Raw genomic sequence first — 57,671 nt, 5'->3', positions numbered from 1 at the left:
GCTAAATCATCTGCTTTTTGCTGACTTTTAGCTTCTGTATAAATTCTAATAATTGGCTCTGTATTCGATTTTCTTAAATGAATCCATTCATCTGCAAAATCAATTTTTACACCGTCAATAGTATTTACATCTTCATTTTTATAGGTTGAAGCCATTTTTTCTAAGATTTCATCAACATTTATTTGTGGTGTTAATTGAATCTTATTTTTACTCATAAAGTAACTTGGATATGAATCTCTCAATTCTTTACAAGACATTTTTTTATGTGCTAAATGCGATAAAAATAAAGCAACACCAACTAAAGAATCTCTTCCGTAATGTGAAGCTGGATAAATAATTCCTCCATTTCCTTCACCTCCAATTACAGTATTGGTTTCTTTCATTTTAATAACCACGTTTACTTCTCCAACTGCTGAAGCTGTATAAGTTCCTCCGTGCTTTTCTGTAACATCTCTTAGCGCTCTTGAAGATGATAGGTTAGAAACGGTGTTTCCGCCACCTAAACGTCCTAAAACGTAATCTGCACAAGCAACTAATGTATATTCTTCTCCGAACATAGAACCATCTTCTGAAATTAACGCTAATCTATCTACATCTGGATCTACAACAATTCCTAAATCGGCTTTTTCTTTAACCACCAATCCTGCAATGTCTGTTAAGTTTTCTTTTAATGGTTCTGGGTTGTGAGGAAACTCTCCGTTTGGCTCACAATACAATTCAACACATTCTACATTTAACTTTTTTAATAAAGCTGGAATAAAGATTCCTCCTGTAGAATTAACACCATCTACTACAACTTTAAAGTTTGCTTTTTTAATTGCTTTTACGTCAACTAAATCTAACTTTAAAACTTCTTTTATGTGTTTTTTTAAGTACTTTTTATTCTTCTTATACGTTCCTAAATCATCTACTTCTGCAAACGTTAAGTTATCGCTTTCTGCAATTTCTAAAATCTTTGCTCCGTCTTCTCCATTTAAAAACTCTCCTTTTTCATTTAACAGTTTTAATGCATTCCATTGCTTTGGATTGTGAGATGCTGTTAAAATAATTCCTCCATCTGCTTTTTCTAAAGGAACTGCAACTTCTACAGTTGGTGTAGTTGATAAACCTAAATCTACAACATCAATTCCTAAACCTACCAAAGTGTTTGCTACTAAAGAACTTATCATTTTACCAGAAATACGTGCATCTCTACCAATAATAATTTTTATTTTATCTTTCTTAGGGTTGTTATTTTTGATAAAGGTTCCGTAAGCGGAAGCAAATTTTACGGCATCAATTGGTGTTAAGTTATCTCCAATGCTTCCTCCAATTGTTCCTCTTATTCCTGATATAGATTTTATTAATGTCATTTCTAAATGTTCTTTTACAATTTGTTTGAGTGTAAAAATACGAATTAGATAAAAGAGAAAAGTAAAAAGTGAAAAGAATTTTATTAATTTAAAAACCAGTAACTGGCAAGTACGACCGCGTTAGCGATTGAAGCGTTTGTTTGAGCTCTTTTGTGAAGTATGAACAAAAAGCGAGTGCGGAAAGCGCGACCTGAAAGGGAACGCCAAAAAACTTGTCCTCTAAATTTTGAGCAATAAAAAAGCCGCTACTTACGTAACGGCTTTCTGTAATTTATGGTAGTAAGAATATTAATTCTTAGAATCCATTTTCTTCTTTAACTCAGCTAATCCACCGATGTCTCCAAGAGTTGTTTTCTCAACGTCTGCAGCTTTTTTAGCAGCAGCTTTGATATTTCTCTTTTCTTCTTCTCTAAATAAAGCTGTATGAGAAGCAACTATTCTACGGTATTCTTTACTGAATTCAATAATTTTGAAATCTGCAGAATCTCCTTTTCCTAATTTACTTCCGTCTTCTTTTTCTAATAAACGTCCAGGAACGAATGCTTCTACACCATCTGCAAATGTTACAGTTGCGCCTTTATCATTCTTGTCTTTAATTGTTCCTGAGTGTGTAGAATCTAAAGCATAAGTAGCTTCATGACCATCCCAAGGATTGTCTTGTGTTTGCTTATGACCTAAGTTTAATTTTCTGTTTTCTACGTCTAATTCTAATACTTGAACTTCTAATTTGTCTCCTACAGATACGAAATCTGATGGATGCTTAATTTTCTTAGTCCAAGATAAATCAGAAATATAAACTAAACCGTCTATACCTTCTTCCATCTCTACGAATACACCAAAGTTTGTATAGTTACGTACAATACCTGTGTGCGTAGAACCTACTGGATATTTAGATGTAATATCTGTCCAAGGATCTGGGTGTAATTGTTTCATACCTAAAGACATTTTACGGTCTTCACGGTCTAAAGTTAAAACTTGCGCTTCTACTTTATCTCCAACTTTTACGAAATCTTGAGCTGAACGTAAGTGTGTAGACCAAGACATTTCTGATACGTGAATTAATCCTTCAACACCTTCTTCTATTTCTACGAATGCACCGTAATCTGCAATTACAACTACTTCTCCGTTTACTTTATCTCCAACTTTTAAGTCAGTATTTAAAGCTTCCCAAGGGTGTGCTGATAATTGTTTTAATCCTAATTGGATTCTAGATTTGTTGTCATCGAAGTCTAAGATTACAACGTTTAATTTTTGATCTAACTCAACAACCTCATTAGGGTGGTTAATTCTTGACCAAGATAAATCTGTAATGTGAACTAAACCATCTACACCACCTAAATCTACGAACACACCATAAGAAGTAATGTTTTTTACAACACCTTCTAATACTTGTCCTTTTTCTAATTGGCCAATGATTTCTTTCTTTTGATCTTCTAAATATGCTTCAATCAGCGCTTTATGAGATACTACTACGTTTTTAAATTCGTGGTTGATTTTTACAACTTTGAATTCCATAGTTTTTTCTACATACTGATCGTAATCTCTAATTGGCTTAACGTCAATTTGAGATCCTGGTAAGAATGCTTCGATACCAAATACATCTACAATCATACCTCCTCTTGTACGACACTTAACAAAACCATTAACGATTTCTCCTGTTTCGTGTGCGTTGTTTACTCTATCCCATGCTTTAATTACACGAGCTTTTTTGTGAGATAATACTAATTGACCAGTTGCATCTTCTCTTTTGTCAACTAATACTTCTACTTTATCTCCAACAGCTAAACCTTGGTTGTAACGGAATTCGTTTAAAGAAATAACTCCTTCTGACTTAGAGTTGATGTCAATAATTGCATCACGCTCAGTAATTCTTGTTACAGTTCCTTCGATTACATCACGTTCGTTTACGAAACCTACAGTTCCTTCTAACGCTTTTTCGAATTCTGCTAATTTAGATTCATCAACCTCATCAATACCTTCTTCGTATTTATGCCAGTTAAATGTTGCTAAAAATTGTGCTGGGTTTACAGTTTCTTGAACTGCTTCTGGTGTAGTTACTACTTCTTCAGTAGTGTTTTTTGTTTCTTCAGACATCCTGAAATTAACTTTGTATCTTATTATTAATCAGATTTTTAACGATATTAACTCTAAGAGATATTAAACTTGTTCTTATTTTATAAATTCCTTTTACAAATCTGCTCTCGTAAAAAGGAGTGCAAATGTACGAAATTTTATTAAATAAACAATTGGTTTTTAAGGAGTTTGTTTGAGTTAAAAAGATGGCTCGTTAACGGTTAATTCTTTCTTAAAATTCTGAATTTCATTATAATCTTCAATATTTAAAGTGTTCAACAATTCTAACCAACTTATAATTCCTTTTTTATAATAATTAGTTAATACATCTTTATAATATTTAATTTGTTCAGATTTCGTTTGTAAAAAATTGTATTCAATTTGTTTTCCGTTTTTCAAAGTTAGAATAAAACTATTACTCAGTCCATTAGATAAATGTGGTGTAAATTCTAAAAGGTAATTTGTAAAATCTCCTTTAACATCAAATGTTGAGAAAAATTCTAGCTTCTGTATTTCTTCAAGGTAGTAATCGTTATTTTCAATATTTATATGATTTTCATGAAAAATTATTCTTCCACAATATTCCCCTACCTCACTTTCATATCTAAAAAAAGTACTAATTAAAAGTCCGATAATGTAAATAGTTCCAAGAACAAGAATTCCAGTTTCAATTCCCTTAAAATCAAAATCATATGACTGTTTTAAATAATAAATTAAAAAAATTAAAGCTGCCCATGAAATTGCGATAATATTTTCTAATGAAATATAAATTCCTTTTTTCTCTTTAAATAAGGTTAATTTTCTTGGATTCATTTTAATTATTACTAATGTTAAAAGAATATCATTTTTTTTTTAATATGAATATTCAACGTTAGGTAAATTATCGAAAAATAAACTATCAAAACCTACTTAATTCGTTTAGCATGCGTAGTAAAAGAAAGTCCTTGTTGTCCCATTGTAGAGTTCATTATTCCTTCAAATAATGGTTCTGGAGTACCTTTTGGGGTTTTCCATTCAAAAATAAAGTTAGAACCTGTTCCGCCTTCAATATCCGATTCGTCTATAATTATTTCGGTAGTTTCCATTGGCGCTAAATAAATAGGGAAATCAAAATACGTTCTAAGAACTGCGCCATGTGTATCGTAATATTTTGCTTTTAAAAGATAAATTGTATCTGTATCGCTAGTATTTCTTAAACTAGCTGTTGCTGTTAAATTGTGTCTTTTATGTTCTGAAATGCTATAAATTTGAGAGTAAATAGATAAATACGATTTCCCATAATCTAACGAATCTTTTTTACTGATATCTATTTTTCTTTTTAACCAGTTCTCCGGATTAACAGAACTAATTTCTTTTTTCTCATTACAACTAACAGCTAAAAATAACACTAAAATTAACAGGATATAGTTTTTCATTTTTCTCTTTAAAGTATTGTTGAACAAAATTTTACAATTGTAGCGAAGTTCGAGAAATTTTCTCTTAGAAACAACTAAATATCAGCTCAATTACTAATCTACTTTTAGAAACTTAAGAACTTCTTTTCCGTTTGCATCAAATAAAATAAGATTTAACTTCTCTAATTTATAAGAAACCACACTGTTTATAGCTTTATTAAAACTATCTGTAACATCCATTTTTGGACACATCATTCTGGTTGAAGCAAGATTGTCTACTACAAACTTAGTGTCTGAAACTTCATTTAACGTTCCTGAAAAATTATTACAGCCATCGTTTCCCATAACTTTCATTGTGGTTAAATTTATTTCTAAACGTGGCGTTTTAGCTGTTTTTTCAATTGCTTTTTGATCTATTTGAGTTACCACCCAAATATCATGTAAATTTTTATTTACTTCTTTTTCTTTTGTTGCACATGATTGAAAGACAACCACACTCATTAATAACAATACAATTTTAGTAAGTTTCATAATATCTTTTTTTTCTTATTCATTCTATACAAACACTATTCCAATTCTTTAATTTCAACTTTAAATAAATTGTTGAAAATCTCAAAAATTGTTTGTGCTTCTTTTTTTCTTACTGAAATTGTATACTCGCAATTCATTTCTAATTTTTGAGCAATAATATTTAAGTTGCGTTCTTTTACAACACGTTGTACTTTATTCATCATATCGTATTCAAAAGTAAGCTTGTATTGAATATCTATGGTTTTTTCAACAATATGAGAAGCTTCCAAAGCCATTTGTGCCGAAGTTCTGTAGGCATTTATCAATCCGCCAACACCTAATTTTGTTCCTCCAAAATAACGGACAGAAACTATTAAAATATTGGTTACATCAAAAGATTGAATTTGTCCATAAATTGGCATTCCGGCAGAATTACTTGGTTCTCCATCGTCATTTGCTCTAAAGCGAATTTTCTCAACTCCAAATTGCCAAGCATAACAAAAATGACGTGCAGAATGATGTTTCTTTTTTAAGATTTCTAAAGACTCTTTAACATCGTCTTCATTAAAAACCGGAAAAGCGTACCCAAAAAACTTACTATTTCTGTCTTTAAATAGCGTTTCTTCCGAAGCAGAAGTAATTGTTTTATAAGTATCTTTTTCTTCCATAGTTAAGAACCAAAAGTTACTAAAATTATGCTAATTACAGCTAACGAAATACCAACCCAATTCTTTTTTATTAGTTTTTCCTGAAAAAACAACAATGCAAAAACAGTAGTTAAAATCACAATTCCTACATTATTTATGGTGAATAACGTTGAACTTTCTATATCTGTTTTAAAGGCTTTTAACAAAAACTCCATTGAATAGTAATTCGGAATTCCAAGTGCAATTCCACCTAAAACGTTTTTCCATTGGAATTTTAATTTTCCGCGTACAATCTGAATAACAATTAAGATGCTTCCTAACACAAAGGCACATCCAAAAATGGTTGCCAAAAATAGGGGAACATTAGTTTCTGAAACCGAATTAGTTTCTACATATTTTAAGGCGGTATCTAAAACTCCAGAACCTACAAAAAGCAATAATGGAAATAGTAAATTCTTAAATTTTACAGGAGAATTGTCGTTTTTTGCTGATGACAAATACACAGCAACTAACGCCAATAAAATCCCAACAACTTTTACAATGCCAACACTTTCATTGTATACTATAATTCCAAATATAATTGGAATTACCACAGACATTTTTCCTGCTACTGACGCAACTGACAATCCGTTTTTTTGCGCTGTAATTCCCATTACATTAAAAATAGAAATAAACAGAATTCCCAAACAAAACGCGCCAATAAACCACGGTTGTTTTGGTACTTCTGCAACAGCCATTGAAATATCTGATGTGAAAATTCCAAAAGAAAACGCAATTATATAATTTACAACAATTGCTTGTAGCGTGTTAATTTTAAACACATCAAACAACTTAAAAATAACAAATAGTAAACTAGAAATTAGTATACTTAAAACAAGGTACATCAAATCTAAAATTCTTTTTTGGTGAATAATTCTGTTACATCTTCTTCGCCAGGAATTAAATTCCAAACCTGTAAACCTACTTCTTTTGCTGAATCTGTATTCTCCTTTAAATCGTCTACAAAAAGAGTTTCTTCTGCAACTAACTTATTTTGATCTAACACAAATTGATAAATCTCAGAATCTGGCTTTCTAAAATTAATTTCATGCGACAAATAAAACTGCTCAAAACAGTTTTTAAACTCGTTGTACAATTCCATTCCCCAATCTTCTTGAATCCAAGAAATATGCAACTCGTTTGTATTGCTTAATAAAAACAATCTATATTTTTCACTTGCAGCAAGTTCTTTTAAAAAGGCTAACCTTTCCTTCGGAAAATCTAACAAAATGGCATTCCAACTTCTAATTAAATCGTCTTTGTCTATATTGAATTCTTTATGATAAAAACCCACAAATTCATCCGTAGAAATTAAGCCTTTTTCATATTGATGATATACAGAAATCATCTTTTCAGAAATCTCTGTAACACCTAATTTTGCTAATTCTTTATAAGTTCCTTGTTTGTCTAAATTGATGAAAATATCACCAAAATCGAAAACTATATTTTTAATCATTTCTATATATTTTTAGCGTATCGCTTTTTATTTTTTCTTCGGAAGAAAGCTTTGCCGAAAATTGCGGTGCTGCTACTCCACTTTCAAAAGACGTTTCTCCTGTAAAAACCCGCGCTTCGTCCCACAGATTTTCATCGATAAAGGTTTGCAACGTTTGTCTTCCTCCTTCAATAATTACCGACTGAATTTTATGTTTTTGTAAAACTTCACAAATTTGTTTTGCGATATTTTTAGAGAAATCTATTTGCTCAAAAATCAAATTTGATCCTACTTCTTGCTTCTTGTTTCTTGAATCTACCAGAACAATTGTTTCAACACTACCATCAAAAACATTCGCTTTTTTGTCTAAACGACAATTTGCATCCAACACAATTCTTACAGGATTATTTCCTGACCAACTTCTTACATTTAATTTAGGATTATCTGCAACAACCGTATTTGTTCCTACTAAAATTGCGTGTTCTTCACTTCTCCATTTATGAACCAACTGTTGTGAATATTGATTGGAAATCCACACTGGTTTTTGTTCATCTTTAGAAATTGGAGCTATAAACCCGTCCTGAGTTTGCGCCCATTTTAAAATAATGTACGGTCGTTTTTTGTTCTGAACTGTAAAAAAACGTTTGTGATGTTCTAAACATTCAGCTTCTAAAACACCAACTGTAACGTTAATTCCGGCATTTTCTAGTCGTTCAATTCCTTTTCCTGCAACCAAACTATTTGTGTCCACACAACCAATTACTACATTGGGTATTTTATGTTTTACAATTAAATCGGCACAAGGCGGCGTTTTACCAAAATGTGAGCAAGGTTCTAGCGTAACATAAATTGTAGCTTGTTTTAATAACTCTTTATTTTCAACCGAATTTATAGCATTTACTTCTGCGTGATTTCCACCGTAGGCTGATGTAAATCCTTCACCAATAATTTTATTATCATGAACAATTACAGCACCAACTGACGGATTTGGACGTGTATTCCCAATTCCGTTTTTAGCAAGTTGCAAACAACGTTTTATATATAACTCGTTAGTAATAACTTATAATTTAATTTTAACTTCTTCCGTTTTATCAATACTATAAACTCTAGAAAAACCAAAAACTTTATACTTTAAATCGCCTTTAAATTGTACTTTTAAATTCTGATTTAATATTGAATTCAATAAGCCTCCTAAAATTCCGTTTTTGTTGTTTTCAAAAACTCTTTTTGAAGGTACAACTACATTCAATGGAATTGCAAAATCTTCTCTTGCTGGCACTTTAAATTCCTCTGAAGAAACTTGTGCTAATTCTGTACCGTTTATAAAAACCTTAATTTCATCTGTAGAAATTTTTCCACCAACATCATTAGGATTTTGGAAGTACGCTTTTGCCGCCAAACGTATTGTATCTGACTTAAAAGACACTAATTTAACATCATCTACCTTTACAAAAACAGGTTTTTTACTTACAGAACAACTAGTAATTAATACGGTAAGCAAACACAAAATTAGTATGCGTTTCATATATTGATATTTTAAAATTTAATGTAACTTGTTCCTGCAAAAATAGTGTATTGGAATGACAACCGAAGATTTTATTATTAGAGAAATTCAACAGAAAGACAACCCAGAAATTGCACACGTAATTCGTAGTGTTTTGGTTGAATTTGGCGCACCAAAAATTGGTACAGCTTATGAAGATAAAGCAACCGATCAAATGTTTGAAAACTACCAAAAACCACGTTCAAGTTATTTTGTAATTGAACATAAAAACAAAATTGTTGGCGGTGTAGGAATTGCACTTTTAGATAATTTTGAAGGTGAAACTTGCGAGCTTCAAAAAATGTATTTCTTACCCATTACAAGAGGAAAAGGTTTGGGAAGTAAGTTAATTACTAAATGTTTAGAAAAAGCAAAAGCGCTAAATTACACGCATTGTTACTTAGAAACCATGCCTTACATGGATGCTGCCAGAGCTTTATATAAAAAAAATGGTTTTATAAATCTAGACAAACCAATGGGAAATACCGGACATTATTCTTGCAGTGTTTGGATGTTGAAAGAAATTTAAATTATAGATTTGATATATTATATACTTACTACAATTCACATCTTACTTTTTAGTTGGGCTTTTTACAATATCTTATATTTTGGCGTAAAACCTTCAAAATCTTTAAGTTGGGTTTTTATTTGCTTTTTTTTTCCATTTATTGGAGTTTTCATTTTTTTATTATTTGGCATTAATCGAAGAAAGATTAGGTTTTTTGAACTAAAAGAAATAAAAAAGAGGAAAAATTATATTAAAAATTCTTTCAACAATAAGGAAAACAAAAACAGCTATGAACTTAAAAGTGTAAAAGCACAAAAAATATCTAACTTAATTTACAATAACACAGGTATTCATTTAAATAATAACAATAAAGTACAAATTTTAAAAAATGGTAAAAAAACATTTGAAGCCCTTTTTAAAGCTATAAAAAACGCTAAAGAGTTTATACATCTCCAATATTATATTATTGAAGAAGGCGAAATATTATCAGAATTAATAGAACTAATAAAGCAAAAAAGGAAAGAAAAGGTTGAAGTTAGAATTTTATATGATGCTATTGGAAGTTATCAATTAAATAATAAAATAAAAAAAGAGTTCGAAAAGATTGGTGTAGAAATACATCCAGAAATGCCGTTGAAGTATGGAAATTTCATTTTCACTCTAAATTATAGAAATCATAGAAAAATTTCTATAATTGACAATAAAATAGGCTTTACTGGAGGTGTAAACATTACTGATAAATATATAAAAGATAATAATTCTTTAGGTATCTGGCAAGATGCACACATTAAGATTGAAGGAGATGCTGTAACCAGTTTGCATAAGTCTTTTTTGAAAGATTTTTTCTACGCAACTGAAATAGATTTAAGTAAAGAAGCAAAATACATTAAGAAATACACAACCAAAAGCAACACCAAAGTACACATTGTTTCAAGTGGTCCAGATTATGAACAAGCTGTTGTAATGCAACAATATTTAAGCTTTATAAATTTGGCTGAAAAAAGCATTTGCGTAATGAATCCATATTTTATCCCTAGCTTTTCTATTTTAGAAGCCCTTAAAATTGCAGCTTTAAGTGGGATTAAAGTAACCTTAGTTTTACCAAAAAAAAGCGATTCTAAAGTGGCAACTTATAGCATGTATTCTTATTTTGAAATTTTATTAAAAGCTGGTGTTGAAATTTATTTAAGAGATGATTTTTCTCATGGTAAAGTAATTTTTATTGATGATGAAATTACATCTATTGGTTCTACAAATTTTGATTGCAGAAGCTTTGAACACAATTATGAATTAAATGCAATAATTTTTGACATTGAACTAACATCAGAAATTAGAGACGAATTTAATACAAGAAAGGAAAAAGCAAATAAAATTAACTTAAAGGATTTTTTAAAGCGATCTAACAAACAAAAAACACTTGAACGTTTATGTAGGTTTCTCAGTCCTCTATTATAAAAACCTATGACTCTTACCCAATTTAAAAACCTTATTAACAATAAATTAAACTTAAATTATCCTAAAACAGAAATAGATACTTTTTTCTTTTTATTGATTGAAGAAAAGTTAGATTTCCAACGAATTGACTCGGTTTTAAAAGCCGATTTTATAATTCCTTCGGAAGTTTTATCTTTTTTTAATGCTGCTATTGAAAAATTGAAAAACGAAGAACCAATTCAATATATTTTAGGAAATACGGAGTTTTACGGATTGCCTTTTTTAGTAAATAAAAACACGTTAATTCCAAGACCAGAAACCGAAGAATTAGTGGAGTGGATTATTACAGAGATAAAAGAAAAAAGAGACAAGAAACAAGACATTTCTATTCTTGACATCGGAACCGGAACAGGTTGTATTCCTATTTCTTTAAAAAAGATTTTACCAAACGTTACAGTTTCTGCAATTGATGTTTCTAAAGAGGCTTTAAAAACTGCGGAAGAAAATGCTACATTAAATTCAGTTGGCATTAGTTTTATAGAGACTAATATTTTATCAGCAAATGATTTACCTGAAAGTTACGATATTATTGTTTCCAATCCGCCGTACGTTAGAGAACTAGAAAAAGTTGAAATCAAAAATAATGTTTTAGAAAACGAACCACATTTAGCGCTGTTTGTAGAAGACGATAATCCGCTAATTTTTTATGATAAAATTGCTGATTTAGCCAAATTACATCTTTCTGAAAACGGATTGTTATTTTTTGAAATCAATCAATATTTAGGGAATGAAACTATTGAAATGCTGGCAAAAAAAGGTTTTAAAAATATAGAATTGAAAAAAGATTTTTCTGGAAACGACAGAATGATTAAAGCGAATCTTTAATTGCAAACATTGTTTTTTTAAATCGAAAAATTAACTCGTAAATTTCTGCTTCAGTATAACTTGCAAAACCAATTCTAATTCCGTTATGCTTTAAATTTCCCATGTCATAACGGTTAAAATCACCTATTATTAATTTATGTTTCTGAGCCTCTTTTACAACTTGTTTCCAAGAATATTTTTTGTTTAGAATTGCCCAAATCGCCATTCCTCCTTTTGGTTTTTCAAACTGAAAAAAAGCATTTAATTCTTTAGAAAACAAATTACAAAACAAATCTCTTCGTTGCTTGTAAATTTTCATCACTTTTCTAATGTGCCTATCTAAATCTCCTGAATGTATAAAATCTGCAAAGGTTAATTCCAATAGTTCATCACCTTGCCTATCCACAATTTTTCTTCGACTTGCAGCTTCATCTACAAATTCTTTAGAAGCAATTAAATAACCAACTCTAAAAACTGGTGCTACTGTTTTACAAACCGAACCAATATAAATAACATTTCCGTTTGTATCATGGCTTTTTAAAGGTAAAATTGGTGCGTGATTATAATTAAAATCGTAATCATAATCATCTTCAATAATTGCAAAATTGTATTGTGTAGACAAGTTTAAAAGATGAATTCTTCTTTCCGCAGACAACGTAACTGTTGTTGGGTGATGATGATGAGATGTTACATAAACAGCCTTAATTTGTTGCTTTTTGCAAATGGCTTCAATATTGTCAGTAACAATTCCGTTTTCATCAACCTCAACAATTTTTATGATTGCTTGTTGATTTTTAAATGTTGTTGTAGCTGAGGCATAATTTGTTTCTCCTGTTACAATTACGTCACCTTTTTTTAGCAATAATTGAGACGACAACCAAATTCCCATTTGACTTCCGCGTGTTATTAAAACATTTTCTTTTGCAACTTGCAATCCTCTGGTTTCATTCAAATAATTAACTAAAACCCCTCTTAATTTTTCGTTTCCATAAGGAGAATTATATCCCAAATGATTAAAAACATTTTTCTTGTTTGTAATTCTTCTATATGTTCTTGCTATTTCTTCAATTGGAGTAAGTCTTCCGTCAGAAACACCATCATTTAAATACATTACCGCTTCATCTTTAATTATATTTTTTGAAGTAAATACTTCATTTTTATAAAAAAAGAATCCAGTTTTTTGTTTTTCTGAAGTAAAATTCGATTTTGAGAATTCTGTTTGATGTAACAACGGTAAATTACTATGCACAAAAGTTCCTTTTTTAGCAACACTTTCTATCCAACCTTGTAAAATTAATTCATCATAAGATGCAACAACTGTTTTCCTATGGATATTTAACAGTTCTGCTAAAGTTCTACTTCCTGGTAATTTGGTTTTGGGCGGTAATTTTTGTTCTTTTATCAATTGAATAAATTGATTAGATAATTGCAAGTACAATGGTTTTGATATTTTTCTATCTAAAGTAAAACTGGTTTTAAAAGGAAACATAAACTGGACTATTAATTATATTTATTCTGGACGACTACAACGATCCATAAATATATTATTTTTGAACTATATAACAACAACAAAATGAAAAAACAAGATTTAAAATCTACTGAATACAACGAATATTACGCAAGGTATATAGATTCTGTTTCAGATGAAACGGTATTAATTCCCGCTCTTGAAGAGGATAAAAAAATGGTAATTGATTTCTTTTCTTCTGTACCAAAAGATAAATTAGAATTCCGTTATCAACCCCAAAAATGGAGCATAAAAGAAGTATTGCAACATATTATTGATACAGAACGTATTTTTATGCATCGTTTATTAAGAATTGCCAGAGAAGACAAAACACCTTTACCAGGTTACGATCAAGATGTGTACATTAAACCTTCTGGAGCAGACAGCAAATCTATTGAAGCGTTAACGCACGAGTTTACAATTACACGTTTATACACAATGAACTTAATCAATAGTATTTCTGAAGATAACTTAAAAAATATGGGAACTGCAAGTGGTTCTCCAATGTCCGCCAGAGCTTGTGCTTTCTTATTACTAGGACACAGTGTTTGGCATATTAACGTTATAAAAGAACGCTATTTATCATGCTAGAAATTAGGCCTAATTGCGAACATTGCAACAAAGATTTACTAAACACGTCAACAGAAGCTATGATTTGTTCTTTTGAATGTACGTATTGTAAGACATGCGCAATAGAAATTTTTAAAAACGTCTGCCCAAGTTGTTCAGGTAATTTTGTTGAAAGACCAATTAGACCTTCAAAAATGATTGAGAAATATCCAGCTTCAGAAATAAGGGTTTATAAACCAAAAGACTTAGAAAAATGAAAAAAAATATAGGAATATTATTCATTTTAATAATTTTTTCTTCTTGTAAAAATAGCCTTTATGAGAAAAAACTAAACACTTACACATCAGAATACAAAAATATAATTGAAGACAGTTATGAATTAAATAATCCTGTAGACAAAGCAAATGCTGTTTTAATACTTTTTGGAAATTATGCAGAAAATGCAAAAGCAATAGAGAGAGAGTTTAAAATACTTAAAGACGCTAAAGAAAATAATATAGCTGTTCTATATTTAAATTTCAATCAGAAATTCTGGCTAACAGAAAAAGATAAAATACAATTAACAAATCTTCTTAAAAAGGTATTTAAAGACAGCAATTTACCAAAAAACAATATTTATATTGGCGGATTTTCAACAGGTGGCAATATATCATTATTACTTTCCAATCACTTAATTAAGACAAGCAATAACATTCAACCAAAAGGTGTTTTTGTAGTAGATTCACCTATTGACATACTTGCTTTTTATAAAAAATGCGAAAGAAATATTAAGAGGAATTTTTCTGAGATTTCTGTTCAAGAAGGAACATGGTTAATAAATCTATTTAACACCAATTTTGGTAACCCAAATGATAATATTTCTAATTTTGAAAACAATTCGCCTTTTACTTCAGAAACTAACTTTACAGGTAATATTTCTAGCTTAAAAAACACTAAAATAAGACTTTACACTGAACCCGACTTCAATTATTGGAAAGTAAACAGACGGTTTGAAAAAGAAGACTTAAATGCTTATTCGATAGAAAAACTAAGCAACGTTTTACAAAAAAAGTTTAATAATAATAAAATTGAATTGATAAAAACAGTAAATAAGGGTTATCGTTCAAATGGAGAACGCAATCCACATTCTTGGTCTATTGTAGATAAGAAAAGTTTAATAAAATGGATGCTAAATAATTAAAATTGATCATTTAAAATAAAATTTATGAAGTACATATTCTTATTAAGCTTTCTCTTGATAATTACTAGTTGTAAAAAAATTAAAGAATCTAAAATTTTATGTAAAACGTCTACTAAAGAGGTTTTACATAAACTTAAAGAATCTAATTTTCCTATTGAAACAAACGTTTCTTTTTTAAGTAACCTAATTAGCGTAAATGAAAAAAATTATCTTACATACGAGTTAAATATTTTTAACAATTTTAAAACTTACATAGAATTAGAAAAAGTTGAAATATATAGTTATTCCTCATCTAAATTACCAATTGCAACTTTTGATTCTATTTACATAAATAAAAATATTGAGCGTCCGAATTTAAGAAATGAAAGTAAGTTAAATTTAATTTCCACAAATCAATTTGGAAACCTTAATTTAAATTTGGAATTTAATGATAGTAAAAACATCCCTGAAAAGATGTACCATAAACTTTATTTCAATACACTTAAACCAAACGGAAAAGCTATTGCCTACTCTATAGAAACAACAATTTTAGATATTCCTAATAAAACTGAACTAACATTAGGCCTACCATTTAACAAAAAAGGAAAATGGTTATATGAAGCAGAAAGCCATAAGAATAGTAGATTTTATTCAAATGGCAAGGTCATTTACCCTCAACGATTTGCCTTAGATTGGATCTTTGTAAATGATGATGAAAGCTTTGCAAAAAACAATATTAAAGAAAATGAAAATTGGTATGGATATGGTGTTGAAATAGTTTCCGTTGCCGATGGAGTTGTTGTAGATTTAAAAAATGATATAATAGAAAACGAACCATTATCAAATGAAATGGCCGTTCGTATTACAAATAAAACAATTGCAGGTAATTATGTTGTTATTGATATTGGTAATAAAATACACGCTATTTATGGCCATTTAATACCTAGTAGTATTAAAGTAAGTATTGGAGATAAGGTTAAAAAAGGGCAAGTAATTGGCTTATTAGGAAACAGTGGAAATTCAGATTTACCTCATTTACATTTTCATTTAGAATCTAAAAGTAACACACCAATGGGGGAAGAAGGAATACCTTATCATCTTAAAGAATTTATTCAGCTAAAAAACTATTCGGCTGAAGAAGTTTCTAGTTTTTTTCATAAAAACAACATTCCTTTAGACTCCTTATATTCACAGAGAAAAAACAATGAATTCCCAATTGGATATGGATTAATTGAAATAAAGTAAAACTATATCAATATACACAAAGACTTGTTTTTTTTTAACGAATATCATTTAAGAATATTATAAACTAACATATTAAGAATAATGAATTTTAAATTAGCAACATCTTCAAATGCTGAAGTTATAGCGCTTTTAGGAAGAATTACATACACAGAATCTCATGGCCATTTTATTGATGATCAAAAAGATTTATTAGCCTATTGTACCAACGCATTTTCAATCAAAAAAACAAAAGAAGAATTAGAAGACAAAAACAACCTTTTTCATATTATTTATGTAGATAATTTACCTGTTGGATATTCAAAAATTATATTAAATACTCCGTTTGAAGATAAAACTGAAAACAGCAGTTGCAGGTTGGAAAGAATTTACATTTTAAATCATTTTTTATCAATGAAATTAGGGCAACCTTTTTTGGATTTTATCATTGAAAAAGCCAAAGAAAAAAAAGCAAGTTCTATGTGGCTTTCAGTTTATATTAAAAATGAAAGAGGCATTAAATTTTATGACCGAAATGAATTTAAAAGTATTGGCGAATTTAATTTTCTTGTAAACGGTAAGAAGTACGAAAACTTTGTTTTATCAAAAGAAATATAAGATAAAAGCCCATAATGGGTATTTATATAGAATAATAGCAATACCAACTTAGACGATAAAATGCTAAAACAGGTTACTTAAATTGTTTTAAACAAATGAAAGAATACAAAAAATCAAAATTAAACAGAGTAAAACGCGGTCAAAACAGAGCAACCTATGATGTTGAGAAAATAAACACCATTTTAGATGCTGGATTTTTATGTTATGTTGGTTATATCTACGAAGGAAAACCAATTACAATTCCGATGGCGTACACAAGAAGAGATAACAAAATTTACATTCATGGCTCTACGGCAAACAGAATGTTACTCTCAATCCTTGAAAGCGAAGAAACATCAATAACTGTTATGCATTTAGATGGATTGGTTTTAGCTCGTTCTGGCTTGCATCATTCTGTAAATTATCGTTCTGTAACACTTTTTGGAAGTTTAAATAAAATTGAAAAAGACGAAGAAAAAACAGCAATTCTAAAATGGATTGTAAACCAAATGATGCCAAATCATTGGGATTCTCTTCGACCAATGTATCAAAAGGAATTAGACAGGACTTTAGTTGTTGAATTTACTATTGAAACTGCTTCTGCAAAAATTAGAGATACTGGCGTTGCAGATGAACCAGAAGATTATGCTTTGCCAATTTGGGCAGGAATTGTACCAATTAAACAAGTTGCAGGATATCCAATTTCAGACAAAGGAAAACCAGAAGAAATGGGAATTCCACAACATGTTTTAGATTATTACGAGCAAAACAAGTAACAATATCTTCAAATTATTGATATTTTTGCATTCTAAATAATCAATCATGAAGAAATTTTTTAAATTTATCTTATTACTTTTAGTCTTATTAATTGCCTTTATTGGTATTTATTATGTTGTTAATAATGAAAAATTACCAGAAGGGAAACAAGGCGTAGAAGCTGATGCTTTAGCAACTAAAATGTTAACAGCAATTAATAATGAAGCTTTTAAAAACACTGAAGTTATTGAATGGTCTTTTAGAGGTGTACACAATTACAAATGGTACAAACAACAAGAAAGAGTTAGTGTTTCCTGGGATAATAATTGGGTAGAATTATTCTTCAAAAGTCCTGACAAGAACAAAGTTTTTATCGATGGAAAGGAAGTAAACAAACCTGAACTTATAAAAACTGCGACAGACTTTTTTAATAACGATTCTTTTTGGCTGATTGCTCCACACAAAGTTTTTGATGATGGTGTAGAAAGAAGCATTGTAAAACACAATGATAAAGATGCTCTAATGGTAACTTATACTTCTGGCGGAACTACTCCAGGAGATTCATATTTATGGATTTTAGACGAAAACGGCTTTCCAACCGATTATAAAATGTGGACAAAAGTTATTCCGATTGGCGGCGTTTCCGCTACTTGGAATGATTGGAAAACTACAGAAGCTGGTTTTAAATTACCTACAAGTCATAAACTTTCTTTATTTGGAATGGAGTTAAATATGGGAGAAGTAAAAGCTTCTAACCCAAAAGCAGATGCTTTAGCAAATACTATTTTAAAAGCTATAAATCACGAAGCATATAAAAATACAAATACTATAGAATGGAGTTTTGCCGGTAGTAGAAATTATAAATGGGATAAGAAAAATCATATTGTTGAAGTTTCTTGGGACACAACCAAAGTAGTTTTACATCCTAATAATTTAGAAAAAAGCATTGTCTTTTTTAATGACAAGAAAACTTCTTCAGAAAATATAGAAACCATAAAAAGAGCCGAAAGACTATTTAATAATGATAGTTTTTGGCTAGTTGCTCCTCATAAATTATTTGAAGATGGAATTGTTAGAACTATAGAAAATATAGACGGCAAACAAGCTTTAAGAGTAACATACACAACTGGTGGCTCAACTCCTGGAGATTCTTATGTTTGGACTTTAGATGAAAACAATGTTCCTGAAAGCTATTTAATGTATCTAAAAAACAGAATGGAAAAAGGAAACACAGAAGGTGCTTTTGCAACTTGGCAAGATTGGATTAAAACCGAAAGTGGAGCCTTATTACCAACAAATCATTCTTTTGGAAATGACAGTAAATTAAGTATGGGAACTGTTAAAGGTTACAACTAATTTGGACAAGAATATTCTACATAAAGAAGTTCAAAAATTTATAAATGACAACTTAAACTCAGACATTACAAAACTGATTTTAAAAGGAAGTCCTTTTCAAGAAATTTCAATTCAAAAACTATCTAATCAAATAGTTAGCAAATTAAAATCTAAAAACAAGCTAGCAACCTGGTTTGCAACGGATAACATTTTTTATCCACCAAAAATTAGTATTGAACAAACTTCTTCAGAAGAAACTGCGAGCTATAAATCTAACTTAGTTTCAGGCAAAAACTTGATAGATATTACTGGTGGTTTTGGTGTAGATTGTTGCTACTTTTCTAAAACTTTTGAAAATGTAATTCATGCTGAAATCAATGAAGAATTATCAAAAATTGTTGCACACAACTACGAGCAACTAAAAATTAAAAACATACAAACAATTGCTTCGGATGGATTGGAATTCTTAAAAAATTCTAATCAAAAATTCGATTGTATTTATATAGACCCTTCACGTAGAAATGATGTAAAAGGAAAGGTTTTTCTACTGAATGATTGTTTACCAAATGTTCCTGAGAATATTGATTTTCTATTCACAAAAACAGATACAATTCTATTAAAGAATTCGCCAATGTTAGACATAACAAGCGGAATTAATGAATTGAAATTTGTAAAAGAAATTCACGTTGTTGCGCTTAAAAATGAAGTAAAAGAAGTCTTATTTTTATTAGAAAAAAACTATGAAAAGGAAATTAAGATTAAGACAATCAATATTCAAAAAAACAACAATCAACTGTTTGATTTTCAACTAAATAAAACTCCTGAACAAAACTACTCAGAACCACTCACCTATTTGTACGAACCCAATGCAGCAATATTAAAATCTGGTGGATTTAATCAAATTAGCAACCAATTAGCTGTTTTTAAATTGCATCAGCATTCGCATTTATATACTTCAGAAAATTTAATAGATTTCCCTGGAAGAGTTTTTAAAATTGAGAGTATTTCTTCGTACGATAAAAAGCAACTTAAAAAAATTAAGAAGGCAAATATTACAACCAGAAATTTTCCAAAAATGGTTTCAGAAATCAGAAAAGAAACCAAAATTAAAGATGGTGGAAACTTGTACCTATTTTTTACTAAAAATATTGATGAAAAATTAATCGTTATTTATTGCGAGCAAATATTTCGATAACAAGTTAAAAATACTTTCTTACCTTTGGTTTTAATGCAAACAACCAATTATCAATCTATAAAAATCACAGCCAATAAATCTTCAAAATTAGAAGACACTTTGGTTATTGAAGCACCGTTACAAATCAACATTAACAACGAAGCTTACACGGTTGTTATGCGCACTCCAAATAACGATATTGAACTCATTAGAGGTTTACTTTTTGCTGAAGATATTTATAAAGGAAAAGAAGGTTTTTTAACTGAAACAATTGAAGAAAAGAAAGATTTCTCAACCATAATCAATGTAATTATTCCGAAGGAAAAATTAGGAAAAGGATACTTAAATAAACGAACATTATTATCAGTTTCTTCTTGTGGAATCTGCGGAAAAAAAGAACTTTCAGATATTGAAATTTCAGGAGAAAAATTAGTAAATTCTACATCATTTCTTCAAACAGAAATAAAATATATGTTCTTAAAAATGAAAGAATTACAAAACACATTTCACTCTTCTGGCGGAAGTCACGCAGCAGCAATTTTTAATAAAAACAGAGAGATTCTCGTAATAAAAGAAGATATTGGAAGACATAATGCCGTAGATAAATCTATTGGCGAATTACTATTAAAAAACAACCTTAAAGAAGCATCCATTTTGTTGGTTAGCGGTAGAGTTTCTTACGAGATTGTTTCCAAAGCATTTTTTGCAAAAATTCCAATTATTGTTGCAGTTTCTGCTTGTTCAAGTTTAGCGGTAGATTTTGCAAAAGAATTCGGAATTTGCCTTATCGGTTTTAGTAGAAATGATAAAATGACAATTTACTCCAATCCTCAACACATTAATTATGAGCGATAAAAATATAAAAGCACAGCCACCAGAAAAATTAACTGGAATTAAACTCGCTAAAATCCCTAAATCTGCTGTGGGTACAAAAGCCATAAAATCTGCTTTAGCACACGTTTCTTCGGAAGTCGGAATGGGAAAAGGAATAGAATTATTAGCAAAAATCAACCAAATGGACGGTTTTGATTGCCCAGGTTGCGCGTGGCCTGATCCTGATGCAAAAAGAGCTTTTTTAGCTGAATATTGCGAAAACGGAGCAAAAGCTGTTGCCGAAGAAGCTACAAAAAATAGAGTTTCCCCAATGTTTTTTGCAACACATTCTGTGCAAGAAATGTCTACTTGGTCTGATTATGAAATTGGAAAAAGTGGTAGAATTACGCATCCAATGTATTTAAAAGAAGGAAGTGATAATTACGAGGAAATTTCTTGGAAAAATGCTTTTAATCTCATCGGAAAGGAATTAAATTCTTTAAATTCTCCAGACGAAGCAATATTTTATACTTCAGGAAGAACCAGTAACGAAGCTGCATTTTTATATCAACTTTTTGTGCGTCAATTTGGAACAAACAATTTACCAGATTGTTCAAATATGTGTCACGAAAGTAGCGGAGTTGCACTTTCAGAAACACTCGGAATCGGAAAAGGCTCGGTAACTTTAGATGATTTTAATCATGCTGATTTGGTAATTGTTATGGGGCAAAACCCAGGAACAAATCATCCAAGAATGCTAACCGCATTAAGTGAAACTAAAAAACATGGTGGAAAAATAATGACCATTAATCCGCTTCCAGAAGTTGGTTTAATGCGTTATAATGATCCGCAAAATCCATTAAAATGGATTGGTAAAGGGCAACAATTAACCGATTTATTTTTACAAGTAAAAATTAACGGAGACGTTGCACTTTTAAAAATTATCTTAAAGTTGATGAAAGCCAAAGAGGAAGAGACTGGCAAGGTTTTCAATCATCAATTTATAAAAGAAAAAACACAAGGTTTAGAAGAGTTTCTTTCTGACTTAGATAACTATTCTATTGAAGAATTAGTACCTCAAACTGGTCTTTCTTTAACTCAAATAGAAGAAGCAACCCAACTCATCATCAATAACGACAAAATTATTATTTGTTGGGCAATGGGTTTAACGCAACACAAAAATGCTGTCGATAATATCCGTGAAATTGTAAATCTATTGTTATTAAAAGGAAGTATCGGAAAACAAGGCGCAGGAACTTGTCCTGTTCGTGGGCATTCTAACGTTCAAGGAGATAGAACAATGGGAATTTGGGAAAAACCAAAACCTGCTTTTTTAGATAGTTTAGAGAAAGAGTTTTCTTTTTCTGCCCCAAGAAAAAACGGTTATGATGTAGTTTCGGCTATTGAAGCAATGCACAAAAAAGAAGGTAAAGTTTTTATTGGAATGGGAGGAAACTTTATTTCTGCAACTCCAGATACCGAGTTTACAGCAGACGCGTTACGCAACTGTAATTTAACGGTTCAAATTTCTACAAAACTAAATAGAAGTCATTTAATTACCGGTAAACAAGCCTTAATTTTACCTTGTTTAGGTCGTTCTGAAAAGGACGAACAAAAGAGTGGTGAACAATTTATTTCAGTTGAAAACTCAATGGGTGTTGTTCATCAATCTAACGGGCATTTAGATGCTTGCTCAAAACACTTGTTAAGTGAGCCTAAAATTGTTGCTGGTATTGCAAAAGTTACGCTTAAAAATTCTAAAGTTGAATGGAAAAACATTACTGATAATTACGATTTAATTCGTGATAAAATTGAAGCGACAATTCCTGGGTTTGATAACTACAACAAACGAGTTAGAGAAGATGGCGGATTTTATTTACCCAACAATGCAAGAGAAAACAACTTTACTCCTACCTCAACAGGAAAAGCAAACTTTACGGTTAATAAACCATCTGATATTCAATTGAAAGACAATCAATTTATGATGATGACTATTAGAACTCACGACCAATACAATACTACAATTTATGGTTTAGATGATAGATATCGTGGCGTATTAAACGAACGTAGAGTTGTATTTATGAATCCTGATGATATGAAGCAACAACAACTTCAAAAACTTGAAAAAGTAAATTTAATAAGTCATTTTCAAGGAGAACAACGAATTGCAAAAGGCTTTTTGGTAATTCCATATAGCATTCCAAAACAATGTACAGCCACTTATTTTCCTGAAGCAAATGTATTAGTTCCAATAAAAAGCAAAGCAAAATTAAGCCATACACCAGCATCAAAAACTGTAATTATTACCGTAGAAAAAATATAATTTAAAAATGAAAAAACTATTAATTTTAATTCTGCTGATTAGTTTTCAGCAAGTAAACTCTCAGGAAACACCTGAAAAGAAAACTCAAAAAGGTTATTTTCAACTAGATTATTTATCTGTAAACATGACAGATAATCTTGGCCAACCAGAAAAAAACATGGGTTTTGCAGGTATTCATTATAATTTAGATTTCAATAATTTTTATACCGGAGTTGGCCTCTACGGAAGTGTAAGCGGTAGACGTGGCGGTTTATTTACTTTAGGTGTAAATGCAGGTTACAAGTACAATTTTTCTAATAATTTATTTACAGATATTGGCGTTCATTTAGGCGGCGGCGGCGGCGCAAGTGCTGCAGATGGTGGCGGTGCTTTTGTGCTACCTCATGTTAATCTTGGTTATAATTTCGATGATTTTTCAATAACTGGAGGATGGAGTTACATCAACTTTTTTGATGGTGGAAACATAAAAGGGCATCAACTAAATGTTGGTGTACAAGTACCTATTAACTTCGATTATGCTTCATTTAAAAAACGAGAAAACAGTTATTCTGCCGATGAATTAAAACCAACTGAATGGAATCAAAAAGCAAGTAAAATATCAATATTAGTTCATTCAAATAATTTAAAAGCAAAAGGAGATTCACAGTTTACTGGAGGAACCTCAATAAATGGCAGAACAATTAGATTGGCTGGTTTTGAACTGAATTCTTATCTAACAGACAATATCTTCGTTTTTGTGAGAGCAGATGGTGCTTACAGCGGAATTCCTGCTGGTTACATGGATGTTTTTATTGGTGGTGGTTATCAATTTTGGATGAATAGCAATAGAACAAATATATTAGCTAAACTTGGTTTTGGCGCAAGCGGCGGCGGCGGCGTAGATACGCAAGGTGGTTTTTTAGTCTATCCTGATGTTTCTATTGAACAAAAGATTTATGACAACTTTTTTGTTGCTGCTAATGTTGGTTACACTGTACAACCAAGTGGAAGTTTTAGCGCTTTAACTTATGGAGCTGGATTAAAATATTATGTTAGAAAAGACGGAACTATTTCAAATGGAAAAAAACTTACAAGCGGAACTTTCAAAGGAATACAAACGATAGTAAAAGAAGATTTTTATATAAATGCTAAAAGAAACGGTGGTTTTGAACAAAACATGTATCAAATCTCTTTTCAAGCTAACTTTTTCTTAAATAAATACCTTTTCGGAGCGGGACAAACTTCTTTTGCTAACTTTGGTGATGCTGGTGCGTATGCAGAAGGCCTTGTTGGTCTTGGAGCACAATCTAATACCTTTTTAAATGATAACGTTACTGCTTTTGGACAAGTTCTTGTTGGTGCTGCAGGTGGCGGTGGAATTAGTACAGGAGAAGGCTTAATTATAAAACCAAGTATTGGTCTTAACTTAGAAATTAGTGACAACTTAAATCTTCGTGGAGCGGTTGGTTATGTAAAGGCTAAAGGAAATGGCTTAAGCAGTGCTTTTTTAAATTTTGGAGTAAGTTATAATTTTTCTTTTTTGAGTGCTAAAAAATAACTTTTAATCTTTCTTATCTATAAAAAAAGATGTAATAATTTCACAAAAAAACACTATGAAACAAGATCCTTCTTTTTTAATATCACAGGAAATAACTAACAGTAATTTTATAAAAACTGTAACAAAAGTTACGCATCTAACTGATGTTGAAAATATGCAGTTTTTTGGCTATGATAATAGTTATATTATATTTAATTATGGTGAAGTTTTTATAACTGAAAAGAACGGAAAAAGAATAAATAGCCCTAAAATTTACTTGAAATCTGTTAGAGAAGATTATTTTTATTTTAGTTGTAAAAAAAACACATCTTACGTAGTTATTGTATTAAATCCCTGTAGTTTTTACAATATAACTGGCTTAAACGCCCATGAACAAAAAGAGCAATATTTAACTTTAAATAATTATGTTAAAAATGACCTTTTAGAAGAAATGTATGAAGAAATTAATAAATTAGAAGCTGCTGAAAAGATTTCTACTTACTTTTTAAAAAAAATGAATTCTTATATAGATAAATGGAATCAAAACTTACTTATTGATGAAATAATTTCTAATATCATTGAATCAAATGGAATTATACAGATAGACGAAATTTTAACGAAGTACAATATCTCTGCGAGTACAGCTAACAGGTATTTTAAAAAATTTGTTGGAACTACAATAGGGGCCTATATTAGACTTGTGAAATTTAATATACTAATACTTGCTCTAAACACAAATAAAAGGAATTTACAAGACATAATAGCGCAATACAATTATTATGACCAAACACATTTAACTAAAGATTTTAAAAAGTTTTCTGGTGTAACTCCTGCTGAATATAAAGGACCAAATCACAAGTTATTGCAAGAAACATTATTAAATAAAAAGGAATGACGATTTTTTACATATAACTCTAAATATTCTTGGCTAACTTTACAAAGTAAAGAAAGTCATTATATAAATAATAAGGGGATTTTATTAATGATCATCAATTTATTAAGCTAAGAATTTAAGGGGGTTTTTAGTTTATAAAATAAAAATTTACAATAATAAATCGTTAGTAAATACTAACGATTTATTTATTTTTAATAATTTCTATATTGTTTAGTTTCCTCAAAAATATGTTCTAAAATAGCTTGCTCTTTATCGTCAAAAAACACATTTCTTCTACTCATTACAATTTTTGCGACTTCAAAAACTTTATTGGTTTTGTATTCTGTAAAACCAGATGCGCCACCCCAACTAAAAGACGGAACAAAATTCCTTGGAAATCCACTACCAAAAATGTTAGCAGAAACTCCAATTACAGTTCCTGTATTAAACATGGTGTTAATTCCGCATTTAGAATGATCTCCCATTATTAAACCACAAAATTGTAAACCTGTTTTAGCAAACCTACCAGTTTCATAACTCCATAACTTTACCTCAGCATAATTATTTTTTAAGTTAGAATTGTTTGTATCTGCTCCTAAATTACACCATTCTCCAATTACTGAATTTCCTAAAAACCCATCATGACCTTTATTAGAAAAGCCCATTAAAACCGAATTATTTACTTCTCCTCCTACTTTACAAAAAGGCCCTAAAGTTGTTGCACCGTAAACTTTTGCTCCTAACTTTAAAACTGAATCATTACACATTGCCAATGCTCCGCGTACCACAACACCTTCCATTATCTCTGCATTTTCCCCAATATAAATAGGTCCATTTGTAGCATTTAATGTTGCAAAAGTTAGCTTTGCTCCTTCTTCAATAAAAATATCTTCTTTATTAATACAATTTACTCCATTTGGTATTGGTTCAGATTTTCTTCCTTCAGTAATAAAATCGAAATCGGCACGAATTGCTTTATCATTCAGCGAAAAAATATCCCAAGTATTTTTTATTTGCAATAAATCTTCTTCAAACTCTATGTGTTTGAAATCTTCAAAATCTACTTCTTGGTTTTCTTCAGAATAAAAAGCAATTACATCTTCACCTTTAAAAATCGCCTCATTCTTAGACAAGTTTTTTACCATTATTACCAATTCTTTAGTTGGTAAATAAGATGCATTTAACAGTATATTTTCTTCCATTTCTACCATCGGATATTTAGCCTCTAAATATTCCTCCGTAATTGTAGTTGTGGTTAAACCCAAGTGCTTTTCCCACTTTTCTCTAATTGTTAAAATACCAACACGTATATCGGCAACCGGTTTTGTATATGTAAATGGTAATAGTGAGTTTCTTACGTCACCATCAAATAAAATGTAATTCATTTTTATGCTTTTTTGAAGATATACAAACTTAACACTTTCCATTTACTTTACAAGTCTAAATATTAATGTTACTTTTGTTGTTATTCAATAATAGCTTCAGAAATTTAAAATACAATGAAAAAAATATTAGCAATCATTATTACTACCATCATTATAATGGCTGGTTTATATTACGCATTTATCTACTACATTCCTTATAGCGAAGGCGTTAGGTCTGGCGAATTGATTAAAATTAGTAATAGAGGTGTTGCCGTAAAAACGTGGGAAGGAGAGATTAGTCAAGGAATTTCTGGCGCACAAATTTTTTCTTTTTCAGTTGAAGATAATAAAGTTGAAGTAATTGATAATTTACAAAAATTTCAAGGCGGTTATGTTAAAGTAACTTATATTGAGCGTTTTGGCACTTTCTTCTGGTTGGGAGACACAAAGTATTTTGTAACCAAAGTAGAACAAGAAGAATCACCACATTTTAGAGGAGTTAAAAAAGATGAATAGAAAATTTAAAAACATAGCAGAGTCGCAATTAAGTATTTCTGAATTGATGTTACCATCTCATTCTAATTTTAGCGGAAAGATTCATGGAGGACATATTTTAAACCTTATGGATCAAATTGCATTTGCTTGTGCTTCTAAACATTCGGGAAACTATTGTGTTACTGCATCTGTAAATAAGGTAGATTTTTTAAATCCGATTGAAGTTGGCGAATTATTAACTATGAAAGCTTCTATCAACTTTACAGGAAGAACCTCAATGGTTGTTGGTTTACGTGTAGAGTCTGAAAACATACAAACTGGTATAAAAAAACATTGTAATTCTTCTTATTTTACAATGGTTGCTAAAGATGAAAACGGAAAAAGTGCACCAGTTCCAGGCATTATTTTAACAAATAAAAATGAAGTTAGACGTTTTGCCAGAAGCATTAGAAGACAAGAACAAGCAAAAAAGAGAACTTCTCGTTTTAGAAGTGATACGTTTAATATTGAAGAGTTCTTACCTTTATTAGCAAGTAGTAATTCTAAATTAGAACTTAATTAAAGTAATCTGTGCTTAATTGTTTAAGCATAAGCAATTAAAAACAAGAACTTCGCTAACGACTGATATACCTCATTAAAACGACGCATATCTGCGTTAAAGTTAAGTGTAATTGAAAAAAAATAGACAGACTTGTCTTTATTTGAGATATTGTGTTATATTTGCACCGTGAGACATTCTGAAATAAAACATAGAATTATAGAAACGGCTTCCTTCTTATTTTATAAGAATGGATATAATTCTACTGGAATAAATGAAATTATTTCGGAGGCAGGGATAGCTAAAGCAACACTTTATAATCATTTTAAATCTAAAGAAGATATTTGTCTTGCTTATCTTCGATTTAAAGACACATCATTCATTGAAGATATTCAAGCATTCACCTCTTCTAAACCAAAAGGAAAAATGCAAATACTTGCAATTTTTGATTTTCTTGAATTATTTTTTCAGACTAAAAATTTTAATGGATGTTGGTGTATCAAAACAGTTTCAGAAATCCCAAGGGATAATGAAACAATTAGGAAAGAAATACAAAAGCAAAAAAATGGTTTCATTCAACTTATCACAGAACTTGTTACAAACAATTTAGAGGAAATTAAGGCAGGAGAAATCGATTCACTTTCGCGAAAAATATACTTACTCTATGAAAGTGCTGTTAGCGAAAGCTATTTACATCAAACAAATTGGCCTATAAAAGAAACAAAGAATTTGTGTTCTCAAATATTGAGTTAAAAAAATTTAAACACTATTAGACAGACTTGTCTGTCTAATAGCAATTAATTATGATTAAAAAAGAACAAATATCAAGTGACTATTCAAAAATAGAACTTGGAAAATTATCAAACCTAGTTGAAAATATTTTTCAGACAAGTCCAGATTTCAAAATTGATGGAAAGAAGTTTATAAAAGATAAATTAGAATTAACAAGTTGTGAGATTTCTTTTAACACTATGGAATCTAAAACTGCAATACCTTTCATCCACAAAAACAAAGAAAACGAAGAGGTTTATATTGGTATTAAAGGGAAAGGACAACTGCTTCTTAACGATAATTATGTCGACATAGAAAAAGGTGCAATTGTAAGAGTTGCCACTGATACTGAAAGAACAATCAGAAATAATTCGAAAAACTCGTTCACATTTATCGTAATACAAGCAAAGGAAAACGCTATAGAAGGAAACACCACCTTTGATGGATACGGTATTGAGAAAAAACCAAACTGAAATTAATAATTAATATATAAATAAAATGGAAAATTTTAAAAACAAAGTAGCCTTAGTAATTGGAGGGACAAGCGGAATTGGTAATGCAACAACAAATGCTTTATTAGAAGGAGGTGCAACTGTGCATATTGTAGGTAGAAATACAGATAAAATAGCAGATGCTCCTAACCTTATTAAACACTCGGCAAACATATCTAATGTAGATCAGGTTGCCACTTTAATATCAAAAATTGATGCACTAGATAACTTAGATTATCTTGTTAATGCATCAGGGATTTTTGGACCAAAGCCATTCCTGGATCATACGCTAGAAGATTACGACTCTTATCAAGATTTAAACAGAGGTTTCTTTTTTATTACACAAAGTGTTGCTAAAAAAATGAAAGCTACCAATGGAGGTTCTATTGTTAATGTAGGTTCTATGTGGGCTAAACAAGCTATAAAAGCTACACCTTCGTCTGCATACTCTATGCAAAAAGCAGGATTACACTCTTTAACTCAACATTTAGCTATGGAATTAGCGGATGACAAAATACGTGTAAATGCTGTTTCTCCAGCTGTAGTTAATACACCTGTTTATAACGGAGTGTTTGGAGGTAAAGAAGAAGCTCAGGAAGCATTAGTTGGCTTTAACGGATTCCATCCTATTGGAAGAATTGGAGAATCTAAAGATATAGCAAATAGTATTCTTTTCTTACTTTCAGATAAAGCATCTTGGGTTACTGGAGCAATCTGGGACACTGATGGTGGTATAATGGCTGGAAGAAATTAAAAAGCAAATAACAAGTTATAGCGGTTTGGGTGTAAACTCAAACCGTTTTTATGTTTAATTGAGTATCTTAAAAGCCGAAAAGTAAGTGGATTTTAATCCGCTACTGCTCTTATATTAACCGTTAGTGAATTTCAATAAAATTTAAAACTCTTTTTATTCTAACGATTAACACGTGCAGAAGTATTACCTCCTAGCAAGCCCATTACTTCATCAACTGTTGCATAATTTACATCTCCTTCGTATGTATGCTTTAATGCACAAGCCGCATTACCAAACTGCAAAGATTTAAAATCGTCATAATGCTGTAACGCATAAATTAATCCTCCAGCAAAAGCATCTCCTGTACCAATTCTATCTACAATATGTGTTATTTCTAGGTCTTCAGTTTCTTTAAACTCTACACCATTCCACATTCTTGCTCTAATTTTATGCCAAGAAGCATTTATAGCTGTTCTTACTTTATCAAAAACTTTCTCTATAGAAGGAAATTTTTCAATTAGCATTTTACTTGCCTCAATAAAGTCTTCATTAGAGTATTTAAAATCTGTACCCAAAACTTCATTCATTTCATTTACGCCTCCAATAAAAATGGTAGAATAATTTAGTAATTCTGTTAAAACTTCTTTTGGGTCTTCACCATATTTCCATAAACCACTTCTATACGTAGGATCCGCAGATATTGTTATTCCTTTCTTTTTAGCTAAAATTAAACCTTCCTTAAGGGTTTCATAACTTCCTCTACATAAAGCAGGTGTAATACCTGTCCAATGAAACCATTTTCCTTTTTTCAAGGCCTTTTCCCAGTCTATCATCTCAGGTGTAATTTCTGAAAAAGAAGAATGTGATCTATTATAAGAAATAGAACTAGGTCTCATTACTGCTCCAACTTCTAAAAAATAAACACCTAAAGGTCTTTTAGAATACACTATAGAAGAAGTACTAACTCCAAATTTATTAATGTAAGAAACTGCTGTATCTCCAATAAAATCATCAGAAACACAACTAACATGCCTTACTTTTTCTCCAAAATTGGCAATTGAAACTCCAACATTTAGCTCTGTACCTCCAAAATAAAATTCCAATAAATTAGATTGTATAAACTTTTTATTTCCTCTAGGAGACAAGCGCATTAATACTTCGCCAAAAGTGATGATTTTATTCATTTTAAAATTTTAAGTTAGTTGTATTAGCTTTAAGATTAATAAATATAGGGAAAAACACTTAAAAACGAATGCTCGTTTCAGTAATATTATTTTTTAAAAACATCCAAAACCATTATTAAGGTTACAATATGAAAACTCCGTTATAAAAAAAATGTAAAAAAAAACCGAAGTTAAATTAACTTCGGTTTATCTGTTTTTTAAAAATTAATTTTGGCTTTGATAAAGTTCTGCTTTTAATTTCAACCCAAAATATTTCCTTTTTATTATTTTTAACTACATCTAAAATATAATATTCATCATCATCAAAAGAAGAAGGTATACCTAAAATATTTACAGATATTAAACTTATTTTAACCGGTTTAGGCTTTTTAAATGGACTTCTTTTCCAATCTTCTTTAGTTGGCCTTTGCTTTTGAATAAATTTATAACCTCTATTTCTAAAATACTCTTCAAACTGAACATTATCCTTTTTAAAATATCTATTTTTAATCAATTTCACTTGAACATAAATGACAAAGATTATCAAGCATACTATTATAAAAGGTTGTATAAATTCCATTAATATGAATTCTACTTACTTAAATACATTTTTCTTCTTGAGTATAAGTCGTAAAACTGATCGTCTTTTAAACTATCAATAAACAAAATGCTTTCTCCAGTCGATTTCATTTCTGGACCAAGTTTCTTATTTACATTCGGAAACTTGTTAAATGAGAATACCGGTTGTTTAATTGCATAACCTTCTAATTGTGGATTAAAGTTAAAGTCTGTTACTTTCTTCTCTCCTAACATTACTTTAGTTGCGTAATTAACATACGGCTCTTTATAAGCTTTTGCTATAAAAGGAACTGTTCTAGATGCTCTTGGGTTTGCTTCAATAATATAAACGATATCGTCTTTTATTGCAAACTGAATGTTTATCAATCCAACCGTTTTTAATTCTCTAGCAATTGTATGTGTATGATCTTTTATCTGTTGTAAGACAAATTCTCCTAAATTAAACGCTGGTAGCGTTGCATTAGAATCTCCAGAATGAATTCCACAAGGCTCAATATGTTCCATTATACCTATAATGTATACATTTCCGTCTGCATCACAAATTGCATCTGCTTCTGCTTCTATTGCGCCATCTAAATAATGATCTAACAATAATTTATTACCAGGCATTCTTCCTAATAAATCAACAACATGCTTAATTAATTCTTCTTTATTGATAACAATTTTCATTCCTTGACCTCCTAAAACGTAAGAAGGACGAACCAAAATAGGGAAATCTAATTGATCTGCTAAAACTAAAGCTTCATCTGCAGTTTCTGCAATCCCAAATTCTGGATAAGGAATTTTATTCTCTTGTAACATTGCAGAAAAACGTCCTCTATCTTCAGCAATATCTAACGCTTCAAAAGAAGTTCCAATAATTTTAATTCCGTAACTAGTTAATTTTTCAGCTAATTTTAAAGCTGTTTGACCACCTAATTGTACAATTACACCTTCTGGTTTTTCATGACGAATAATGTCATAAATATGTTCCCAAAAAACAGGTTCGAAATATAATTTATCTGCTGTATCAAAATCTGTAGAAACCGTTTCTGGATTACAGTTAATCATAATTGTTTCGTAACCACATTCTGCAGCTGCTAAAACTCCATGCACACAACAATAATCGAACTCAATTCCTTGTCCAATTCTATTAGGCCCAGAACCTAAAACGATAATTTTCTTTTTATCGGTTACAACACTTTCATTTGCAATGGTAATTTGTCCGTCTGCAGTTTCAATTTCGTTTTCGAAAGTTGAATAATAATAAGGCGTTTTTGCTTTAAATTCTGCCGCACAAGTATCAACTAACTTAAATACACGTTGTACTTTTAATTCTTCTCTTTTTGTATAAACTTCGCTTTCTAAACATTTTAGCATGTGTGCTATTTGTCTATCTCCATACCCTTTTTGCTTTGCTTCTAATAACAAATCTCTATCAAGAGTCTCAATTGTATATGTAGAAATTTCTTTTTCTAATTGGAATAACTCTTCATATTGTTTTAAATACCACATATCAATTTTTGTGATATCATAAATCTTACTTAATGGAATTCCCATTGCAATTGCATCGTAAATTGCAAAAACACGATCCCAACTTGCATTGGTTAATTTATCTATAATTTGGTTGTAATCTGTGTAGCCTTTTCCGTCTGCACCTAAACCATTTCTTTTAATTTCTAAAGATTGTGTTGCTTTGTGAAGCGCTTCTTGGAACGAACGTCCAATTCCCATAACCTCACCAACTGCTTTCATTTGTAAACCTAAAGTCCTGTCTGAACCTTCAAATTTATCGAAATTCCAACGAGGTATTTTTACAATTACATAATCTAATGTTGGCTCAAATAAAGCCGATGTAGATTTTGTAATTCCGTTTTCTAATTCATCTAATGTATAACCAATGGCTAATTTTGTAGCTACTTTTGCAATAGGATAACCTGTGGCTTTACTCGCTAATGCGGAAGAACGAGATACACGTGGATTAATTTCAATAGCAATAATCTCTTCTTTTTCATCTGGAGAAACTGCAAACTGTACGTTACAACCTCCTTCAAAATCTCCAATAGAACGCATCATATGAATTGCCATATCACGCATTTTCTGATAGGTTTTATCAGAAAGTGTCATTGCTGGTGCAACAGTAATAGAATCTCCAGTATGAATTCCCATTGGATCCATATTTTCAATAGAACAAATAATAACTACGTTATCATTTTTATCACGTAATAATTCTAATTCGTATTCTTTCCAGCCCATCATCGCTTTATCAATCATCACCTCATGAATTGGCGATGCTTCTAAACCTCTACTTAATAATTCGTCAAAATCATTTGGATCATACACTATTGAAGCTCCTGCTCCACCTAAAGTATAAGAAGATCTAATTACTAAAGGAAACCCAAATTCTTGTGCTATTTCTTTACCTTTTAAGAATGACGTTGCTGTTGCTTGAGGCGCCATTGGCACTCCTATTTTAATCATCAATTCCCTAAACTGTTCTCTATCTTCGGTAACATTAATTGCATCAATATCAACACCTATTAGTTTTACATCAAAATCTTTCCAAATTCCTTTATCGTCAGCTTCAATACATAAATTTAATGCTGTTTGACCACCCATTGTTGGTAAAACTGCGTCAATTTGTGGATGCTCTTTTAAAATTTGAATGATTGATTTTGTTGTTAATGGTAGCAAATAAATATGATCAGCCATTGAAGGGTCTGTCATAATAGTTGCTGGGTTAGAGTTGATAAGAATAGTTTCAATTCCATCTTCACGTAAAGAACGTAAAGATTGTGATCCAGAATAATCAAATTCACACGCTTGTCCAATTACAATTGGTCCAGATCCAATAATTAAAACTGATTTAAGGTCTTGTTGTTTAGGCATTTTAAAATTCTTGTTGTGTTGTTGTTATGTTGGCGATAAAAATAAAAAAAAGTTAAAAAAAAAGGCGATACTAATAAATAGTAACGCCTTTAAATTATTAACAATTGTTAATCATTATCTTTTTGGTCTTGCTTCTGAAGAAACAGAAATTTTCTTTCTTCCTTTTGCTCTTCTACGAGCTAATACTTTTCTACCATTAGCAGAAGCCATTCTTTCGCGGAAACCGTGTTTGTTTCTTCTCTTTCTCTTCGATGGCTGGTAAGTTCTTTTTGGCATTATCTATGTTTTTAATATCTTCTTTAAACTTTGTTTTTGCTTTTTAGAAATTCCGTCTGCTAAAAGCGTTTGCAAATATACAACTGTTTTTTTTTCTGACAAATGCTAATTTATATTTTTTTAAAATATTTTTTATTGATGAATTTTTGACACTTTTTTGTTTGAAGCCACACACATTGTTACTACTTTTGCCCAAACCTAACATTACCATGAACAACACAAAATATGTTTTTGTTACAGGAGGCGTAACTTCTTCATTAGGAAAAGGAATTGTAGGCGCTTCTCTTGCTAAACTTTTACAAGAACGCGGCTATTCTGTTACCATACAAAAGCTTGACCCATATATTAACATTGATCCAGGAACGCTAAATCCTTATGAACATGGCGAATGCTATGTTACAGATGATGGAGCAGAAACCGATTTAGACTTAGGACATTACGAACGTTTTTTAAACATTCCAACCTCACAAGCCAACAACGTTACAACGGGTAGAATTTACCAATCTGTTATTAATAAAGAACGTAAAGGAGAATTTTTAGGGAAAACTGTTCAGGTAATTCCGCATATTACAGACGAAATTAAACACAGAATTCAACTTTTAGGAAATACTGGTAAGTTTGATATTGTAATTACTGAAATTGGAGGAACCGTTGGTGATATTGAATCTTTACCGTACGTTGAAGCTGTAAGACAGTTACAATGGGAAATGGGCGAAGACAACGCTATTGTTATTCATTTAACTTTAGTACCTTATTTAGCTGCTGCTGGTGAGTTAAAAACAAAACCAACTCAGCACTCAGTAAAAATGTTAATGCAAAGTGGTGTGAGTCCAAATGTATTAGTTTGTAGATCTGAGCACGAAATTAATGACGATATTAAACGTAAGTTGGCATTATTTTGCAACGTAAAGAAAGAAAATGTTATTCAATCTTTAGATGCAGAAACAATTTACGATGTTCCTAATTTAATGTTTAATGAAGGTTTAGATAAAGTTGTATTAGATAAATTGAATTTATCTTCAGACAAACAACCAGAATTAAAACAATGGAACGAATTTGTACACAAACATAAAAATCCAAAACATACCGTAGAAATTGGTTTGGTTGGTAAATATGTTGAATTACACGATTCTTACAAATCTATTACAGAAGCATTTATACACGCAGGTGCAGCCAATGAAACTAAAGTAAAAGTACGTTGGATACATTCTGAATCTTTAGAAACTAAAGATGTTGAAAAACAACTTGCTGGTTTAAACGGAATTTTAGTAGCTCCAGGTTTTGGTGATAGAGGAATTGAAGGAAAAATTAAAGCGGTACAATTTGCACGTGAAAATAACATTCCGTTTTTAGGAATTTGTTTAGGAATGCAAATGGCAGTTATTGAATTCTCAAGAAACGTGTTAGGTTTAAAAGATGCTATTTCTACTGAAATGGATGAAAACGCTGCAAATCCTGTTATTAATTTAATGGCTGAACAAAAAGATGTTACCGAAAAAGGTGGAACAATGCGTTTAGGTGCTTGGGATTGTGAGTTAGATAAAAACTCTAAAGTTTACAACGCATACCAAAATACAAATATTAGCGAACGTCACAGACATAGATACGAGTTTAACAACGATTACAAAGCACAATTAGAAACAGCTGGATTAAGAGCTACTGGTGTAAACCCTAAAACGGGATTGGTAGAAATTGTAGAAATTGATACGCATCCTTGGTTTGTTGGTGTACAATATCATCCAGAATATAAGAGTACGGTTTTAAATCCGCATCCTTTGTTTGTTGATTTTGTAAAGGCTTCTTTGAAGAATTCTAAAAGTTAATAAATATGCCCGCGTTAGCGATTGAAGTTTTGTTTGAGCTCTTTTATGAAGCATGAATAAAAAGCGAGTACCTTTCGACTACGCTCAAGATAAACTCCAACCACGACGAACAAAAAAAGCAATGTTTTTAAAAACATTGCTTTTTTTGTTGGTAACGCCCAAATTAAAATTCGGTACAGCTTTTGACCTATATAAGTATCATTAATTAATAGTAGTAAAAAGACTAAAAACAGACATAGTTTTGCTACATTTGTCGCGTTTTTCTAAGAGTAGTTTTTAGAAAATGACAAGTTGACACACATTTAAGATGGAACAAAAAAAATTTGATTACACTTCCTTTATAGGAATGCTTTTATTAGCTGGTATTATGCTTTGGTGGATGAACACTAACAAGCCAGAGATTACACCAGAAAACACAACTAACACAGAAATTGTTGCAGATTCTATTGCAGCTACTACTCAAAATTCACTTACTGAAAGTACAGTTGTTTTAAGTGATTCTCTACAACAAGTCGCTGCTCAAAATAAATTAGGTGCTTTTGCAAAAAGTGCAATTTCTGGAAAAAACGGAACTAGCGTTTTAGAAAATGAGTTGGTAAAACTTACGGTTGATAATAAAGGTGGACAAATTACAGAAGCCCTTATTAAAAACTTTAAAACTTATGATTCTTTACCATTATATATGGTTAAAGATAAAAATGCTTCGTTTAATATTAACTTTGGAACAACTGATAACAGAATTTTAAATACTGCTGACTTATTTTTTGCTCCTACTTTAACTAAAAACGGAGATAATCAAGTGCTTTCTATGAAACTAAAGGTTTCTGATAGCAAGTATTTAGAATATAGATATGAAATGAAACCTAACGAATATATGGTAGATTTCTCTATCCGTTCTATTGGTTTAAGCGATGTTATAAACGCTTCTAATACTATTAATTTAGATTGGTCTTTAAATGGTTATCGTCATGAAAAAAGTATGAAAACAGAGAATACAATGTATTCTTGGTTCTACTATAAAACGGATGATGAAGTAGAATATTTAAATGCTGGTAATTCAGAAATTGCAAACGATGTAGATTGGGTTGCTTTTAAACAGCACTTTTTTACGTCTAATTTACTAACAGACAAGCCATTTAACAACGCAACTGTTACTTCTACTGATTTAGTTTTAAATGCAGAAATTGATACTGTTTTTACTAAAAAATACGAATTAAAAACGCCGTTAGCTTTAAGCGGTGGAGAGTTAAATTATAACATGAAATGGTTTTACGGACCAAGTGGTTATAATTTATTAAAAAAATATGAAGGAACTAATTTAGATGAAACTGCCGATTTAGGTTGGGGAATTTTCGGGTTCTTAAACAGAACTGTTTTTTATCCTGTATTTAACTTCTTAAAAGGTTTTATTGGAAGTTATGGATTGCTTATTATTTTAATGACCGTTGTTGTTAGAATTATAATGTCTCCGTTAGTTTATAAATCTTATTTATCAAGTGCAAAAATGAAGGTTATTAGACCAGAATTAACTGCATTAAACGAGAAGTATCCTGGTAAAGAAAACACAATGAAACGTCAACAAGAAACAATGGCGATTCAACGTAAAGCTGGTGTAAGCATGATGTCGGGTTGTATACCTGCATTGTTACAAATGCCTATTTTCTTTGCCTTGTTTAAGTTTTTTCCGACCAATATAGATTTGCGTCAAAAGAACTTTTTATGGGCAAATGACTTATCTTCTTATGATACTGTTTTTAAACTTCCGTTTGAAATTCCGTTTTATGGAGATCACGTAAGTTTATTTCCAATTTTAGCATCTATAGCAATCTTCTTTTACATGAAGATGAACCAAAGTCAGCAAGCAAATATGCAAGCGCCTACGCAAGAAGGTATGCCAGATATGAGCAAGATGATGAAGTATATGATTTACTTCTCTCCTATTATGATGTTATTTTTCTTTAACAACTACGCAAGTTCTTTAAGTTTATACTACTTTATCTCTAACTTATTAACTATTGTTATTATGTTAGTTATTAAAAACTTTGTAATTGATGAAGATAAAATTCATGCACAAATTGAAGAAAACAAAAAGAAACCTGCAAAAGCTAAAAGCAAATTTAGACAACGTTTAGATGATGCTATGAAACAAGCACAGGAACAGCAAGCTGCACAGAAGAAAAAGAAGTAAGCAGTTAGCAAAAAAAAAAGAAAAACCGAAACTTAAAAGTTTCGGTTTTTTTCTTTTAACAAGGCTTTAACATGGGTTTAACACTTAACCTTTAAACTATCGTATTTTTGCAAAGTCTAAGCTAGATACTATATCAACTATTTTACAATGAAAAAAATAACACTATTTATTGCTTGCTTGTTTAGTTTAACAATGCTAGCTCAAAAACCTCAATCTTCTACTGCTTCAATTTCAGGAAAAGTAATAGAAACAACTACCAAACAACCATTAGAATACGCAACCATTGTTTTAACAAACCTAAAAACAAAAAGAGTTAGCGGTGGAATTACAGACATGCAAGGTAACTTTAGCATTACTATTCCTCAAGGAAATTATGCAGTAAAAGCTGAGTTTATTGGTTTTAAAACTAAAGATTTAGGAACTCAAGATTTAACTTCAAATAAAAATATTGGTACTATTTCTCTTACAGAAGATGCAGAAACTTTAGATGAAGTAGAAATTATTGCAGAAAAATCTACCGTAGAAATAAGGTTAGATAAAAAAATATACAATGTTGGTAAAGATATGACGGTAAAAGGCGGAACTGCTTCAGATGTTTTAGACAATGTACCATCTGTAAATGTAGATGCTGAAGGAGCTGTAAGTTTAAGAGGTAACGAAAACGTTCGTATTTTAATTGATGGAAAACCGTCTGCACTTGTTGGTTTAACAGGAACCGATGCCTTACGTAATTTACCGGCAGATGCCATTGAAAAAGTAGAAGTTGTAACTTCTCCTTCTGCAAGGTATGATGCGGAAGGAACTGCTGGAATTTTAAATATTATTCTTAGAAAAGGAAAAATAACAGGTTTTAATGGTTCACTAAACCTTACAGTTGGTAATCCAGACATGGTAAGAGTTGCACCAAACTTAAACTATAGAACAAAAAAAATAAACTTATTTTCTAACCTTGGTTACTCTTACAGAAAAGGACCTGGAAACTCACAAACAGAATTCTCTTATCTAACCGATGGAGTTTTAGACAGCACACAAGTAGAAAACAGAACTTTTGACAGAGAAAGCAAAAGTTTTAATGCATCTGTTGGTTTAGAATATTATATAAATGATAACAGTTCTATTACTGGTAATTTTGTGTACAGAAAATCTAAAGGTAACGACATAGCGACTAACGTAACAGAACGTTATTTAACAGACAATACATCACAAAATCTTTTAAATGAATTAAGAGTAGAAAACGAAGACGAAGATGGTGTAGATAATCAATACTCATTAAATTACACTACCAAATTAGACGATAACGGACAAAAACTAACCATAGATTTGCAATATGGAAATAGTGAAGAAACAGAAAACTCTCCTGTAACAGTAAACGGTGCATTATCTGAATTAAACTCGCAAATTACCAACTCTAAAGAAAAACTATTTCAGTTAGATTATGTGTTGCCAATTGGAGAAAGTAGTCAATTTGAATTTGGACACAAATCTACCTTACAAGATTTAGAGTCAGACTTTAAAGTAAATATTTTAGATCCTAATACAGATTTTGACCCATCAAACGCAATAACATTTAAGCAAAATGTATATGCATTCTACACACAATACGGAAGTAAAATTGATAAATTTTCTTACCTATTAGGACTTCGTTCAGAAATTACAGACATCGATTTAAATGTACTAACAACAAACCAAACATCCGACAAAAACTATACAGAATGGTTTCCAACCGTAAACTTTGGTTATGAGTTAAATGATAATGAAAACCTAACTTTAGGTTACAGCCGTCGTTTAAGAAGACCACGTCACTGGTTTTTAAATCCGTTTGAAAGTAGAAGCTCTGCCACAAGTGTATTTAGAGGAAACCCAGATTTAAATCCAACTTTTACCAGTTCTTACGATTTAGGATACAACACAAAAATTAGAAAATTTAACTTAGGCGCTTCATTATACTACCAACTTTCTACAGATAAAATAGAAAGAGTATCAATAATTGAAGAAAGAAACGGAACCAATGTATTTGTAAGTCAACCTTTAAATATAAATGACGAACAACGTTACGGATTTGAGTTTACATCTAATTACAGCCCAACAAAAGCAATTCGTTTATCAGCAAGCTTTAATTATTTTAAATTTAATACAGACGCTTTTACGTATGTTTACACAGCGCAAGATGGTACACAAGCAACTACAAACTTAAGCGAAGTAAACGAAAGTAGCTGGTTTGCACGCTTTAACTCACGCATAACTTTACCTGCAAAAATTGAATGGCAAACACGTATTATGTATCGAGGACCACAAACAAACGCACAAAGCGATAGAGAAGGTATGTTTATGACCAACCTAGCTTTTAGCAAAGATATTTTAAAAGACAAAGCATCATTGGTTTTAAATGTAAGCGATTTATTTAACTCACGTAAAAGACAAAGCACAACTTATTATGGCGGAAGAGAAAACCCTTCAACGGTTTCTTACGGAGAATTTCAATGGAGAGAGCGCCAAATATCGTTAAGTTTTACGTATCGTTTTAATCAAAAGAAGAAACCACAAAGACCACAAGGCGGAGAAGATGGCGGCGGAGAAGAATATAACGGATAATTGTTATATTGAGCGTAGTAGAAATATTAGGGCGTTCGGGCGGGCTTTACGCACTCGCTTTTTTTCTGAAAAAGAAAAAAGAGCTCAAACAAACGCTTCAATCCCTAACGCACTTACTCAAACTCATAAAAAACTCGTTCAATTTCTTGAACGAGTTTTTTCTTTTACGCCACTGTCATTCCTGCGAAGACAAAAATCCAAGCGAACATAGACTCTTTTCTTAGAAGGAAAGACAAAACCTAAATAAATACGCCCGCGTTAGCGATTGCAGTGGCATCCTTTTTAGTTGTCAGTTCGAGTGAATTTGTGAAGAATGAACAAATTTGTATCGAGAACAAAACTAAAAAGATATAACGGAAAGCGCGACCCTTGTGGTAACGCCCAAAAAAAAAGCTCGCAAATAGCGAACTTTTTAATCTTGTAAATAAATATATAACCTAAAAACTACTTACCTTCAGCAGCTTTTTTAGCTTCTTTTTTAAGTTTCCAGTTTTCCCAAATTGTACCACCAATCCAGTAAGGAACTACAAATGTTAATAAGAATATTAACAACCAAAAACCAGCTGTAAAAATAAACATGAATAAAACTAAACCTGAAAATTCTGAAAAATCTAACATTTCTTTCTTATTAATAATTGTTATAACGCGAAATTAAAACTATTTTTCCTTTCAACCAATAAAATCTAGTAAAAATCGCTACTCAAAACTTTCAAAATTTGTAATTTTGGTATTCGTTAATTATTAGCCTTTTTAAATCATTATAACATGACTAAATTCAGAATTGAAAAAGACACGATGGGAAATGTTGAAGTTCCTGCAGATAAATATTGGGGAGCGCAAACAGAACGTTCTCGTAACAACTTTAAAATTGGACCTGCGGGTTCTATGCCTTTAGAGGTAGTTTATGGTTTTGCATATCTTAAAAAAGCTGCGGCTTTTACAAATGCAGAATTGGGTGTTTTAGCAACTGAAAAGCGCGATTTAATTGCACAGGTTTGTGATGAAATTTTAGCAGGAAAGCATAACGATCAGTTTCCGTTAGTAATTTGGCAAACAGGTTCTGGAACGCAATCTAACATGAATGTAAACGAAGTTATTGCAAACAGAGCGCACGAAATTGCTGGAAAAGTAATTGGTGAAGGAGACAAAACCATTCAACCAAATGATGATGTAAACAAATCGCAATCATCAAATGATACATTCCCTACAGGAATGCACATTGCTGCTTACAAGAAAATTATAGAAACTACAATTCCAGGAGTTCAGCAATTACGCGATACTTTAAAAACTAAATCGGAAGCCTTTAAAGATGTTGTAAAAATTGGTAGAACGCACTTAATGGACGCAACTCCGTTAACTTTAGGGCAAGAATTTTCTGGTTACGTTGCGCAATTAAACTTTGGATTAAAATCTTTAAATAATTCATTGGAACATTTAAGTCAATTAGCTTTAGGTGGAACAGCCGTTGGTACTGGTTTAAATACACCAGCTGGTTACGATGTTTTAGTAGCAAAATACATTGCAGAATTTACAGGTTTACCTTTTATAACTGCTGAAAATAAGTTTGAAGCGTTAGCAGCACACGATGCGTTAGTAGAAACTCATGGCGCTTTAAAACAACTTGCAGTTTCTTTAAATAAAATTGCAAACGATATTAGAATGATGGCTTCTGGTCCTCGTTCTGGAATTGGAGAATTAATTATTCCTGCAAACGAGCCAGGTTCTTCTATTATGCCAGGAAAAGTAAATCCTACACAAGCGGAAGCAATAACAATGGTTTGTGCACAAGTTATGGGTAACGATGTTGCTGTAACTGTTGGAGGAACACAGGGACATTACGAATTAAACGTTTTTAAACCAATGATGGCGGCAAACGTTTTACAATCTGCTCAATTAATTGGAGACGCTTGTAAATCTTTTGATGAAAATTGTGCTGCGGGTATTGAACCAAATCATGGTAGAATTACAGAGTTGGTAAACAATTCTTTAATGTTAGTTACGGCTTTAAACACCAAAATAGGCTATTACAAAGCAGCTGAAATTGCAAACACAGCGCATGAAAACGGAACAACTTTAAAAACAGAAGCAGTTCGTTTAGGTTATGTTACCGAAGCTGAATATGACGAATGGGTAAAACCTGCCGACATGACAAGTGGTTTGAAATAAAAAAACAATAAATAAATTTAAAAAGCTGTAAATTTATTTTGCAGCTTTTTTTAGCTTAAAGAATAACTATATTAAAGACAATGAAGATGAATAAACATGAAGATTTTATGAGTGAAGCTGTAAAAGCAGCTTTAAAAGGAATGAGTAACAATGAAGGTGGCCCATTTGGTTGTATCGTAGTAAAAGACGGTGAAATTGTTGGTCGCGGAAATAACAAAGTAACCTCTACAAACGATCCAACCGCGCATGCAGAAGTTACCGCAATTAGAGATGCGTGTTCAAACTTAGGCTCTTTTCAATTAGATGGTTGTATTGTATATACTTCTTGCGAGCCTTGCCCAATGTGTTTAGGTGCAATTTACTGGGCAAGACCAGACAAAGTTTTCTACGGAAGTAACCAACAAGATGCGGCAGATATTGGATTTGATGATGAATTTATTTACAAGGAAATTCCTTTACCATACGAAAAAAGAAGCATTCCGTTTGAGCAAATTGGAAGAGACATTGCTTTAGAACCTTTTCAGAAATGGAGTAAAAAGAATGATAAAATTGAATACTAAATTAAAAAAAGCCTAAACTTTCGTTTAGGCTTTTTTTATGTCTTAAGTTTAGCTTGCTTCTAGGTTTATTTTTGGGTAACTTCGCTATTCACTGATATAAAAAGCAGCTTTTAAATCTTTACACAAATAACGAACTATGAAAAGACTATTATCAGAAATTTTTCAAATAGCAATAGGTATTCTACTAGCAAGTATTGGTTTAAAAATGTTTTTATTGCCAAACGGTTTTTTAGATGGCGGCGTTACAGGAATTTCAATTTTACTTAGTAAACTTTTAAATATTGAAATATCTTATTTTTTAATATTGGTAAATATTCCTTTTCTAATATTGGCTTGGTTTAGCTTAACTAAAAAAATATTTATAAAATCTGTTTTAGCAATTTTAACTCTAGCTGTTATTATTCATTTTGAAAACTTTAATGCCATAACAGAAGACAAACTGCTAATTGCAATTTTCGGTGGTCTTTTTCTTGGTGCAGGAATAGGTTTATCTATAAAAAATGGAGCAGTTTTAGATGGAGCAGAAATTTTAGGAATCTTTATTAATGAACATTTAGGAATTAGTATTGGCAAAGTAATCCTTCTTTTTAATACCATTTTATTTATAGTAACGGCAATTTTACTTTCTATTGAAGTTGCAATGTATTCCATACTCGCATTTATTGTAACCGGTAAAATTATTGATTTAATGATTGAAGGTTTTGAAGATTATGTGGGTTTAATGATAGTTTCTGATAAAGAAAATGAAATTAATAAAAAGCTTATAAGCACTATTGGTGTTGGAACTACTTTATACAAAGGAAATGGTGGTTATGGAAAAAGAGGCGAACAAGCTGAAAAAGAAATTATCCATACCGTAATTAACAGAATTGATATTAGAAGAACCTATAATCTAATTGACTCCATAGATAAAAATGCTTTTATCATTGAATTTGATGTAAATAATATTAAAGGTGGTATTTACACAAAATTTCTTTCTAAAAAAGGGTTAAAAAAATTAACACCAATAAAAAATTAGATAAATAGCAGTTAAAAATGAAAGATTCACTTCTAAAAAAATTCTTTTTAATAGATGGCTTTGGAGCAATTCTTTCTGCTTTATTATTAGGACTCGTTTTAACTAAATTGGAAACCTATTTCGGAATTCCAAAACCAACGCTATATCTTCTTGCAACATTACCTTGCCTTTTTGCAATCTATGATTTTTATTGTTATTTCAAAATTAGTAGAGATTTAGGTAAATTCTTAAAAGCAATCGCTATTATTAATTTACTGTATTGTTGTTTATCCATTGCTTTTACAATTTATCATCATAATCTAATTACTACTTTAGGTTGGTTATACATTATAGTAGAAAGTATAATAGTTACTACCATTGCTTTTATTGAATTAAGAGCTGTAAAAAATCATCGTCAAAAAAAATAGTTATTGTTTTTAATGTAAATTTGTTTCAATATGAAAATACTTTTTACCAACATAAAAGAACTCATTCAAGTTAGAGAAACTACAATTACTAAAGTTTCTGGTAAAGACATGCGCATTTTACCAACCATAAAAAACGCTTTTCTACTCATTGAAAATGATAAAATCATCGATTTTGGCGAAATGAAAAACGCTCCAACTTCAGTAAGTAAAACTATAGATTGTACAGGTAAAATGATTCTACCAACTTGGTGCGATTCTCATACGCATATTGTGTACGCAGGAAACCGCGAACAAGAATTTGTAGATAGAATTAACGGTTTAACTTATGAGGAAATTGCCAATAATGGTGGCGGAATTGTAAATTCTGCCAAGAAATTACAACAAACTTCTTTTGATGATTTATACCAGCAATCTGCAAAGCGTTTGGAAGAAATTATGCAATTAGGAACTGGTGCTGTAGAAATAAAATCAGGTTACGGTTTAACGGTTGAAGCAGAGCTTAAAATGTTGCGTGTAATTAAAAAACTAAAAGAAAATTACAACTTACCAATTAAAGCAACTTTTTTAGGCGCACACGCTTTTCCAACGGAATATAAAAACAACAAAGAAGGTTACATTAATTTAATTATTGATGAAATGTTACCTAAAATTGCTGAAGAAAATTTAGCCGAATTTATTGATGTATTTTGTGAAACGGGTTATTTTTCTGTGGAAGATACAGACAAGATTTTATCCGCTGGAAAAAAACTTGGATTGATTCCTAAAGTACATGTTAATCAGTTTACAACTATTGGAGGTGTTCAGGTTTCTATAAAATACAATGCATTGTCTGTTGATCATTTAGAAGTTATGAATGACAACGATATTGATGCACTTAAAAACACAGGGACAATGCCAGTTGCCTTGCCTTCTTGCTCCTACTTTTTAAGTATTCCGTACACGCCAGCAAGAAAAATGATTGATAACGGTTTGCCGTTAGCTTTGGCAACAGATTATAATCCAGGTTCTACACCTTCTGGAAATATGAATTTTGTGGTTGCAACTGCCTGTATAAAAATGAAAATGACACCAGAAGAAGCTATAAATGCCGCAACAATTAATGGCGCTTATGCTATGAATGTTTCCAACGAAGTTGGAAGTATTACAAAAGGTAAAAAAGCAAATTTTATTATTACAAAAGAAATTCCTTCTTATGGATTTATTCCTTATTCTTTTGGAAGTAATTTAATTGACACTGTTTTTATTGACGGAAAAAGCATTTAAAATGAAACATTTACACTTTTACACAAGAACAGCTATTGATTCGTTAATTGCAAAACGAGATGGAGAAACCAAATTTGGCGAATGTGTTCAGGCTTTAAATTCAACTAATAATCTATCCGAAGAACTTAAAAATTCATCTGTAAAATTTGTACTATTTGGAGTACCAGAAGATATTGGCGTTAGAATGAATGGTGGAAATGGTGGCGCACAAAACGCATGGAAAGCTGCATTAAAATCTGTTTGTAATATTCAAGAAAACAACTACAATAAAGGTAATGACTTATTGATTTTAGGTCATTTAGATTTCTCTTCAGAATTAAAAAACATAGCATTAACTGATATTAATTTTAAAGAAAAAGGCGATCAATTAGTTCGTTTAATTGACAAAGAATTATCTGCATTAATTAAATTAATTGTTGGTGCTGGTAAAATTCCAATCATTATTGGTGGCGGACACAACAACAGCTACGGAAATATAAAAGGTAGTTTTGAAGCTTTTGAAGAAAAAATAAATGTAATCAATCTAGATGCTCATACAGATTTTAGAAAGCTCGAAGAACGCCATAGCGGAAACGGATTTAGTTACGCATACAATAATAGTTTTCTTGATAAATATTACATGTTTGGGATACATGAAAATTATACTCCAAAAACTATTTTTGATACTATAGATGCAAATCCAGATTTGCAATACAACACTTTTGAAGAACTAGAAGTTTACAATACCAAAGATTTTACAATTGAATTAAAAAAGGCTCTTGATTTTGTTTCAAATACAAACTTCGGAATTGAAATTGACCTCGACGCAATTGAGTCTTTTCCAAGTAGCGCAATGACTCCAAGTGGATTTTCAACAAAGCAAGCAAGACAGTTTACATCCTTTTTTGGGCAACATAAAAACGTTTGTTATTTACATATTTGTGAAGCTTCTCCAGATGTTGTAAATGATAAAACTCCTGCCAATCAAGTTGGTAAGTTTATTAGTTATTTAATTTCTGATTTTATGAAGGCGAAAAATTAATCAATCCAATTTTTAAAGTCTTTTACACGTTCTCTACTTACAATAATTTCAGATTCATTATAAGAATTCAACTTTATTTGTAAACGAGAATTTGTGTAGGAAACTATATCTTTTATTGCATTTATATGCACAATAAAAGTACGGTTTACTCTAAAAAACTGATCTGGATTTAGTTCATTTTCTAAAGAACTTAGTGAGTAATTTATTATTCCTTTAAAATCATTTGTTTTTATAAATGTGGCATTATCATAACTATAAAAACAACAAACTTTTTCAGCCTTTATTATTTTTATTTTCGAACCATTTTTTACCGTAAAAGAGTCTTTGTAATTTTTAGTTTTATAATTAGCAAACAACTCTTTTAGGTTTTCAAAATCGTTTTTATTATTAATTTTTTCTTTCCCTTTTACTATTGCTTTTTCTAACTCTGCTAGTTTTATAGGTTTTAATAAATATGAAATACTATCGTAATCAAAAGCCCTTATACTATAATCGCTATATGCAGTTGTAAAAATAATTTTAGCAGCAGTTTTAACTTGATTAAAAATTTCAAACGACAAGCCATCAGATAAATGCACATCTAAAAAAATAATTGCTGGATGTGTATTAGTTTGCAACCATGTTACTGACTCTTTTATGGAGACAGTTGTAGCTAAAACCTCCACATTAAAATTAGCTAACATACGTTCTAATCTTCTTGCTGAAGGCAACTCGTCTTCTATAATTAAAACTTTCATTTTTCTAATAGTGGTAAATTAATTGTAAAGTTTCTATCATCTTCTTTAATTATAAGTTGTTTTTCAGTAAAAAAAGAATAGCGTTTTTTAATATTTTCTATACCTTTTTTAGAAGTAGTTTCTAAAGTAACTTTTTTGTTTTTATTGTTGGTAATTTCTAAATAATCATCTTTTTTAGAAATTAAAATATCAACTGGATTGTTTTGGCTTACTTCATTATGCTTTACAACATTTTCTAAAACTTGCTGCAACGTTGTGCTAACAATATATTTTTCGGCACTTAGATTTACATCAAAAGAAAAATTTAATCCACTTTCAAATCTATTTTTTAATAAGTGTAGATAATCTTTTGCAAAATTAATTTCATCATTCAACAAAACCACATCTTGTTTTTCTTGTTCTAAAAAGTATCTGTAAATATTAGATAGTTTTTCTGAAAATGAAACTGCTTTTTTAGGATTTTCCTCAATCAAACTGGTTAAAACATTAATATTATTAAACAAAAAATGTGGGCTTAATTGGTTTTTTAATTGCTGATAATTGAGTTGATTTGATAACGATTCTTGTTTTAAAAATTGTTTTTCTTGTTTACTAATAATGCTTAAAAAATATAAATGAGTTGCAATTAATGTATATAAGAAAAAAGGAGTGTATATAAGTATTGTTGGAAATAAAAAAGCTCTATCAAGAGCAGCTCCAAGACCATCTTTTACAATTCTGAAGTTATTAAATGATATTATTACCCAAAAAACTAATACAGAAATAGCTATTATATAATATACAGCAACATAATAAGTTCTATTTTGTTGTTCATATTTTGAAAAAATATAATTAAAAAAATGAATACTTATTAAGGATGAAATGAAACCTATTGGTAAAAACTTATAGAGTAACATAATCACCTGATTAAAATAAAATTGACTTGCAACCATCATTAAAGTATATAGAATAACTCCAGAAAGTGAAATTAAAAACAACTTTAAAAAAGAATATTTTAATTCTTTAAAATTATAGTAACGAATTCTTTTAGAATTTACCTGTATTCTTTGCGCTATTGTAAAAATTATAAATACAAAAATGGCAATTAATCCAATAAATATAATAGGAAATTCAAAAAAAGAATAATCATTACCATTATTTAACACTCTAAAAAAAACGATTGAAAATAAATATAAAAGAAAAAAAGACAAGATTGAGGGTTTTAAAATGTCTGAAATTTTTGTTTTCTCTTCGTTAAATGTTAAAAAAGATAAAAACGAAGGAATAAAAAATAGTGAAAAAATTAAAGGAACTGCTTTTAAGTTTTCTCTATTTAAGTCATTTGTTAAGGACAAAACTGTAAAAAGCAATAAATGCATTACCAATACAAATAACAATGATTTTTTTAAAGACGACACAATTTTCTTCATAATTTCTAATTTTCATCAAAAATGAAACTTATCATCTTCAATAAAAAAAGAAATATAGTGAATTGTTATTTTATGTAAGTGAATTGTAAAAAACTTCTCGATACAAATTTTTCATGCTTCAAAATTTACTCTAAGTGACAGACTCTGCAATTTTTGTGACTTTGAAACCTTAAAACTAAGTTTTTAATTGCGCAAACAAACTCATTTTTCCCGCTTTGGGGAAATGTCTGAAAAACAAAGGTGACAGCTTAATCAATCCAATTTTTAAAGTCTTTTACACGTTCTCTACTTACAATAATTTCAGATTCATTATAAGAATTCAACTTTATTTGTAAACGAGAATTTGTGTAGGAAACTATATCTTTTATTGCATTTATATGCACAATAAAAGTACGGTTTACTCTAAAAAACTGATCTGGATTTAATTCGTCTTGCCAATGTTCTAAAGAATTATCTATTAAATAATTTCTGTTAGTTGAAGTATGAATATAGGTTGCTTTATTTTCTGAATAAAAGCATTCAATTTCATCTGTAGGAATAATTTTAAGGTGTTGACCAACTTTTATAGTAAAACGTTTTTTGAATTTTCTATCAACCGGATTTACCAACAACTTTCTAATATCATCTATATTAACTTGTAAATTGGTTTGGGTTGGCTGATTTTCTTTAAACTTATCTACTGCAATTTTTAATTCGTCTTCGTCAATTGGTTTTAATAAATAATCTATTGAATTTAATTTAAAAGCTTTTAACGCATATTCATCATACGCTGTTGTAAATATTATTGCCGACTTCACTTCTACTTCTTCAAAAATCTCGAATGATAATCCGTCTGAAAGTTGAATATCTAAAAATATTAAATCTGGATGCTCATTATTTTGAAACCAATTGATAGACTCTTCAACAGAATGTAACATTTGTTGTGCTTCTAAATTAAGTTCCGCTAACATGCGTCCAAGTCTTCTTGCAGCAGGTTTTTCGTCTTCAATAATAATTATTTTCATCTTTTAAAATACTATAAAAAGTTACTGTTCAAATTTAACGATTGTTGTTCATATATTCTTTAATTTTTCGCTCTTCCCAATCTTTGCTAAATAAATTAGGAATTCCGAAGGTTCCAACGGCATGAAAAATTAAGACAATTCCCCACCAAAAAAAGAACCTATAATTATCTAAATCTGTAAAGGCTTCAAAAACAGAATCGCCATATTGTATGTCTTTATAAATTCTTCTAATTATAAAAAACAGGTTTATTATTAAATAAAAAGAAAGATGTTTATAAAAACTTTTAATGTCTTCAATCCGTTTTTTAGCACGAATGTATTTTTGACTATCGTTTCTATTATCTATTTTCCTCATCATATTTCTTTAAATATTTATTAGACTTCTCTTCATCTTCTCCCATTAATTCCTTGATTTTTCGTTCTTCCCAATCTTTAGAAATTACTGAAGGAAAACCAAAAACGCCTAACCAATGAAAGAAAACTCCAATTCCCCAACCCAACCAAGTCATATAAGCTCCAGGATGCGTTATTGCTTCGGTAAAAGTTAAATCTTCATCATGTGTTAATCCGAAAATAATTACACCAGTAATAAAGATATTTACCAATACATATACTAATAAATGTACATAGAAACCTTTAATATTATCTACGCGTTTCTTTGCTTTTATATAACGTTGCTCTTCTAAATAATTTGATTCCATCTTATTTGTTTTTTAAATCGTTGTCCATTAATTCTTTTATTTTTTTCTCTTCCCAATCTTTATCTAAACCATAATTTGGGAATCCAAATACAACTACAGCGTGTATTAATTGGGCAATTGTTATCCCAAACACCGCATACCAAAACCAATGATAACCAGGAGAAAATAATAAATTAACGGTTACAATTATTGCAATAGAAACTATATTAACCGTTAAATGAATATAGAATCCTTTTATGTCCTTTACTTTCTTTTTAGCTTTTAAGTAGCTTTCTTCTTTTTTTAAATTAGCGCTCATCTTAATAGTTATTTTTATCGTTATCCATTAATTCTTTTATCTTTTTACTTTCCCAATCTTTGCCCATAAAAACACTATAATTATATGCTTCTAATCCATGGAAAAGCACTCCAATTCCCCAACCAAAAATTGGAAACCAAAACCAATGAAATTGTGGTACAAAACGTAAATTAATAAAAATAAAAACTGGTATCATTACTAAATATGTAACCAAATTTTGATAAAATTCTTTCATTTTTTCAACACGTTCTACGGCACGTACATATTTACTATTTTCGTAATCTTCTGATGTTCTCATAATGCTATTTATTTGTGTTAGTAAGGGTAAACTTACCGTAAATGTTCTTTTATTATTTGTTATTTCTACCGATCTATCGGTAATTAAACCATAGCGATCCGCAATATTTTGCAAACCAACTTTTGTGCTTTTACCAATGGCTTCCTTCGGATTTACATTATTGGTAACTTTTAAAAAACCGTTTTCTTCAGTAATTGAAATTTTTAATGGCTTTGCTGAAGAAACCACATTATGCTTCACTGCATTTTCTAATAATAATTGTAATGATAGCGGCACAATTTTTAAACTATCACTACTTACTTCAGACGGAATATTAAACTCAACAGCATCTTCAAATCGCATTGATAATAGTTCCATGTACGCTTTAGCAAACTTTAATTCTTCCGCCAAAGGTGTTAAATCTTTATTTCTTTGCTCTAAAACATATCTATAAACTTTAGATAGTTTTGTGGTAAATTTTTCTGCTTGCGCAGGGTTTTCTCCAATTAAAGAGGTTAAAACATTTAAACTGTTGAATAAAAAATGTGGATCTAATTGATTCTTTAAAGTCTCAAACTTTGCTGTTTCTGTTTTAGCAACAAATTGTTGTTGTGTATTTTCTTGTGCCATGGCAGCTTTCCAGTTTACCATAAAACCTCTTGCATGAAAAAAAGTAGCAATTCCTAACGAAATAATAATTGCAAAAAGATGTACCCAAACTAAATATCCTTTAAAAAAGTTAGCAGGATCATACCCAAACATTACTATATATTGCACATAATGAATTAATAAAACTGCTATTACTGTATAAATTATTGTGGCAATAACTCCAGACAAAACTCTTTGATTTGTCTGAGTAACCCAGTTCCACTTTGTATTTAAATAATCGTTAATTATTCCATTTCCTAATCCTAAAATAAAAGAATACATTGCGGAAATTAAAAACGTATAACCTGCTCCCTTTAAAGTAAATTGTTGATTTATAATTATAAATAAGACACCAAAGGCAATGGTTAGTTTTAAACAAATCCAAATGTCACTTTTTAAACTTTTAAAAGAATTTGAAGCAGGTGATTTCATTCGTTTTTTTATTTACTGAATTATTAAAATTTGATTTCTAAAGATACATTTTTATCAGAAACGGCAAACTTTGCGTCTTCAAATTGTGGTGGACCAAAAGACATATTATTATTTGATGCTCCAAAATCTTCTAAAGGCATTCTATTTGTAGCAAAGTCTAATTTATTATTGTTGTTTTTGTCATGGTAACAAATAATTGCATATTCTCCAGGAGTTACGTTTTCAAAAACTACGCTCGTTTTACCATCTTTAATTTTTCCTTCAGTACCTTGAACAGGTTTTCCCATAAAATTATCTTTCGTATATAAAGCAAAACCTACTTTGCCATCATCTGAAGTTACATTTTCTATAGACACTGTTATTGTTTTGTTTTGAGCTTCTAAAGTATTAAATACAAATAATAAAGCTAATGTTGCGATAGTTACAATTGTTTTCATAATTTTTGTTTTAGTGGTTAATTATGATACAAATATGCAACTGAAGTCTAGTTTTTAAAACTTAACCTTACCGAATTGTCGTTTTTATACCCCGAATTGTAAATATTTAAAATAAACTTCATTTTTTATGTAACAATTTCTACTTTTGAGCAACTTATCTACAATCAACTAATTAAACTAATACGTGCAAAGCGAACAAGAGCAAAAATTTTTAGCCGACTTTGAACAAAATCAGAATATTGTGCATAAGGTTTGCCGAATTTATACGACAAACCAGCACGCACATAATGATTTGTTTCAAGAAATAACCATTCAACTTTGGAAAAATTACTCCAAGTTTCGTGGCGAAGCTAAATTTAGCACTTGGATGTATAGAGTTGCTTTAAATACAGCTATTTCGTTGTATCGAAAATCAACAAGAAGAATAAAAACTCAAGACATTGAAGATTTTGCGTATAAAATAAAAGGTGAAGATTACGATGACACACAAGAATTACAATTAAAGGCCTTATATACTGCCATTAGAAAAATGGGAGATATAGATAAAGCATTAATTTTCTTGTATTTAGAAGACAAACCTTACAAAGAAATAGCAGTAACACTGGGTATTTCTGAAGTAAACGCTCGAGTTAAAATGAACAGAGCAAAAGATAAGTTAAAAAAAATACTAAACCCATAATTATGGATGTATTAGATAATTATAAAAAAGCTTGGGATAATCAACCCGAAGAAACTGATAAAGTTTCTCAAATTGATATATATAAGATGGCGCATGCACGCTCATCATCTATTGTAAAATGGATTTTTATTATTGGGATTGTGGAGTTTGTGGTTTTAAATTCTATGTACTTTTTTGTTGATAACACCAAATCAATTGAGGAATATGAAAAAATAGGAATACTTCCATTTTATAATATTTCCATGGTTATAAGTTTAGTGGTTGTTATTTATTTTTTAATTCAATTTTATCTTAACTATAAATCTATCTCAGTTGTAGACTCTACTAAAGTACTAATGCATAAAATATTAAAAACTAGAAAAACTGTTAGAAATTATGTGATTTTCAATCTTGTTTTTGTCGCTTTTTCAATTGCAATTATTGTATCAGCAAAAATAAATTTTAAAATTGAGACTATTACAACTGTGCAAATCTGGAAAACAATAGGAGTCTCATTCGTGATTACGGGAATTTTTCTAGGATTAATGTATGGAGTTTATCAATTAATCTACGGAATATTATTACGTAAATTAAACCGTAATTATAAAGAATTAGCTAAATTAGCGGAATTAAATTAAACTAATTTTCTTCATGAAGCATTTACTAACAATCTGTTTATTAGTATTCTCTATTTCATCTTTCTCTCAATCAAACGAAGACTCTTTCTTTAATAATGTTAGATTTGGTGGTGGTTTTGGGTTTAGTTTTGGAAGTAATAATACTTCAATTTCAATTTCTCCTACTGCAGTTTATGACTTTAATGAAGAATTTTCAATTGGAGCAACATTAGGTTATTTATATAACAAAAGAGGAGACTTTAATGCAAATGTTTATTCTGCAAGTGTACTTACTTTGTATAGACCAATACGACAAATTGAGTTTTCTGCTGAGTTAATGCAATCTTATGTAGATAGAAGTTTTGGAACCACTAATGATACTTATAGCTATCCATCATTAAACATTGGAGCAGCTTACATAACAGGCAAAGTTACTTTTGGTGTTCAGTATGATCTTTTATATGACGACACAAAAAGTGTAAACGCAAATGGGTTTACACCTTTTATTAGAGTATTATTTTAAAATTCTTTAAGAACTTTCAATAATTTTTCGTGCATTATATCCGTATAATCTAAATGCGTTACAATTCGTATTTTACCTTCACCCATTGGAGTTAATAAAATATTTTTGTCTTTCATTTTTGAAATGAAATCATTTGCATCCATAGAATCATCTACATAGAAGATTACAATATTTGTTTCTACTGGCTCAACATTTTTTACATAAGAAAGTGAATTTAAAACTTGTTCAATTTCTTTCGCTCTTTTATGATCTTCAGCTAAACGCATTACATTATTGTCCAATGCGTAAATTGCTGCTGCTGTCAAAAAACCAGCTTGTCTCATTGCACCTCCAAATAATTTTCTAATTCTAAGTGCTTTTGCAATATGCTCTTTACTTCCAACTAAAATAGAACCAACTGGTGCACCTAAACCTTTTGATAAACAAATTGAAATGGTATCAAACAACTCACCATATTGTTTTGGAGTTTCATTTTTAGCAACCAATGCATTAAATAAACGTGCTCCATCTAAATGAAAAGCTAAATTATTTTCTTTTGATACTTTCTGAATTTTCTCTAATTCAGTAAAATCCCAACAAGCTCCACCTCCTTTATTTGTTGTATTTTCTATACAAACTAATTTATTATATGGAACATGGATATCGGCTCTTCCAGAAACTGCAGATGTTAATTGTTCAGCAGTAAACATTCCTCTGTTTCCATCAATTAAATGTGATGTAACTCCTGCGTTAAACGCTGCTCCTCCACCTTCATAATTATAAACATGTGCCCATTTATCACAAAACATTCTATCTCCTGGTTGCGTATGTAATTTAATTGCGGCTTGATTTGCCATAGTTCCTGAAGGAAAAAACAATGCATCTTCCATTCCGAATAATTTAGCAACTTTTTCTTGCAATTCATTTACCGTTGGATCACTTTTAAAAACATCATCGCCAACTTTGGCGTTCATCATTGCATCTAACATTCCTTTTGATGGTCTGGTAACTGTATCTGAAATTAAATCTATAATCATTTCTTATTTTTTCTAATGTAAATTTGCACTTCTTCAATAGATTTTAAGAAACTCACTCCTTTTTTCCCTTTAAAAAAGAGCCATCTTACCAATAATCCTAATCCCATAACAAGTAAGAGTAAGGAGAATATTAGTAAAAAACCTAAAAATAAGTCCATCTATATTTTAACTAATTAATATTTATAATCATTCCCAATTGGCGAACCATCTGGAATTTTTGGTGCGCTTACTTTTACAAATTTAGACGGATTCTTTTTATAATTAACAATCATTTCTAAATAATATTTATCATTTCCCTTTAGCATTAATTTAGTGAACGTTTTGTTTAAAATTGACTTCACTTGTGGATATACATTTTTGTTTGAAGCCAAAGTAAACATTGCATTTAAAACTTCAACTTGAACAACTTCTTGCAATGCTTGATGATACGAGTTTTTGTGTTTTATCTCGAAAGAATTAATAATTAAATCTTCAATTACTTCAGCAAAACCTAATTGATTTTTATCTAAACTCTTATGCTGCACCAATCTATTTGCTCTATCTGGATGCAATAAATAACTCAATGTAAATGCAGAAGCTGTTTGTACCGCTCCATAAGGATCAAAAGCAACACCTGCTTTAGATTTAAAACTCTCTCTTGTTCTATTATAACCATAAGCTCTTGGTGGAAACAAGGCTAATAATTTCTTCGGAATCGCTATTTCTTCAACATTAATCGTTTTTAATAAAGTCTTTAAAGCATCTCTTTGGGTTTTTCCATCAACTCGTTTTACAATCAATTCCTTTTGCCCTTTAACTGCGTAGGTATAATCCAATCCGCCAATAATTTTTGAAGTTGCATCCGTTTGAAAACGATGGAAAAAATACAACGGAACAAACACATCTTCTAATACAGAATATGGTGTTTTACTTTGTACATTATCCGTAGAAAAATTTGCAATTGCGCGCTTTCTA

Annotated in this window: 59 protein-coding genes (2 of these 59 only partly in view); 32 read left to right on the top strand and 27 right to left on the bottom strand. The window is 30.3% G+C overall.

The window, feature by feature from the left end; translation table 11 throughout:
* The 10 genes from glmM to LPB136_RS01830 form a co-directional block, all read right to left on the bottom strand.
* Positions 1–1,352, bottom strand: partial view of a phosphoglucosamine mutase gene (gene glmM / locus LPB136_RS01875; protein WP_072554511.1) — the 5' portion only. 40 nt of this gene lie to the left of the window's left edge; the window shows 1,352 of its 1,392 coding nt (coding positions 1–1,352); the start codon lies at positions 1,350–1,352; its stop codon lies off the left edge, out of view.
* 288 nt (positions 1,353–1,640) lie between these two features.
* On the bottom strand, positions 1,641–3,446 hold the full coding sequence (gene rpsA / locus LPB136_RS01870) for a 30S ribosomal protein S1 (protein ID WP_072554510.1): 1,806 nt from the start codon (positions 3,444–3,446) through the stop codon (positions 1,641–1,643).
* A gap of 177 nt (positions 3,447–3,623) precedes the next feature.
* The gene (locus LPB136_RS01865; RefSeq protein WP_072554509.1) at positions 3,624–4,238 is read right to left on the bottom strand and encodes a hypothetical protein; all 615 of its coding nucleotides are present in this window, start codon (positions 4,236–4,238) and stop codon (positions 3,624–3,626) included.
* 92 nt (positions 4,239–4,330) lie between these two features.
* Positions 4,331–4,840 carry a DUF3124 domain-containing protein gene (locus LPB136_RS01860; RefSeq protein WP_072554508.1) on the bottom strand — a complete coding sequence of 170 codons (510 nt, stop codon included), beginning with the start codon at positions 4,838–4,840 and terminating at the stop codon, positions 4,331–4,333.
* A gap of 93 nt (positions 4,841–4,933) precedes the next feature.
* On the bottom strand, positions 4,934–5,350 hold the full coding sequence (locus LPB136_RS01855) for an META domain-containing protein (RefSeq protein WP_072554507.1): 417 nt from the start codon (positions 5,348–5,350) through the stop codon (positions 4,934–4,936).
* Between the two features lie 35 nt (positions 5,351–5,385).
* Complete coding sequence (locus tag LPB136_RS01850) at positions 5,386–5,997, bottom strand: IMPACT family protein (protein WP_072554506.1); 612 nt, start codon at positions 5,995–5,997, stop codon at positions 5,386–5,388.
* Positions 5,998–5,999: 2 nt separating this feature from the next.
* Positions 6,000–6,797 carry an EamA/RhaT family transporter gene (locus LPB136_RS01845; protein ID WP_335743864.1) on the bottom strand — a complete coding sequence of 266 codons (798 nt, stop codon included), beginning with the start codon at positions 6,795–6,797 and terminating at the stop codon, positions 6,000–6,002.
* A 68-nt stretch (positions 6,798–6,865) separates the two neighbouring features.
* Complete coding sequence (locus LPB136_RS01840; RefSeq protein WP_072554504.1) at positions 6,866–7,471, bottom strand: HAD-IA family hydrolase; 606 nt, start codon at positions 7,469–7,471, stop codon at positions 6,866–6,868.
* Positions 7,464–8,477: a bifunctional diaminohydroxyphosphoribosylaminopyrimidine deaminase/5-amino-6-(5-phosphoribosylamino)uracil reductase RibD gene (gene ribD / locus LPB136_RS01835; RefSeq protein WP_237267410.1), complete on the bottom strand. Its 1,014-nt coding sequence runs from the start codon at positions 8,475–8,477 to the stop codon at positions 7,464–7,466. Before ribD ends, LPB136_RS01840 begins: the two co-directional genes overlap by 8 nt.
* Before the next feature lie 33 nt (positions 8,478–8,510).
* A complete protein-coding gene (locus LPB136_RS01830) occupies positions 8,511–8,975 on the bottom strand; it encodes an LEA/WHy family protein (RefSeq protein WP_072554502.1) in 465 nt (154 codons plus the stop codon).
* 55 nt (positions 8,976–9,030) lie between these two features.
* Between LPB136_RS01830 and LPB136_RS01825 the strand changes: the two genes are divergently transcribed.
* Genes LPB136_RS01825 through prmC form a run of 3 tightly spaced genes read left to right on the top strand, consistent with a single transcriptional unit; the run spans position 9,031 to position 11,820 of the window.
* Positions 9,031–9,522, top strand: coding sequence for a GNAT family N-acetyltransferase (locus LPB136_RS01825; RefSeq protein WP_072554501.1), 492 nt, complete (start codon positions 9,031–9,033; stop codon positions 9,520–9,522).
* A gap of 9 nt (positions 9,523–9,531) precedes the next feature.
* Positions 9,532–10,956: a cardiolipin synthase gene (gene cls, locus LPB136_RS01820; protein WP_083426164.1), complete on the top strand. Its 1,425-nt coding sequence runs from the start codon at positions 9,532–9,534 to the stop codon at positions 10,954–10,956.
* A 6-nt stretch (positions 10,957–10,962) separates the two neighbouring features.
* Positions 10,963–11,820, top strand: coding sequence for a peptide chain release factor N(5)-glutamine methyltransferase (gene prmC / locus LPB136_RS01815; protein ID WP_072554500.1), 858 nt, complete (start codon positions 10,963–10,965; stop codon positions 11,818–11,820).
* Here the strand turns inward: prmC and pdxR are convergent.
* Positions 11,804–13,288 carry a MocR-like pyridoxine biosynthesis transcription factor PdxR gene (gene pdxR / locus LPB136_RS01810; protein ID WP_072554499.1) on the bottom strand — a complete coding sequence of 495 codons (1,485 nt, stop codon included), beginning with the start codon at positions 13,286–13,288 and terminating at the stop codon, positions 11,804–11,806. The genes prmC and pdxR overlap by 17 nt on opposite strands.
* 84 nt (positions 13,289–13,372) lie before the next feature.
* On the opposite strand from pdxR, the gene LPB136_RS01805 reads away from it, so the two are divergent.
* The 12 genes from LPB136_RS01805 (at position 13,373) to LPB136_RS01750 (ending at position 25,665) form a co-directional block, all read left to right on the top strand.
* On the top strand, positions 13,373–13,897 hold the full coding sequence (locus LPB136_RS01805; protein ID WP_072554498.1) for a DinB family protein: 525 nt from the start codon (positions 13,373–13,375) through the stop codon (positions 13,895–13,897).
* Positions 13,891–14,133 carry a DUF1272 domain-containing protein gene (locus LPB136_RS01800; RefSeq protein ID WP_072554497.1) on the top strand — a complete coding sequence of 81 codons (243 nt, stop codon included), beginning with the start codon at positions 13,891–13,893 and terminating at the stop codon, positions 14,131–14,133. The genes LPB136_RS01805 and LPB136_RS01800 overlap by 7 nt, the downstream gene beginning before the upstream one ends.
* A complete protein-coding gene (locus LPB136_RS01795) occupies positions 14,130–15,056 on the top strand; it encodes a hypothetical protein (protein WP_072554496.1) in 927 nt (308 codons plus the stop codon). The genes LPB136_RS01800 and LPB136_RS01795 overlap by 4 nt, the downstream gene beginning before the upstream one ends.
* A 24-nt stretch (positions 15,057–15,080) precedes the next feature.
* Positions 15,081–16,280 (top strand): M23 family metallopeptidase, encoded by a 1,200-nt coding sequence (locus LPB136_RS01790; RefSeq protein ID WP_083426163.1) that lies wholly within the window; start codon positions 15,081–15,083, stop codon positions 16,278–16,280.
* A gap of 81 nt (positions 16,281–16,361) precedes the next feature.
* A complete protein-coding gene (locus tag LPB136_RS01785) occupies positions 16,362–16,874 on the top strand; it encodes a GNAT family N-acetyltransferase (RefSeq protein WP_072554494.1) in 513 nt (170 codons plus the stop codon).
* 95 nt (positions 16,875–16,969) lie between these two features.
* Positions 16,970–17,629: a pyridoxamine 5'-phosphate oxidase family protein gene (locus LPB136_RS01780; RefSeq protein WP_072554493.1), complete on the top strand. Its 660-nt coding sequence runs from the start codon at positions 16,970–16,972 to the stop codon at positions 17,627–17,629.
* 46 nt (positions 17,630–17,675) lie between these two features.
* The gene (locus LPB136_RS01775; RefSeq protein WP_072554492.1) at positions 17,676–18,965 is read left to right on the top strand and encodes a hypothetical protein; all 1,290 of its coding nucleotides are present in this window, start codon (positions 17,676–17,678) and stop codon (positions 18,963–18,965) included.
* A 1-nt stretch (position 18,966) separates the two neighbouring features.
* Complete coding sequence (locus LPB136_RS01770; protein ID WP_072554491.1) at positions 18,967–20,139, top strand: class I SAM-dependent methyltransferase; 1,173 nt, start codon at positions 18,967–18,969, stop codon at positions 20,137–20,139.
* A gap of 33 nt (positions 20,140–20,172) precedes the next feature.
* Positions 20,173–20,973, top strand: a complete 801-nt coding sequence (gene fdhD, locus LPB136_RS01765; RefSeq protein ID WP_072554490.1) for a formate dehydrogenase accessory sulfurtransferase FdhD — start codon at positions 20,173–20,175, stop codon at positions 20,971–20,973.
* The gene (locus LPB136_RS01760; RefSeq protein ID WP_072554489.1) at positions 20,963–23,254 is read left to right on the top strand and encodes an FdhF/YdeP family oxidoreductase; all 2,292 of its coding nucleotides are present in this window, start codon (positions 20,963–20,965) and stop codon (positions 23,252–23,254) included. The genes fdhD and LPB136_RS01760 overlap by 11 nt, the downstream gene beginning before the upstream one ends.
* 7 nt (positions 23,255–23,261) lie before the next feature.
* Positions 23,262–24,791, top strand: coding sequence for a hypothetical protein (locus LPB136_RS01755; RefSeq protein WP_072554488.1), 1,530 nt, complete (start codon positions 23,262–23,264; stop codon positions 24,789–24,791).
* Positions 24,792–24,846: 55 nt separating this feature from the next.
* Positions 24,847–25,665 carry a helix-turn-helix domain-containing protein gene (locus tag LPB136_RS01750; protein WP_072554487.1) on the top strand — a complete coding sequence of 273 codons (819 nt, stop codon included), beginning with the start codon at positions 24,847–24,849 and terminating at the stop codon, positions 25,663–25,665.
* A gap of 191 nt (positions 25,666–25,856) precedes the next feature.
* Here LPB136_RS01750 and LPB136_RS01745 read toward each other — a convergent pair whose 3' ends face one another.
* Positions 25,857–27,029 carry a GlmU family protein gene (locus LPB136_RS01745; RefSeq protein WP_072554486.1) on the bottom strand — a complete coding sequence of 391 codons (1,173 nt, stop codon included), beginning with the start codon at positions 27,027–27,029 and terminating at the stop codon, positions 25,857–25,859.
* 114 nt (positions 27,030–27,143) lie between these two features.
* Here LPB136_RS01745 and LPB136_RS01740 point away from each other — a divergent pair, with 114 nt between their 5' ends.
* The 5 genes from LPB136_RS01740 to LPB136_RS01720 all read left to right on the top strand — a co-directional run bounded on the left by LPB136_RS01740 (position 27,144) and on the right by LPB136_RS01720 (position 30,057).
* Positions 27,144–27,524 (top strand): 6-phosphogluconate dehydrogenase, encoded by a 381-nt coding sequence (locus LPB136_RS01740; protein WP_072554485.1) that lies wholly within the window; start codon positions 27,144–27,146, stop codon positions 27,522–27,524.
* Positions 27,517–28,065 (top strand): acyl-CoA thioesterase, encoded by a 549-nt coding sequence (locus LPB136_RS01735; RefSeq protein WP_072554484.1) that lies wholly within the window; start codon positions 27,517–27,519, stop codon positions 28,063–28,065. Before LPB136_RS01740 ends, LPB136_RS01735 begins: the two co-directional genes overlap by 8 nt.
* Before the next feature lie 165 nt (positions 28,066–28,230).
* The gene (locus LPB136_RS01730; RefSeq protein ID WP_072554483.1) at positions 28,231–28,794 is read left to right on the top strand and encodes a TetR/AcrR family transcriptional regulator; all 564 of its coding nucleotides are present in this window, start codon (positions 28,231–28,233) and stop codon (positions 28,792–28,794) included.
* Between the two features lie 50 nt (positions 28,795–28,844).
* Positions 28,845–29,285, top strand: coding sequence for a cupin domain-containing protein (locus LPB136_RS01725; RefSeq protein ID WP_072554482.1), 441 nt, complete (start codon positions 28,845–28,847; stop codon positions 29,283–29,285).
* A gap of 25 nt (positions 29,286–29,310) precedes the next feature.
* Positions 29,311–30,057: an SDR family NAD(P)-dependent oxidoreductase gene (locus tag LPB136_RS01720; protein ID WP_072554481.1), complete on the top strand. Its 747-nt coding sequence runs from the start codon at positions 29,311–29,313 to the stop codon at positions 30,055–30,057.
* A 158-nt stretch (positions 30,058–30,215) separates the two neighbouring features.
* Here LPB136_RS01720 and LPB136_RS01715 read toward each other — a convergent pair whose 3' ends face one another.
* The 4 genes from LPB136_RS01715 to rpmH form a co-directional block, all read right to left on the bottom strand.
* Entirely contained in the window at positions 30,216–31,220 is a 1,005-nt protein-coding gene (locus LPB136_RS01715) for a sugar kinase (protein WP_072554480.1), read from the bottom strand.
* Positions 31,221–31,395: 175 nt separating this feature from the next.
* Positions 31,396–31,713 (bottom strand): protein kinase family protein, encoded by a 318-nt coding sequence (locus LPB136_RS01710; protein ID WP_072554479.1) that lies wholly within the window; start codon positions 31,711–31,713, stop codon positions 31,396–31,398.
* A 77-nt stretch (positions 31,714–31,790) separates the two neighbouring features.
* The gene (gene carB, locus LPB136_RS01705; protein WP_072554478.1) at positions 31,791–34,646 is read right to left on the bottom strand and encodes a carbamoyl-phosphate synthase large subunit; all 2,856 of its coding nucleotides are present in this window, start codon (positions 34,644–34,646) and stop codon (positions 31,791–31,793) included.
* 114 nt (positions 34,647–34,760) lie between these two features.
* Positions 34,761–34,922 carry a 50S ribosomal protein L34 gene (gene rpmH / locus LPB136_RS01700; RefSeq protein WP_072554477.1) on the bottom strand — a complete coding sequence of 54 codons (162 nt, stop codon included), beginning with the start codon at positions 34,920–34,922 and terminating at the stop codon, positions 34,761–34,763.
* A 209-nt stretch (positions 34,923–35,131) separates the two neighbouring features.
* On the opposite strand from rpmH, the gene LPB136_RS01695 reads away from it, so the two are divergent.
* The 3 genes from LPB136_RS01695 to LPB136_RS01685 all read left to right on the top strand — a co-directional run bounded on the left by LPB136_RS01695 (position 35,132) and on the right by LPB136_RS01685 (position 41,525).
* The gene (locus tag LPB136_RS01695; protein ID WP_072554476.1) at positions 35,132–36,745 is read left to right on the top strand and encodes a CTP synthase; all 1,614 of its coding nucleotides are present in this window, start codon (positions 35,132–35,134) and stop codon (positions 36,743–36,745) included.
* Between the two features lie 307 nt (positions 36,746–37,052).
* Entirely contained in the window at positions 37,053–38,933 is a 1,881-nt protein-coding gene (yidC, locus tag LPB136_RS01690) for a membrane protein insertase YidC (protein WP_072554475.1), read from the top strand.
* A 147-nt stretch (positions 38,934–39,080) separates the two neighbouring features.
* The gene (locus LPB136_RS01685) at positions 39,081–41,525 is read left to right on the top strand and encodes a TonB-dependent receptor (RefSeq protein WP_072554474.1); all 2,445 of its coding nucleotides are present in this window, start codon (positions 39,081–39,083) and stop codon (positions 41,523–41,525) included.
* A gap of 444 nt (positions 41,526–41,969) precedes the next feature.
* Here the strand turns inward: LPB136_RS01685 and LPB136_RS14055 are convergent, their stop codons facing one another.
* On the bottom strand, positions 41,970–42,143 hold the full coding sequence (locus LPB136_RS14055) for a hypothetical protein (protein ID WP_198938429.1): 174 nt from the start codon (positions 42,141–42,143) through the stop codon (positions 41,970–41,972).
* A gap of 147 nt (positions 42,144–42,290) precedes the next feature.
* Between LPB136_RS14055 and fumC the strand changes: the two genes are divergently transcribed.
* The 6 genes from fumC (at position 42,291) to LPB136_RS01655 (ending at position 47,960) form a co-directional block, all read left to right on the top strand.
* Complete coding sequence (gene fumC, locus LPB136_RS01680; protein WP_072554473.1) at positions 42,291–43,691, top strand: class II fumarate hydratase; 1,401 nt, start codon at positions 42,291–42,293, stop codon at positions 43,689–43,691.
* 86 nt (positions 43,692–43,777) lie between these two features.
* Positions 43,778–44,251, top strand: coding sequence for a nucleoside deaminase (locus tag LPB136_RS01675; RefSeq protein ID WP_072554472.1), 474 nt, complete (start codon positions 43,778–43,780; stop codon positions 44,249–44,251).
* Between the two features lie 136 nt (positions 44,252–44,387).
* The gene (locus tag LPB136_RS01670; protein WP_072554471.1) at positions 44,388–45,269 is read left to right on the top strand and encodes a YitT family protein; all 882 of its coding nucleotides are present in this window, start codon (positions 44,388–44,390) and stop codon (positions 45,267–45,269) included.
* Positions 45,270–45,286: 17 nt separating this feature from the next.
* Positions 45,287–45,676: a hypothetical protein gene (locus LPB136_RS01665; protein ID WP_072554470.1), complete on the top strand. Its 390-nt coding sequence runs from the start codon at positions 45,287–45,289 to the stop codon at positions 45,674–45,676.
* Positions 45,677–45,706: 30 nt separating this feature from the next.
* Entirely contained in the window at positions 45,707–46,939 is a 1,233-nt protein-coding gene (gene hutI / locus LPB136_RS01660; RefSeq protein WP_072554469.1) for an imidazolonepropionase, read from the top strand.
* A 1-nt stretch (position 46,940) separates the two neighbouring features.
* On the top strand, positions 46,941–47,960 hold the full coding sequence (locus LPB136_RS01655) for a formimidoylglutamase (RefSeq protein ID WP_072556873.1): 1,020 nt from the start codon (positions 46,941–46,943) through the stop codon (positions 47,958–47,960).
* Here LPB136_RS01655 and LPB136_RS01650 read toward each other — a convergent pair.
* From LPB136_RS01650 to LPB136_RS01615, 8 genes are all read right to left on the bottom strand, one after another.
* A complete protein-coding gene (locus LPB136_RS01650; protein WP_072554468.1) occupies positions 47,957–48,697 on the bottom strand; it encodes a LytR/AlgR family response regulator transcription factor in 741 nt (246 codons plus the stop codon). The genes LPB136_RS01655 and LPB136_RS01650 overlap by 4 nt on opposite strands.
* Positions 48,694–50,106: a sensor histidine kinase gene (locus LPB136_RS01645; protein ID WP_072554467.1), complete on the bottom strand. Its 1,413-nt coding sequence runs from the start codon at positions 50,104–50,106 to the stop codon at positions 48,694–48,696. Before LPB136_RS01645 ends, LPB136_RS01650 begins: the two co-directional genes overlap by 4 nt.
* 248 nt (positions 50,107–50,354) lie before the next feature.
* The gene (locus tag LPB136_RS01640) at positions 50,355–51,110 is read right to left on the bottom strand and encodes a LytR/AlgR family response regulator transcription factor (RefSeq protein WP_072554466.1); all 756 of its coding nucleotides are present in this window, start codon (positions 51,108–51,110) and stop codon (positions 50,355–50,357) included.
* Between the two features lie 34 nt (positions 51,111–51,144).
* Positions 51,145–51,465 carry a 2TM domain-containing protein gene (locus LPB136_RS01635; protein WP_072554465.1) on the bottom strand — a complete coding sequence of 107 codons (321 nt, stop codon included), beginning with the start codon at positions 51,463–51,465 and terminating at the stop codon, positions 51,145–51,147.
* Positions 51,449–51,811, bottom strand: coding sequence for a 2TM domain-containing protein (locus LPB136_RS01630; protein WP_072554464.1), 363 nt, complete (start codon positions 51,809–51,811; stop codon positions 51,449–51,451). The genes LPB136_RS01635 and LPB136_RS01630 overlap by 17 nt, the downstream gene beginning before the upstream one ends.
* A gap of 1 nt (position 51,812) precedes the next feature.
* Positions 51,813–52,109, bottom strand: a complete 297-nt coding sequence (locus LPB136_RS01625) for a 2TM domain-containing protein (RefSeq protein ID WP_072554463.1) — start codon at positions 52,107–52,109, stop codon at positions 51,813–51,815.
* A 1-nt stretch (position 52,110) separates the two neighbouring features.
* Entirely contained in the window at positions 52,111–53,466 is a 1,356-nt protein-coding gene (locus tag LPB136_RS01620) for a 2TM domain-containing protein (RefSeq protein ID WP_072554462.1), read from the bottom strand.
* A 23-nt stretch (positions 53,467–53,489) separates the two neighbouring features.
* Positions 53,490–53,903, bottom strand: a complete 414-nt coding sequence (locus tag LPB136_RS01615; protein ID WP_072554461.1) for a DUF2141 domain-containing protein — start codon at positions 53,901–53,903, stop codon at positions 53,490–53,492.
* Positions 53,904–54,087: 184 nt separating this feature from the next.
* Between LPB136_RS01615 and LPB136_RS01610 the strand changes: the two genes are divergently transcribed.
* From LPB136_RS01610 to LPB136_RS01600, 3 genes are read left to right on the top strand one after another with little or no spacing between them, the layout of a single operon-like run.
* Complete coding sequence (locus LPB136_RS01610) at positions 54,088–54,582, top strand: RNA polymerase sigma factor (RefSeq protein ID WP_072554460.1); 495 nt, start codon at positions 54,088–54,090, stop codon at positions 54,580–54,582.
* 2 nt (positions 54,583–54,584) lie between these two features.
* Complete coding sequence (locus tag LPB136_RS01605; RefSeq protein ID WP_072554459.1) at positions 54,585–55,199, top strand: hypothetical protein; 615 nt, start codon at positions 54,585–54,587, stop codon at positions 55,197–55,199.
* 13 nt (positions 55,200–55,212) lie between these two features.
* Positions 55,213–55,701, top strand: coding sequence for a hypothetical protein (locus LPB136_RS01600; protein WP_072554458.1), 489 nt, complete (start codon positions 55,213–55,215; stop codon positions 55,699–55,701).
* Here the strand turns inward: LPB136_RS01600 and LPB136_RS01595 are convergent.
* On the bottom strand, positions 55,698–56,717 hold the full coding sequence (locus LPB136_RS01595; RefSeq protein WP_072554457.1) for a threonine aldolase family protein: 1,020 nt from the start codon (positions 56,715–56,717) through the stop codon (positions 55,698–55,700). The genes LPB136_RS01600 and LPB136_RS01595 overlap by 4 nt on opposite strands.
* A gap of 173 nt (positions 56,718–56,890) precedes the next feature.
* Positions 56,891–57,671, bottom strand: the 3' end of a protein-coding gene (locus LPB136_RS01590; RefSeq protein WP_072554456.1) for a zinc-dependent metalloprotease. 1,607 nt of this gene lie beyond the right edge of the window; only the last 781 of its 2,388 coding nucleotides appear in the window; the start codon falls outside the window, past its right edge; it ends in the stop codon at positions 56,891–56,893.

The organism is Tenacibaculum todarodis (assembly GCF_001889045.1).
In the GTDB taxonomy this organism is placed as follows: Bacteria; Bacteroidota; Bacteroidia; order Flavobacteriales; family Flavobacteriaceae; genus Polaribacter; species Polaribacter todarodis.
The sequence above is the reverse complement of the archived record's forward strand: the minus strand, read 5'-3'. Positions and strand labels throughout refer to the sequence as shown.

Excerpts from the sequence above, each read along its gene's own strand:
- LPB136_RS01825 (WP_072554501.1), top strand. The coding sequence starts at position 9,031 with ATGACAACCGAAGATTTTATTATTAGAGAAATTCAACAGAAAGACAAC.
- LPB136_RS01780 (WP_072554493.1), top strand. The coding sequence starts at position 16,970 with ATGAAAGAATACAAAAAATCAAAATTAAACAGAGTAAAACGCGGTCAA.
- LPB136_RS01595 (WP_072554457.1), bottom strand. The coding sequence starts at position 56,717 with ATGATTATAGATTTAATTTCAGATACAGTTACCAGACCATCAAAAGGA.
- LPB136_RS01715 (WP_072554480.1), bottom strand. The coding sequence starts at position 31,220 with ATGAATAAAATCATCACTTTTGGCGAAGTATTAATGCGCTTGTCTCCT.
- LPB136_RS01745 (WP_072554486.1), bottom strand. The coding sequence starts at position 27,029 with ATGAATTACATTTTATTTGATGGTGACGTAAGAAACTCACTATTACCA.
- LPB136_RS01790 (WP_083426163.1), top strand. The coding sequence starts at position 15,081 with ATGAAGTACATATTCTTATTAAGCTTTCTCTTGATAATTACTAGTTGT.
- LPB136_RS01840 (WP_072554504.1), bottom strand. The coding sequence starts at position 7,471 with ATGATTAAAAATATAGTTTTCGATTTTGGTGATATTTTCATCAATTTA.
- LPB136_RS01735 (WP_072554484.1), top strand. The coding sequence starts at position 27,517 with ATGAATAGAAAATTTAAAAACATAGCAGAGTCGCAATTAAGTATTTCT.
- LPB136_RS01725 (WP_072554482.1), top strand. The coding sequence starts at position 28,845 with ATGATTAAAAAAGAACAAATATCAAGTGACTATTCAAAAATAGAACTT.
- LPB136_RS01605 (WP_072554459.1), top strand. The coding sequence starts at position 54,585 with ATGGATGTATTAGATAATTATAAAAAAGCTTGGGATAATCAACCCGAA.
- LPB136_RS01860 (WP_072554508.1), bottom strand. The coding sequence starts at position 4,840 with ATGAAAAACTATATCCTGTTAATTTTAGTGTTATTTTTAGCTGTTAGT.
- LPB136_RS01625 (WP_072554463.1), bottom strand. The coding sequence starts at position 52,109 with ATGAGCGCTAATTTAAAAAAAGAAGAAAGCTACTTAAAAGCTAAAAAG.
- LPB136_RS01775 (WP_072554492.1), top strand. The coding sequence starts at position 17,676 with ATGAAGAAATTTTTTAAATTTATCTTATTACTTTTAGTCTTATTAATT.
- LPB136_RS01630 (WP_072554464.1), bottom strand. The coding sequence starts at position 51,811 with ATGGAATCAAATTATTTAGAAGAGCAACGTTATATAAAAGCAAAGAAA.
- LPB136_RS01640 (WP_072554466.1), bottom strand. The coding sequence starts at position 51,110 with ATGAAAATAATTATTATTGAAGACGAAAAACCTGCTGCAAGAAGACTT.
- LPB136_RS01695 (WP_072554476.1), top strand. The coding sequence starts at position 35,132 with ATGAACAACACAAAATATGTTTTTGTTACAGGAGGCGTAACTTCTTCA.
- LPB136_RS01830 (WP_072554502.1), bottom strand. The coding sequence starts at position 8,975 with ATGAAACGCATACTAATTTTGTGTTTGCTTACCGTATTAATTACTAGT.
- LPB136_RS01685 (WP_072554474.1), top strand. The coding sequence starts at position 39,081 with ATGAAAAAAATAACACTATTTATTGCTTGCTTGTTTAGTTTAACAATG.
- LPB136_RS01785 (WP_072554494.1), top strand. The coding sequence starts at position 16,362 with ATGAATTTTAAATTAGCAACATCTTCAAATGCTGAAGTTATAGCGCTT.
- yidC (WP_072554475.1), top strand. The coding sequence starts at position 37,053 with ATGGAACAAAAAAAATTTGATTACACTTCCTTTATAGGAATGCTTTTA.
- LPB136_RS01615 (WP_072554461.1), bottom strand. The coding sequence starts at position 53,903 with ATGAAAACAATTGTAACTATCGCAACATTAGCTTTATTATTTGTATTT.
- LPB136_RS01755 (WP_072554488.1), top strand. The coding sequence starts at position 23,262 with ATGAAAAAACTATTAATTTTAATTCTGCTGATTAGTTTTCAGCAAGTA.
- LPB136_RS01655 (WP_072556873.1), top strand. The coding sequence starts at position 46,941 with ATGAAACATTTACACTTTTACACAAGAACAGCTATTGATTCGTTAATT.
- LPB136_RS01650 (WP_072554468.1), bottom strand. The coding sequence starts at position 48,697 with ATGAAAGTTTTAATTATAGAAGACGAGTTGCCTTCAGCAAGAAGATTA.
- LPB136_RS01800 (WP_072554497.1), top strand. The coding sequence starts at position 13,891 with ATGCTAGAAATTAGGCCTAATTGCGAACATTGCAACAAAGATTTACTA.
- LPB136_RS14055 (WP_198938429.1), bottom strand. The coding sequence starts at position 42,143 with ATGTTAGATTTTTCAGAATTTTCAGGTTTAGTTTTATTCATGTTTATT.
- LPB136_RS01720 (WP_072554481.1), top strand. The coding sequence starts at position 29,311 with ATGGAAAATTTTAAAAACAAAGTAGCCTTAGTAATTGGAGGGACAAGC.
- LPB136_RS01620 (WP_072554462.1), bottom strand. The coding sequence starts at position 53,466 with ATGAAATCACCTGCTTCAAATTCTTTTAAAAGTTTAAAAAGTGACATT.
- LPB136_RS01645 (WP_072554467.1), bottom strand. The coding sequence starts at position 50,106 with ATGAAGAAAATTGTGTCGTCTTTAAAAAAATCATTGTTATTTGTATTG.
- LPB136_RS01850 (WP_072554506.1), bottom strand. The coding sequence starts at position 5,997 with ATGGAAGAAAAAGATACTTATAAAACAATTACTTCTGCTTCGGAAGAA.
- fdhD (WP_072554490.1), top strand. The coding sequence starts at position 20,173 with ATGCAAACAACCAATTATCAATCTATAAAAATCACAGCCAATAAATCT.
- LPB136_RS01675 (WP_072554472.1), top strand. The coding sequence starts at position 43,778 with ATGAATAAACATGAAGATTTTATGAGTGAAGCTGTAAAAGCAGCTTTA.
- LPB136_RS01795 (WP_072554496.1), top strand. The coding sequence starts at position 14,130 with ATGAAAAAAAATATAGGAATATTATTCATTTTAATAATTTTTTCTTCT.
- LPB136_RS01750 (WP_072554487.1), top strand. The coding sequence starts at position 24,847 with ATGAAACAAGATCCTTCTTTTTTAATATCACAGGAAATAACTAACAGT.
- LPB136_RS01635 (WP_072554465.1), bottom strand. The coding sequence starts at position 51,465 with ATGAGGAAAATAGATAATAGAAACGATAGTCAAAAATACATTCGTGCT.
- rpsA (WP_072554510.1), bottom strand. The coding sequence starts at position 3,446 with ATGTCTGAAGAAACAAAAAACACTACTGAAGAAGTAGTAACTACACCA.
- LPB136_RS01865 (WP_072554509.1), bottom strand. The coding sequence starts at position 4,238 with ATGAATCCAAGAAAATTAACCTTATTTAAAGAGAAAAAAGGAATTTAT.
- LPB136_RS01670 (WP_072554471.1), top strand. The coding sequence starts at position 44,388 with ATGAAAAGACTATTATCAGAAATTTTTCAAATAGCAATAGGTATTCTA.
- rpmH (WP_072554477.1), bottom strand. The coding sequence starts at position 34,922 with ATGCCAAAAAGAACTTACCAGCCATCGAAGAGAAAGAGAAGAAACAAA.
- pdxR (WP_072554499.1), bottom strand. The coding sequence starts at position 13,288 with ATGTTTCCTTTTAAAACCAGTTTTACTTTAGATAGAAAAATATCAAAA.
- LPB136_RS01855 (WP_072554507.1), bottom strand. The coding sequence starts at position 5,350 with ATGAAACTTACTAAAATTGTATTGTTATTAATGAGTGTGGTTGTCTTT.
- fumC (WP_072554473.1), top strand. The coding sequence starts at position 42,291 with ATGACTAAATTCAGAATTGAAAAAGACACGATGGGAAATGTTGAAGTT.
- LPB136_RS01665 (WP_072554470.1), top strand. The coding sequence starts at position 45,287 with ATGAAAGATTCACTTCTAAAAAAATTCTTTTTAATAGATGGCTTTGGA.
- hutI (WP_072554469.1), top strand. The coding sequence starts at position 45,707 with ATGAAAATACTTTTTACCAACATAAAAGAACTCATTCAAGTTAGAGAA.
- prmC (WP_072554500.1), top strand. The coding sequence starts at position 10,963 with ATGACTCTTACCCAATTTAAAAACCTTATTAACAATAAATTAAACTTA.
- carB (WP_072554478.1), bottom strand. The coding sequence starts at position 34,646 with ATGCCTAAACAACAAGACCTTAAATCAGTTTTAATTATTGGATCTGGA.
- LPB136_RS01740 (WP_072554485.1), top strand. The coding sequence starts at position 27,144 with ATGAAAAAAATATTAGCAATCATTATTACTACCATCATTATAATGGCT.
- LPB136_RS01600 (WP_072554458.1), top strand. The coding sequence starts at position 55,213 with ATGAAGCATTTACTAACAATCTGTTTATTAGTATTCTCTATTTCATCT.
- LPB136_RS01805 (WP_072554498.1), top strand. The coding sequence starts at position 13,373 with ATGAAAAAACAAGATTTAAAATCTACTGAATACAACGAATATTACGCA.
- LPB136_RS01760 (WP_072554489.1), top strand. The coding sequence starts at position 20,963 with ATGAGCGATAAAAATATAAAAGCACAGCCACCAGAAAAATTAACTGGA.